Annotated in this window: 58 protein-coding genes and 1 pseudogene (1 of these 59 only partly in view); 15 read left to right on the top strand and 44 right to left on the bottom strand. The window is 75.6% G+C overall.

Annotated elements, in window-relative coordinates:
- The 12 genes from ACI795_RS13445 to rpsP all read right to left on the bottom strand — a co-directional run.
- Positions 1-1282: the 5' portion of a YifB family Mg chelatase-like AAA ATPase gene (locus ACI795_RS13445; RefSeq protein WP_457076024.1), read on the bottom strand. It extends 239 nt beyond the left edge of the window; 1282 of the gene's 1521 nt are visible here — the first part of the coding sequence; it begins with the start codon at positions 1280-1282; its stop codon lies beyond the left edge, outside the window.
- The gene (locus ACI795_RS13440; protein ID WP_457076023.1) at positions 1282-1650 is read right to left on the bottom strand and encodes a YraN family protein; all 369 of its coding nucleotides are present in this window, start codon (positions 1648-1650) and stop codon (positions 1282-1284) included. The genes ACI795_RS13445 and ACI795_RS13440 overlap by 1 nt, the downstream gene beginning before the upstream one ends.
- 133 nt (positions 1651-1783) lie before the next feature.
- Complete coding sequence (locus ACI795_RS13435; protein WP_457066408.1) at positions 1784-2104, bottom strand: DUF2469 domain-containing protein; 321 nt, start codon at positions 2102-2104, stop codon at positions 1784-1786.
- Positions 2101-2955 carry a ribonuclease HII gene (locus tag ACI795_RS13430; RefSeq protein WP_457076022.1) on the bottom strand — a complete coding sequence of 285 codons (855 nt, stop codon included), beginning with the start codon at positions 2953-2955 and terminating at the stop codon, positions 2101-2103. The genes ACI795_RS13435 and ACI795_RS13430 overlap by 4 nt, the downstream gene beginning before the upstream one ends.
- Positions 2956-3198: 243 nt before the next feature.
- A complete protein-coding gene (locus ACI795_RS13425; protein ID WP_457076021.1) occupies positions 3199-3891 on the bottom strand; it encodes a LuxR C-terminal-related transcriptional regulator in 693 nt (230 codons plus the stop codon).
- Between the two features lie 214 nt (positions 3892-4105).
- Complete coding sequence (lepB, locus tag ACI795_RS13420) at positions 4106-5170, bottom strand: signal peptidase I (RefSeq protein ID WP_457076020.1); 1065 nt, start codon at positions 5168-5170, stop codon at positions 4106-4108.
- A 144-nt stretch (positions 5171-5314) separates the two neighbouring features.
- Positions 5315-5671, bottom strand: coding sequence for a 50S ribosomal protein L19 (rplS, locus tag ACI795_RS13415; RefSeq protein WP_457076019.1), 357 nt, complete (start codon positions 5669-5671; stop codon positions 5315-5317).
- A gap of 203 nt (positions 5672-5874) precedes the next feature.
- Entirely contained in the window at positions 5875-6375 is a 501-nt protein-coding gene (locus ACI795_RS13410; RefSeq protein WP_457076018.1) for an NUDIX hydrolase, read from the bottom strand.
- A 10-nt stretch (positions 6376-6385) separates the two neighbouring features.
- On the bottom strand, positions 6386-7132 hold the full coding sequence (gene trmD, locus ACI795_RS13405; RefSeq protein WP_457076017.1) for a tRNA (guanosine(37)-N1)-methyltransferase TrmD: 747 nt from the start codon (positions 7130-7132) through the stop codon (positions 6386-6388).
- Complete coding sequence (rimM, locus tag ACI795_RS13400; protein ID WP_457076073.1) at positions 7129-7641, bottom strand: ribosome maturation factor RimM; 513 nt, start codon at positions 7639-7641, stop codon at positions 7129-7131. The genes trmD and rimM overlap by 4 nt, the downstream gene beginning before the upstream one ends.
- A gap of 47 nt (positions 7642-7688) precedes the next feature.
- Positions 7689-7925: an RNA-binding protein gene (locus ACI795_RS13395; protein WP_014742367.1), complete on the bottom strand. Its 237-nt coding sequence runs from the start codon at positions 7923-7925 to the stop codon at positions 7689-7691.
- A 3-nt stretch (positions 7926-7928) separates the two neighbouring features.
- Positions 7929-8378 carry a 30S ribosomal protein S16 gene (gene rpsP / locus ACI795_RS13390; protein ID WP_153362013.1) on the bottom strand — a complete coding sequence of 150 codons (450 nt, stop codon included), beginning with the start codon at positions 8376-8378 and terminating at the stop codon, positions 7929-7931.
- A 155-nt stretch (positions 8379-8533) separates the two neighbouring features.
- On the opposite strand from rpsP, the gene ACI795_RS13385 reads away from it, so the two are divergent.
- A complete protein-coding gene (locus ACI795_RS13385) occupies positions 8534-8836 on the top strand; it encodes a hypothetical protein (RefSeq protein ID WP_457076016.1) in 303 nt (100 codons plus the stop codon).
- Here ACI795_RS13385 and ACI795_RS13380 read toward each other — a convergent pair.
- From ACI795_RS13380 to ACI795_RS13345, 8 genes are all read right to left on the bottom strand, one after another.
- The gene (locus tag ACI795_RS13380; protein ID WP_457076015.1) at positions 8800-9171 is read right to left on the bottom strand and encodes a ribonuclease E inhibitor RraB; all 372 of its coding nucleotides are present in this window, start codon (positions 9169-9171) and stop codon (positions 8800-8802) included. The genes ACI795_RS13385 and ACI795_RS13380 overlap by 37 nt on opposite strands.
- Complete coding sequence (locus ACI795_RS13375) at positions 9164-10900, bottom strand: proline--tRNA ligase (protein ID WP_457076014.1); 1737 nt, start codon at positions 10898-10900, stop codon at positions 9164-9166. Before ACI795_RS13375 ends, ACI795_RS13380 begins: the two co-directional genes overlap by 8 nt.
- Before the next feature lie 190 nt (positions 10901-11090).
- Positions 11091-12176 carry an amidohydrolase family protein gene (locus ACI795_RS13370; protein WP_457076013.1) on the bottom strand — a complete coding sequence of 362 codons (1086 nt, stop codon included), beginning with the start codon at positions 12174-12176 and terminating at the stop codon, positions 11091-11093.
- Between the two features lie 4 nt (positions 12177-12180).
- Complete coding sequence (gene ffh, locus ACI795_RS13365) at positions 12181-13779, bottom strand: signal recognition particle protein (RefSeq protein WP_457076012.1); 1599 nt, start codon at positions 13777-13779, stop codon at positions 12181-12183.
- A gap of 166 nt (positions 13780-13945) precedes the next feature.
- Positions 13946-14128: a hypothetical protein gene (locus ACI795_RS13360; protein WP_457076011.1), complete on the bottom strand. Its 183-nt coding sequence runs from the start codon at positions 14126-14128 to the stop codon at positions 13946-13948.
- Positions 14129-14233: 105 nt separating this feature from the next.
- Positions 14234-16603 carry a [protein-PII] uridylyltransferase gene (locus ACI795_RS13355; RefSeq protein WP_457076009.1) on the bottom strand — a complete coding sequence of 790 codons (2370 nt, stop codon included), beginning with the start codon at positions 16601-16603 and terminating at the stop codon, positions 14234-14236.
- A 164-nt stretch (positions 16604-16767) separates the two neighbouring features.
- Complete coding sequence (locus ACI795_RS13350; protein ID WP_089304115.1) at positions 16768-17106, bottom strand: P-II family nitrogen regulator; 339 nt, start codon at positions 17104-17106, stop codon at positions 16768-16770.
- Entirely contained in the window at positions 17103-18425 is a 1323-nt protein-coding gene (locus ACI795_RS13345) for an ammonium transporter (protein WP_457076008.1), read from the bottom strand. The genes ACI795_RS13350 and ACI795_RS13345 overlap by 4 nt, the downstream gene beginning before the upstream one ends.
- Positions 18426-18841: 416 nt before the next feature.
- On the opposite strand from ACI795_RS13345, the gene ACI795_RS13340 reads away from it, so the two are divergent.
- The 5 genes from ACI795_RS13340 to ACI795_RS13320 all read left to right on the top strand — a co-directional run bounded on the left by ACI795_RS13340 (position 18842) and on the right by ACI795_RS13320 (position 23417).
- On the top strand, positions 18842-19609 hold the full coding sequence (locus tag ACI795_RS13340) for an energy-coupling factor ABC transporter permease (protein WP_457076007.1): 768 nt from the start codon (positions 18842-18844) through the stop codon (positions 19607-19609).
- Positions 19606-19953, top strand: a complete 348-nt coding sequence (locus ACI795_RS13335; RefSeq protein WP_457076006.1) for a PDGLE domain-containing protein — start codon at positions 19606-19608, stop codon at positions 19951-19953. Before ACI795_RS13340 ends, ACI795_RS13335 begins: the two co-directional genes overlap by 4 nt.
- Position 19954: 1 nt before the next feature.
- Positions 19955-20740 (top strand): cobalt ECF transporter T component CbiQ, encoded by a 786-nt coding sequence (cbiQ, locus tag ACI795_RS13330; protein ID WP_457076005.1) that lies wholly within the window; start codon positions 19955-19957, stop codon positions 20738-20740.
- Positions 20737-21486, top strand: coding sequence for an energy-coupling factor ABC transporter ATP-binding protein (locus tag ACI795_RS13325; protein ID WP_457076004.1), 750 nt, complete (start codon positions 20737-20739; stop codon positions 21484-21486). Before cbiQ ends, ACI795_RS13325 begins: the two co-directional genes overlap by 4 nt.
- Positions 21487-21653: 167 nt before the next feature.
- The gene (locus ACI795_RS13320) at positions 21654-23417 is read left to right on the top strand and encodes a SpoIIE family protein phosphatase (RefSeq protein WP_457076003.1); all 1764 of its coding nucleotides are present in this window, start codon (positions 21654-21656) and stop codon (positions 23415-23417) included.
- 10 nt (positions 23418-23427) lie between these two features.
- Here ACI795_RS13320 and ftsY read toward each other — a convergent pair whose 3' ends face one another.
- Complete coding sequence (gene ftsY, locus ACI795_RS13315) at positions 23428-24624, bottom strand: signal recognition particle-docking protein FtsY (RefSeq protein ID WP_457076002.1); 1197 nt, start codon at positions 24622-24624, stop codon at positions 23428-23430.
- A gap of 61 nt (positions 24625-24685) precedes the next feature.
- Between ftsY and ACI795_RS13310 the strand changes: the two genes are divergently transcribed.
- Together ACI795_RS13310 and ACI795_RS13305 are read left to right on the top strand one after the other, a co-directional pair.
- A complete protein-coding gene (locus tag ACI795_RS13310) occupies positions 24686-26374 on the top strand; it encodes an alkaline phosphatase D family protein (protein WP_457076001.1) in 1689 nt (562 codons plus the stop codon).
- On the top strand, positions 26371-27156 hold the full coding sequence (locus ACI795_RS13305) for an endonuclease/exonuclease/phosphatase family protein (RefSeq protein ID WP_457075999.1): 786 nt from the start codon (positions 26371-26373) through the stop codon (positions 27154-27156). The genes ACI795_RS13310 and ACI795_RS13305 overlap by 4 nt, the downstream gene beginning before the upstream one ends.
- A 20-nt stretch (positions 27157-27176) precedes the next feature.
- On the opposite strand, the gene smc is transcribed toward ACI795_RS13305, so the two are convergent.
- The 3 genes from smc to ACI795_RS13290 form a co-directional block, all read right to left on the bottom strand.
- Complete coding sequence (smc, locus tag ACI795_RS13300; RefSeq protein WP_457075998.1) at positions 27177-30743, bottom strand: chromosome segregation protein SMC; 3567 nt, start codon at positions 30741-30743, stop codon at positions 27177-27179.
- A gap of 222 nt (positions 30744-30965) precedes the next feature.
- Positions 30966-31157 carry a hypothetical protein gene (locus ACI795_RS13295; RefSeq protein WP_457075997.1) on the bottom strand — a complete coding sequence of 64 codons (192 nt, stop codon included), beginning with the start codon at positions 31155-31157 and terminating at the stop codon, positions 30966-30968.
- Between the two features lie 150 nt (positions 31158-31307).
- Positions 31308-31580 carry an acylphosphatase gene (locus ACI795_RS13290; RefSeq protein ID WP_457075996.1) on the bottom strand — a complete coding sequence of 91 codons (273 nt, stop codon included), beginning with the start codon at positions 31578-31580 and terminating at the stop codon, positions 31308-31310.
- Between ACI795_RS13290 and ACI795_RS13285 the strand changes: the two genes are divergently transcribed.
- Positions 31579-31638 carry a hypothetical protein gene (locus ACI795_RS13285; RefSeq protein WP_457076072.1) on the top strand — a complete coding sequence of 20 codons (60 nt, stop codon included), beginning with the start codon at positions 31579-31581 and terminating at the stop codon, positions 31636-31638. The two genes, ACI795_RS13290 and ACI795_RS13285, sit on opposite strands and share 2 nt — an antisense overlap.
- On the opposite strand, the pseudogene mutM reads toward ACI795_RS13285, so the two are convergent.
- The 9 genes and pseudogenes from mutM to ACI795_RS13240 all read right to left on the bottom strand — a co-directional run.
- Positions 31634-32449: pseudogene (mutM, locus tag ACI795_RS13280) on the bottom strand (bifunctional DNA-formamidopyrimidine glycosylase/DNA-(apurinic or apyrimidinic site) lyase); the annotation flags it as partial. The gene ACI795_RS13285 and the pseudogene mutM sit on opposite strands and share 5 nt — an antisense overlap.
- Positions 32450-33280: a ribonuclease III gene (gene rnc / locus ACI795_RS13275; protein ID WP_457075995.1), complete on the bottom strand. Its 831-nt coding sequence runs from the start codon at positions 33278-33280 to the stop codon at positions 32450-32452.
- A 23-nt stretch (positions 33281-33303) separates the two neighbouring features.
- Positions 33304-33483, bottom strand: coding sequence for a 50S ribosomal protein L32 (gene rpmF, locus ACI795_RS13270; RefSeq protein WP_457075994.1), 180 nt, complete (start codon positions 33481-33483; stop codon positions 33304-33306).
- A gap of 1 nt (position 33484) precedes the next feature.
- Positions 33485-34165 (bottom strand): YceD family protein, encoded by a 681-nt coding sequence (locus ACI795_RS13265; protein ID WP_457075993.1) that lies wholly within the window; start codon positions 34163-34165, stop codon positions 33485-33487.
- 136 nt (positions 34166-34301) lie between these two features.
- Positions 34302-34991 (bottom strand): hypothetical protein, encoded by a 690-nt coding sequence (locus ACI795_RS13260; protein ID WP_457075992.1) that lies wholly within the window; start codon positions 34989-34991, stop codon positions 34302-34304.
- Positions 34988-35473 (bottom strand): pantetheine-phosphate adenylyltransferase, encoded by a 486-nt coding sequence (coaD, locus tag ACI795_RS13255; RefSeq protein ID WP_457075991.1) that lies wholly within the window; start codon positions 35471-35473, stop codon positions 34988-34990. The genes ACI795_RS13260 and coaD overlap by 4 nt, the downstream gene beginning before the upstream one ends.
- Positions 35470-36024, bottom strand: a complete 555-nt coding sequence (rsmD, locus tag ACI795_RS13250) for a 16S rRNA (guanine(966)-N(2))-methyltransferase RsmD (RefSeq protein ID WP_457075990.1) — start codon at positions 36022-36024, stop codon at positions 35470-35472. The genes coaD and rsmD overlap by 4 nt, the downstream gene beginning before the upstream one ends.
- Positions 36021-38228 carry an ATP-dependent DNA helicase RecG gene (gene recG / locus ACI795_RS13245; RefSeq protein WP_457075989.1) on the bottom strand — a complete coding sequence of 736 codons (2208 nt, stop codon included), beginning with the start codon at positions 38226-38228 and terminating at the stop codon, positions 36021-36023. Before recG ends, rsmD begins: the two co-directional genes overlap by 4 nt.
- A 1-nt stretch (position 38229) precedes the next feature.
- Positions 38230-39840 carry a DAK2 domain-containing protein gene (locus ACI795_RS13240; protein ID WP_457075988.1) on the bottom strand — a complete coding sequence of 537 codons (1611 nt, stop codon included), beginning with the start codon at positions 39838-39840 and terminating at the stop codon, positions 38230-38232.
- Between the two features lie 197 nt (positions 39841-40037).
- On the opposite strand from ACI795_RS13240, the gene rpmB reads away from it, so the two are divergent.
- Positions 40038-40229, top strand: coding sequence for a 50S ribosomal protein L28 (rpmB, locus tag ACI795_RS13235; protein WP_153362680.1), 192 nt, complete (start codon positions 40038-40040; stop codon positions 40227-40229).
- Between the two features lie 93 nt (positions 40230-40322).
- Here the strand turns inward: rpmB and ACI795_RS13230 are convergent, their stop codons facing one another.
- The 3 genes from ACI795_RS13230 to ACI795_RS13220 are packed head-to-tail and all read right to left on the bottom strand — an operon-like array spanning position 40323 to position 42497.
- Positions 40323-40949 (bottom strand): cytidylate kinase-like family protein, encoded by a 627-nt coding sequence (locus ACI795_RS13230; protein ID WP_457075987.1) that lies wholly within the window; start codon positions 40947-40949, stop codon positions 40323-40325.
- A complete protein-coding gene (locus tag ACI795_RS13225; protein ID WP_457075985.1) occupies positions 40937-41491 on the bottom strand; it encodes a GNAT family N-acetyltransferase in 555 nt (184 codons plus the stop codon). Before ACI795_RS13225 ends, ACI795_RS13230 begins: the two co-directional genes overlap by 13 nt.
- Positions 41475-42497: a thiamine-phosphate kinase gene (locus tag ACI795_RS13220; RefSeq protein WP_457075984.1), complete on the bottom strand. Its 1023-nt coding sequence runs from the start codon at positions 42495-42497 to the stop codon at positions 41475-41477. Before ACI795_RS13220 ends, ACI795_RS13225 begins: the two co-directional genes overlap by 17 nt.
- A 107-nt stretch (positions 42498-42604) precedes the next feature.
- Here ACI795_RS13220 and ACI795_RS13215 point away from each other — a divergent pair, with 107 nt between their 5' ends.
- Together ACI795_RS13215 and ACI795_RS13210 are read left to right on the top strand one after the other, a co-directional pair.
- Positions 42605-42838, top strand: coding sequence for an Lrp/AsnC ligand binding domain-containing protein (locus ACI795_RS13215; RefSeq protein ID WP_222193884.1), 234 nt, complete (start codon positions 42605-42607; stop codon positions 42836-42838).
- Between the two features lie 96 nt (positions 42839-42934).
- The gene (locus tag ACI795_RS13210) at positions 42935-43459 is read left to right on the top strand and encodes a DUF3515 domain-containing protein (RefSeq protein WP_457075983.1); all 525 of its coding nucleotides are present in this window, start codon (positions 42935-42937) and stop codon (positions 43457-43459) included.
- Between the two features lie 8 nt (positions 43460-43467).
- Here ACI795_RS13210 and ACI795_RS13205 read toward each other — a convergent pair whose 3' ends face one another.
- Genes ACI795_RS13205 through ACI795_RS13175 form a run of 7 tightly spaced genes read right to left on the bottom strand, consistent with a single transcriptional unit; the run spans position 43468 to position 51370 of the window.
- Positions 43468-44145: a hypothetical protein gene (locus ACI795_RS13205; protein ID WP_457075982.1), complete on the bottom strand. Its 678-nt coding sequence runs from the start codon at positions 44143-44145 to the stop codon at positions 43468-43470.
- The gene (locus ACI795_RS13200) at positions 44142-45260 is read right to left on the bottom strand and encodes a D-alanine--D-alanine ligase family protein (RefSeq protein ID WP_457075981.1); all 1119 of its coding nucleotides are present in this window, start codon (positions 45258-45260) and stop codon (positions 44142-44144) included. Before ACI795_RS13200 ends, ACI795_RS13205 begins: the two co-directional genes overlap by 4 nt.
- A gap of 23 nt (positions 45261-45283) precedes the next feature.
- Positions 45284-46480, bottom strand: a complete 1197-nt coding sequence (locus ACI795_RS13195) for a cystathionine gamma-lyase (RefSeq protein ID WP_457075980.1) — start codon at positions 46478-46480, stop codon at positions 45284-45286.
- A gap of 48 nt (positions 46481-46528) precedes the next feature.
- On the bottom strand, positions 46529-47524 hold the full coding sequence (locus ACI795_RS13190) for an NAD(P)H-dependent glycerol-3-phosphate dehydrogenase (protein WP_457075979.1): 996 nt from the start codon (positions 47522-47524) through the stop codon (positions 46529-46531).
- Positions 47521-48321: a lysophospholipid acyltransferase family protein gene (locus ACI795_RS13185; protein ID WP_457075978.1), complete on the bottom strand. Its 801-nt coding sequence runs from the start codon at positions 48319-48321 to the stop codon at positions 47521-47523. Before ACI795_RS13185 ends, ACI795_RS13190 begins: the two co-directional genes overlap by 4 nt.
- Positions 48322-48371: 50 nt before the next feature.
- Complete coding sequence (locus ACI795_RS13180) at positions 48372-49952, bottom strand: amidohydrolase (RefSeq protein WP_457075977.1); 1581 nt, start codon at positions 49950-49952, stop codon at positions 48372-48374.
- Positions 49949-51370 (bottom strand): serine hydrolase domain-containing protein, encoded by a 1422-nt coding sequence (locus ACI795_RS13175; RefSeq protein ID WP_457075976.1) that lies wholly within the window; start codon positions 51368-51370, stop codon positions 49949-49951. Before ACI795_RS13175 ends, ACI795_RS13180 begins: the two co-directional genes overlap by 4 nt.
- Before the next feature lie 96 nt (positions 51371-51466).
- Here ACI795_RS13175 and cofC point away from each other — a divergent pair, with 96 nt between their 5' ends.
- Genes cofC through ACI795_RS13160 form a run of 3 tightly spaced genes read left to right on the top strand, consistent with a single transcriptional unit; the run spans position 51467 to position 55177 of the window.
- A complete protein-coding gene (gene cofC, locus ACI795_RS13170) occupies positions 51467-52120 on the top strand; it encodes a 2-phospho-L-lactate guanylyltransferase (RefSeq protein WP_457075975.1) in 654 nt (217 codons plus the stop codon).
- A 14-nt stretch (positions 52121-52134) separates the two neighbouring features.
- Entirely contained in the window at positions 52135-54210 is a 2076-nt protein-coding gene (locus ACI795_RS13165; protein WP_457075974.1) for an RNA degradosome polyphosphate kinase, read from the top strand.
- Positions 54194-55177, top strand: coding sequence for an NUDIX hydrolase (locus ACI795_RS13160; RefSeq protein ID WP_457075973.1), 984 nt, complete (start codon positions 54194-54196; stop codon positions 55175-55177). The genes ACI795_RS13165 and ACI795_RS13160 overlap by 17 nt, the downstream gene beginning before the upstream one ends.
- 87 nt (positions 55178-55264) lie before the next feature.
- Here ACI795_RS13160 and leuD read toward each other — a convergent pair whose 3' ends face one another.
- The gene (gene leuD / locus ACI795_RS13155; RefSeq protein ID WP_457075972.1) at positions 55265-55870 is read right to left on the bottom strand and encodes a 3-isopropylmalate dehydratase small subunit; all 606 of its coding nucleotides are present in this window, start codon (positions 55868-55870) and stop codon (positions 55265-55267) included.
- Positions 55871-56019: the final 149 nt, after the last annotated feature.

Below are 56019 nucleotides of genomic sequence, written 5' to 3'. Positions count from 1 at the left end.
TGCCCGCGAGCCGGGCTGCGGCGGCTGCGCGGGCAGCCCTCACCCGGCCGGCCACGACCTGCGTCGACTCCGGTGGCGCGACGCCGTCCAGCCAGGCGGCGCGGCTGACCGCCGGCAGGGTGACCCGCAGGTCGATCCGGTCCAGCAGCGGGCCGGACAGCCGGGACTGATAGCGCCGGCGCTCCAGCGGGCTGCAGGTGCACGCCGTGTCGCCGGCGGCGCTCGCGCAGGGGCACGGGTTGGCGGCGAGCACCAGTTGCGCCCGGCAGGGGAAGGTGGCCGAGCCGTTCGCCCGGTGGATGGTCACCTCGCCCCGCTCCAGCGGTTGGCGGAGCGTGTCCAGCACCGCCCGCGGGAACTCCGGCGCCTCGTCCAGGAACAGCACCCCCAGGTGGGCGCGGCAGAGGGCACCGGGGCGGATCGAGCCCGATCCACCGCCGACGAGGGCGGCCATCGTCGCCGAGTGGTGCGGCTGCTCGAAGGTGGGCCGCCGGACCAGCGGGGCTCCCGGGGGCAGGGTGCCGGCGACCGAGGCGATCGCGGTGACCTCCATCGCGGCCCGCTCGTCCAGCGGCGGCAGCAGGCCCGGCAGCCGCTCGGCGAGCATCGTCTTGCCGGCGCCGGGAGGCCCGGTGAGGAACAGGTGGTGGCCCCCGGCGGCGGCGACCTCGACCGCGCGGCGCCCGGCGGTCTGCCCGACGACGTCGGCCAGGTCCGGGCCGGGGGGTTCGGGAGCTGCCGGCGCCCGGACGTGACCGGGGATGGCCGCGCCGCCGGCCAGGTGGCCGATGACCTGCCGCAGGCTCTCCGCGGCCAGCACCTCGATCCCCTCGACGAGGGCCGCCTCGTCGGCGTTGTCCGCCGGCACCACGACCTGCCGGTGACCGGCGCGGGCGGCGGCCAGGACGGCGGGGAGCACTCCCCGCACCGTTCGCAACGAGCCGTCCAGACCGAGCTCGCCGAGGAGGACCAGCTCCCGCACCCGGCCGGCGGGCACCACCCCGGCGCCGGCGAGCACCGCCACGGCGAGGGCGAGGTCGAACCCGCTCCCCTGCTTGGGCATCGCGGCCGGTGACAGCCCGATGGTCACCCGGCGCAGCGGGAAGTCGTGCCCGCTGTTGACGACCGCCGCGCGGACCCGGTCGACCGACTGGCGCACGACCGCGTCGGGCAGGCCGACGAGCACGACCGTGGGCACCCCGGCCGCGAGGTCGACCTCGACCTCCACCAGGGCACCCTGAACGCCGACCAGCCCCACCGACCAGGTCCGGGCCAGCGCCATCAGAACGCGTTCCGCAGGTGCGCCACGCGGACCGGACCGCGCACCGGCACGTGCACCCCGACGACGTCGAAGCGCAGGTCGGGTGCGTGGTGGTCGTGTGCGGCGAGCCAGGCCCGGGCCAGCTGGCGCAGCCGGCGCCGCTTGTCGACGGTGACCGCCTCCACGGCGTGCCCGAAACCGGTGCCCCGGCGGGTCTTCACCTCGCAGAAGACGATCGCGTCACCGTCGCGGGCGACGACGTCGAGCTCACCGTGACGGCAGCGCCAGTTGCGGTCGAGCACCTGCATGCCGGCGTCGGTGAGCAGCCGGACGGCCACGCGCTCGCCGTAGGCGCCGAGGGCGGCTCGTGGGGTCGGGAGATTGGGCACCTCTCGACCCTGCGACCGGCGCAGGCATCAGGACAGGGCCGCGCCGGGTCTGTGGACAGCGGGCGCGGCTGTGGACGGCGAACCGCCGGTCAGCACGCCACCGGGGCAGCCTTGGGGGGTGCGGGAGACCAGGTCAGGGCAGGCGCGGGTTGTCCGGCAGCTCGAGGTCGGGCTTGTCCAGCTCCTCGACGTTGACGTCCTTGAACGTCACGACCCGCACGTTCTTCACGAAGCGCGCCGGCCGGTACATGTCCCAGACCCAGGCGTCGGTGAGGGTGAGCTCGAAGAACACCTCACCGCCGGCGTCACGGACCTGCAGGTCGACGCTGTTGGCCAGGTAGAACCGCCGCTCGGTCTCCACCACGTAGGAGAACTGGCGGACGATGTCCTTGTACTCGCGATAGAGCTGCAGCTCCATCTCGGTCTCGTACTTCTCGAGGTCCTCGGTGCTCATCGCGTGTGCTCCACGAGTGCCGGCGTGGGCAGGCCGGCGCGGTGGTCGGCAGCCCGCGGGATGGATCCGGAGACGAGCTCCGGCAGGTCGTTCGACTGGGCGGGCACGGGTCCATCATCGGGCATGGCCTGCCTCTGCGGCAGCGCCGGTGTCCGCGCGGCGTGCGCGTCCCGCGCGCGGGCCACGTTGACGAACCGCATCCGGTGCTCCGGGCAGGGGCCGTGCGCGTCGAGGGCAGCGCTGTGCGCCTCGGTGATGTAGCCCTTGTGCACGTCGAAGCCGTAGTCGGGGAACCGGGCGTGCAGGTCGAGCATCATCCGGTCCCGGGTCACCTTGGCCAGCACCGACGCCGCCGCCACGCAGGCCGCGACGCGGTCGCCCTTCCAGACGGCCAGCGACGGCTGGGCCAGCCCGCTGACCGGGAAGCCGTCGGTGAGCACGTACTCCGGGCCGGGGTCGAGCGCGTGCACCGCCCGGCGCAGCGCCTCGATGTTCGTCACGTGCATGCCCCGGGAGTCGAGCTCGGCCACCGGGATCACGACGACCGACCAGGCGACCGCGCGGTCCACGACCTCGGCGTAGACCTGCTCCCGGGTGGCGGCGGTGAGCAGCTTGGAGTCGGCCAGCCCGGGCACCCTGCCGCGGCGGCCGGCCGGCAGCACGCAGGCGGCCGCGACCAGGGGCCCGGCGCAGGCGCCGCGACCGGCCTCGTCGGCGCCGGCGATCGCGGCGAACCCGCGGCGGCGCAGGGAGCGTTCCATCTCCCACAGGGCGTCGGTCGCCTCCGCGGCCGTCGCGCCACGGGGGCGCGAGGCACCGCGGGAGGCGGTGAGGGTGGATCGGGCAGGCATCGAGTGCCGACCCTACGACGCCCGCGGGCGTCGTGGTCCCGGGACCGGCCGACCGGCGGGCGGTGGGCCGCCCCGGGCACACCACGAGCCGGTCCGCGGGGGAACGGGGACCGGCTCGTGGCGGCTGGGCGTGGTCGCAGGTGCGGCCACACCCTGACCCGCCGGGACGCAGGGGACGTCCCGGCCGTCGGGGTCGGGTCGGGTGCGGTGGGCGCGATGCCCGTCCGCCTCCGGCCCGCCGGCTCAGACGTTGGTGGCGGTGAAGGAGTGCGCGCCGCAGGTGCAGCCGGGGTTGCGGGCGGAGAGCACCAGCGACACGGCGTGCGCCCGGTCGCGGGCGCCCAGCTTGCGCAGGATCGCCTTGACGTGGGACTTCACGGTGTCCTCGCTGATGAACAGGTTCCGGCCGATCTGCCGGTTGGACTGCCCCTGCAGGAGCTCGTCGAGGACGTCGGACTCCCGGCGGGTGAGCGGGACCTCGGGGGTCAGCGGCTTGGCGACCGGCTCGGCCCCGCCCTCGGTGCGGCGGATCTGCGGGTCGACCACGGTGCGGCCGGCGCGAGCCGCGAGCACCGCCCAGCCCAGCAGCGTGGGCGAGGTGTTCATCAGCAGGTAGCCGCGGACGCCGGCGGCCAGCGCCTCGTTGACCACGGCCGGGTCATCGGAGGTGGCCAGCGCCACGATCGCGATCTGGGGGTAGCGGCGGCGCAGGTCGCGGCAGGCGTTGAGGGTCGCGGCCCGACCGGCACCCAGCTCGACCACGACGGCGTCGGGGCGGGCGGAGTCGGCCAGCGTCAGCGCCCGGCGGGGCTCCCCGGGGGTGCCCACCGCCTGCATGCCCGCGGTCTCGTTGATCATGCCGATCAGGCCGCGGCGCAGAACCGGGGCGTCCGCGAGGATCATGACGCGGGTGACGCCGCGCGTGGTGCTCGCCATGGGTGCAGACACTGTCTGACTCTCCGTTCGGGTCTGATGACTCTCTGCGATGTACATCGACCGGGTGAACGGACTGCTTGAACAATTTCCGCGAACTTCTTCGCGGGACGCGCGCAGATCCTGCCGAAAGGCACCGGAACGGCGTCGCAGGGAGTGCCCGCGGGACGGCGAGCCTGCTCGACAGCGGCTGGTGCGCGCCCCTCCGGTGGGGGCGTCAGCGGGCGGAGGAGCCCCGCGCCGGCCGGGTCTGCGCCGGCCGGCGGGCACGCCGCCAGCCGGTGCGCGGCGGACGCCGGGACGGGCCGGCCGCCCGTGCACCGCGTGACCTGCGCCGCCGGCGCCAGGCGGTCAGCGGCACGGCGCCGGCCAGTCCGAGCACGTAGGGCACCGCGACCGCAGCGGCACCCTGGACCGGCATACCGGCCGGAGTGGCAGCAGCCGCGTCGGCCTGGATGTCCGGGCTGTCGATGAGCCCGAAGCGGTCCAGCGGCCACACGATCAGCGCGGCCTTGCCGATGACGTCGTCCACCGCGATCGTGCCGGCGTACTCGTCGCCCATGTGGGCCTTGGAGTCGGCCGAGGCAGACCGGTGGTCGCCCATCACCCACAGCCGCCCCTCCGGCACGGTCACCGGGGTGAACTCCCGGCCGGCCGAGGTGCCGGTGCCCAACGGGGAGTTCTGGTGGATGTACGGCTCGTCCAGCGGCTGACCGTCGACCAGCACGCGGCCCTCCGGGTCGCAGCACTCGACCGTCTGTCCCTCGGTTGCGATCACCCGCTTGACGTAGTCGTCCTCGCTGGGCGGCGCGACCCCGATCGCCCGCCCCAGGGTCAGCAGCGCCCCGGAGAACCAGTTGCTGGGCTCCGCCACGGTGATCTCCGGGGACCAGGTGTCCGGCCCGCGGAAGACCACGACGTCACCGGGCTCGGGCTCGCCGAACCAGTAGGGCACCTTGTTGACCAGCACCCGGTCCCCCGTGCAGCCCGGGCAGCCGTGCAGCGTCTGCTCCATCGAGCCCGACGGGATGAAGAACGCCTGCACCAGGAAGGTCTTCACCAGCAAGGCCAGCACGAAGGCGATGACCAGCAGCACCGGCAGCTCGCGCAGCAGGGAGCCCTTCTTGGCCGGCGCGCGCCCCCTCCGCTGCCCCGCCGGCGCGCCGTCGGGCCCGGGGCCGCCGGACCGGCCGGCGCCTGCCTCCGGCGAGGACGGCGAGTCCGGGGTCGCGTCCCGCTCGGGACGGCCGGAGGACGAGTCGGTGGAGCCGTGCGTGCTCATCGTCGATCAGCGTACGGTCCGCGCGCCACCCCGCCCGGCAGAACGCCGGACCGCTGGCAACCTCACAGCTGCGCCACCCAGCCGGAGACGCGAACGGGCCGGCTGCCCGTGGCAGCCGGCCCGTTCGACGCGGAGACGCTGGGATCAGCGCGCGACGACCTCGCGCTTCTCCTTGATCTTGGCGGCCTTGCCGCGCAGCTCACGCAGGTAGTACAGCTTCGCCCGGCGGACGTCACCGCGGGTGAGCACCTCGATCTGCTCGACGACCGGGGTGTGCACCGGGAAGGTGCGCTCCACGCCGACCCCGAAGCTGACCTTGCGGACGGTGAAGGTCTCGCGGATCCCGCCGCCCTGGCGCCGGATGATGACGCCCTGGAAGACCTGGACGCGCGAGCGGTTGCCCTCGATGACCCGCACGTGCACCTTCACGGTGTCCCCGGGGCGGAAGTCGGGGATGTCGTTGCGCAGCGACGCAGCGTCGAGGGCGTCCAGGGTGTTCATCGCAGCAGTCCTCAGATCTAGGGAACTCGTCGTGTAACGGGCAGCGGGGTCCCGGTGAGTCCGTACCGGGGGGCCGCGCTCCACCACCCGCGACGCCGTCCATGACCTCGTGCAGGACGTTGTCACGGGGCGTCGTCGTCAGGTGCGGAGCCACCATCGACAGGAGCCGACGGCGTGCAGCAGCTCTCTACTGTGCCACATCTTCAGCTGACGATGCGCGGCGGGCCCGTCCACGGGCCGGCCAGCAGCGGCGGGAGCGCCACCGGGAGCTGCTGCGGAGCGAAGGCCACCCCGCCGGCGGCGATCTCCGCCGCGGTCCACCAGCGGTGCGGCTCGTCGGCGAGCAGCTCCAGCTCGGTGCGCCCGGCGACGTCGACCTCGTGCCGGACGTCGCGCAGCACGAAGAAGGTCTCCCGCGAGTCGATCAGCTGCTCGCCCCACCGGCCCAGGTGCCGGCGCAGCCACACCGGGCCCTCGAGGTCGGCGGGGTCGGCGTGCAGTCCGGTCTCCTCGGCGAGCTCCCGGACGGCGGCCGTGCGCAGGTCCTCGCCGTCCTCCACTCCCCCGCCGGGCGTGTACCAGAACAGCACCTCGCCGGGGACGGCGTCCGGGCCGGTGAGCCGCGCGCCGAGCAACAGCACGCGCTGGGCCGGGTCGAGCACCAGCACGCGCGCCGTCGGCCGCACCCAGGGCCGGTCCGTCACGGCTGGGTCCTCACGGCTGGGGGTCGGCGTCCAGCGCGGCCCGGTCGGCCGGCGACAGCGCCTCGGCCGGCAGCGCGGCGAGCAGGTCGGGACGGCGGTCGGCGGTGCGCCGGAGTGACTGCGCGCGTCGCCAGCGGGCGATCGCCGCGTGGTCGCCGGAGAGCAGCACGGGCGGAACGTCCTGGCCACGCCAGCTGGCCGGGCGGGTGTACGAGGGCCCTTCGAGCAGGCCGTCGGCGTGCGAGTCGAACTCGACCGACTCGGCGTTGCCGACGACGCCGGGGATCAGCCGGGTGACCGCTTCGACCATGACCAACACCGCGGACTCCCCGCCGGCGAGGACGTAGTCACCGATGGAGACCTCCGAGACGGGACCGGCCGAGGCCGCCCAGTCCGCGACCCGCTGGTCGATGCCCTCGTAGCGGCCGCAGGCGAAGACCAGGCCGGGTTCGGTGGCCCACTCGGCGGCGACCGCCTGGGTGAAGGGCCGGCCCGCCGGGGTCGGCACGACCAGCCGGGTGCCCGGCGGCCGGACCTCCTCGAGCGCCCGGGCCCAGGGCTCGGGGCGCATGACCATGCCGGGGCCGCCGCCGTAGGGGGCGTCGTCGACCGTGCGGTGGACGTCGTCGGTCCACTGCCGCAGGTCGTGCACCCCGATGCTGACCAGCCCGCGCTCGGCGGCCTTGCCCAGCAGCGACTGGCGCAGCGGCGCGAGGTACTCGGGGAAGATCGAGACGACGTCGACGCGGAAGCTCACAGGTCGAGCAGCCCCTCGGGCGGGTCGACGACGAGCCGGCCACCGGCGACGTCGACCGTCGGCACCATGGCCGCGACGAACGGCACGAGCAGCTCGCGGCCGTCGGTGCGCCGCACGACCAGCAGCTCGGCGCCCTCGTGCTGTACGGCGGTCACCTCGCCCAGCGGCGTCCCGTCGGTGAGCTCGGCGGCCAGGCCGATCAGCTGGTGGTCGTAGAAGGAGTCCGGCTCGTCGAGCTCCGGGAGCGCGTCGACCGGGACGAGCAGCTGCGTGTTGCGCAGTGCGTCCGCGGCCTCGCGGTCGGCGATCACCGTGCCGTCGGGCCGGGACAGGGTGAGCAGCAGCGTGCCGCTGTGCCAGCGCATCCCCGCGACGGTGAGCGGGCCGCGGGACGGCGGGTCGGTGAGCAGCACCGACCCGGGGGCGAACCGCAGGTCGGGATCGTCGGTGCGCACCTCGACGGTCACCTGACCACGGACACCGTGGGGCCGGCCGATGCGGCCGACCACCACGGTGTCGGGGTGTGCGGGGGTGGCGCCTGCGGCGCCGGGAGTGCTCAGCGCCCGTCGGTGTCGACGACGTCGACCCGAAGGCCGCGGCCGCCGACACCGGTCATGACCTGGCGCAGCGCCTTGGCGGTGCGCCCGCCGCGGCCGATGACCTTGCCGAGGTCGTCGGGGTGCACCCGGACCTCCAGGGTCTTGCCGCGGCGGCCGTTGACCAGGTCGACCACGACGTCGTCGGGGTTGTCGACGATGCCCTTGACCAGGTGCTCGAGCGCTTCTTCGAGCACGTCTTACTCGGCAGCAGGCGTCTCGGCGGCGTCCGCGGCCGGGGCGTCGGCAGCGGCGTCGGCCTTGGGGGCGGCCTTCTTGCGCGGGGTGGTCGCCTCGGTCGTCGGCTCGTCGGCGGCGGCGCGGGCGGCCTCCTCGTAGAGGGCCTTCTTGTCCGGCTTCGGGGCCGCGACCTTCATCGGGGCCGGAGCCGGCTCGCCCTTGAACTTCTGCCAGTCACCGGTGACCCGGAGGATGGCGGCGACGGCCTCGGTCGGCTGGGCGCCGACACCGAGCCAGTACTGCGCGCGCTCGCTGTCGACCTCGATGAAGGACGGGTCCTCCTTCGGGTGGTACTTGCCGATCGTCTCGATCGAGCGACCGTCCCGCTTGGTGCGGGCGTCGGCGACGACGATGCGGTAGTACGGCGCGCGCATCTTGCCCAGGCGCATGAGCTTGATCTTGGTGGCCACGGTGTGTGGTGTGCTCCTCGAACGTGTGTGGTTGCCCGCCGGACGGTCGCGTGGGGGTACGCCGGGGCGAGGCGATGGACACGGGCGGGGATGGTGAGAGGGCCACCCGCCGCCGTGTTCGACAGACCATGATGCCAGACGCGAGGGAAGAGCTCATGACCGCTGCCGGACCCCTGCACCGCATCGAGCTCTGGGTGCCCGATCTCGCCCGTGCGGAACGATCCTGGGGGTGGCTGCTGACCGCCCGGCACGACCGGTGCGCACCGGGGCCGAACCACCTCGCGTTCACCGTGACCGGTGATCTGGTCCGGCCCCGTCCAGAGGCTCGCGGCGAGCTAGCGAGCCGTGAGGAGGACGGGGCCCTTCAACCCTTCACCGGCGGCCCGGACCACCGGGCCGCCTACCTCGCGGACGCTGACGGCTACGAGGTGGAGCTCGTCGCCTCGCCCGGCTCCTGAGGCGGGACGAGGAACCCGCCCCAGCCGTCGTAGCGGCCGCCGTGCCGCCCGACGATGCCGACCACCTCACGGGTGAAGCCGGCCGCGGTCTCGTGGTCGACCGCCGTCATGGCGCTGAACTCGAGCCACACGGTGAGCAGCCGGCGGTACAGCCCGTCGACCCGGTAGCCGGCCCCGGTGAGCTCCTCCCCGGCCGCCACCGCCGCCCTCCGGCTCCGGAAGGCGGCGGTGTGGTCGATCGGCCGGGGCGCGTGGACCTGGTCGCCGTGGCCGAGGTTGGCCTCGACCGTCTCGGCGGTCAGCCGCAGCTGCTCGTCGAGCGACCGCTCAGCCACGGACGGCGGCGAGGACCGCGTCGACCGCCTCGGCCACGGCGACCTCGGACCGCTCCCCCGTCGCCCGGTCGCGCACCTCGATGACACCGTCGGCCAGCCCGCGCCCGACGGTGACGATCGTCGGCATCCCGAGCAGCTCGGCGTCCTTGAACTTGACCCCGGGCGACACCTTCGGCCGGTCGTCGAAGAGCACCGTGACACCGGCGTCGACCAACTGGCCGGCGAGGGACTCGGCGTACTCGAAGACGGCGGCGTCCTTGCCGGTGGCCACCAGGTGGACGTCGGCCGGCGCGACCGACCGCGGCCAGCGCAGGCCCAGCTCGTCGTGGGTGGACTCGGCGATCGCGGCCACCGCCCGGGAGACCCCGATGCCGTAGGACCCCATGGTGACGGTGACGAGCTTGCCGTTCTCGTCGAGCACCTTCAGGTCCAGCGCCTCGGCGTACTTGCGGCCCAGCTGGAAGATGTGGCCCATCTCCACGCCCCGGGCCAGCTCCAGCGGACCGGAGCCGTCGGGCGCCGGGTCGCCGGGGCGCACCTCGGCGGCCTCGATGGTGCCGTCCCAGGTGAAGTCGCGCCCGGCCACCAGGTCGAACACGTGCTTGCCCGGCTCGTTGGCGCCGGTGATCCAGCGGGTGCCCGGCACGACCCGCGGGTCGACCAGGTAGCGGATGCCGGTCTTGCTCTCGCTGCCCAGCACCTGCGGGCCGATGTAGCCCTTGACCAGGTCGGGGTGGGCGGCGAAGTCGGTGAACGGCTCGACCTCGGCCGGGCTCACCTGCGCCTCCAGCCGCTTGGCGTCGACCTCCCGGTCGCCGGGCAGGCCGATGACCAGCGGCTCCCGGGTGCCGTCGGGGTGCACGAGCGTGACGACCACGTTCTTCAGCGTCGACGCGGCGGTGTACCCGGCGTCGGGGAAGAGCTGGTTGGCCGCCGCCACGAGCGTCTCGATGGTCGGGGTGTCGGGGGTGTCCTCGACGTGCGCGTCGGGCAGGCCGTCGAACGGCACGGCCTCGGGAACGACGGTGCTGACCGCCTCCACGTTGGCCGCGTACCCGCCGGGCGAGCGCACGAAGGTGTCCTCCCCGATCGAGGTCGGGTGCAGGAACTCCTCGCTCTTCGACCCGCCCATCGCCCCGGACATCGCCGAGACGATCACGTACTCCAGGCCGAGCCGGTCGAAGATCCGGATGTAGGCCGCGCGGTGCGCCTGGTAAGAGCGCTCGAGGCCGGCGTCGTCGACGTCGAAGGAGTAGCTGTCCTTCATGGTGAACTCGCGGCCGCGGAACAGCCCGGCCCGGGGCCGCGCCTCGTCCCGGTACTTGGTCTGGATCTGGTACAGCGAGAGGGGCAGGTCCTTGTAGGAGCCGTAGAGGTCCTTCACCAGGAGGGTGAACATCTCCTCGTGGGTGGGGCCGAGCAGGAAGTCGTTGCCCCGCCGGTCCTGCAGCCGGAAGAGGTTCGGGCCGTACTCGGTCCAGCGGCCGGTCGCCTCGTAGGGCTCCCGCGGCAGCAGCGCCGGGAAGTGCACCTCCTGCGCCCCCATCGCGTCCATCTCCTCGCGGACGATGCGCTCGACGTTGCGGAACACCCGCCAGCCCAGCGGCAGCCAGGTGAAGCCGCCGGGCGCAGCGCGCCGGATGTAGCCGCCCCGGGCGAGCAGCCGGTGGCTGGGGACCTCGGCGTCGGCCGGGTCGTCGCGCAGCGTGCGCAGGAACAGGGAGGACATCCGAAGGAGCACGGGAGGAGTGTCCCAGGCGTCCGCGGGACGCCGTCCAGGGGTTTGCGAGCTCCCGACCTCCGGGCGGAGGTGGCTCCGGCGCGGGGGCCGGAGGCTCCCCGCCGGGGACGCCAGCAGCGGCTCCACGGACCGGGGAACGGCTCCTGGTCGCGGTGTCGCCCGGAGGGTGACGGGGTGCTCAGCCGACGACGCGGCCGCGGAGCACCAGTCGTTGCGGTCGCTGCAACGTGTCCAGCTCGGCGCGGGGGTCGGCCGCGTAGACGACGAGGTCGGCCGGTGCCCCCTCGGCGATGCCGGGCAGGCCCAGCCACTCCCGCGCCGCCCAGGAGGCCGCGGCGACCGCCGCCTCCGCGGGCAGGCCGGCGGCGTGCAGCGCCCGCACCTCGTCGGCGATCACCCCGTGGTCGATGCCGCCGCCGGCGTCGGTGCCCGCGAACACCGGCACCCCGGCCTCGTACGCGGCGCGCACGACCGCGCCGGCCCGTGCGTACAGCCGCCGCATCGTCGAGGCGTAGGCGGGGAACTTCTTCTCCCCCGCCGCCGCGAAGCCGGGGAAGTTTTCCACGTTGACCAGCGTCGGGACGACGGCGGTGCCGCGCGCCGCCATCTCCCCCACCAGCTCCTCGGTCAGCCCGCTGCCGTGCTCGATGCAGTCGATGCCGGCGCCGATGAGGTCGGGCAGCGCCTCGGTGCCGAAGGTGTGGGCGGTGACCCGGGCGCCCTCCTCGTGGGCGGCGGCGATCGCCGCGGCGACGACGTCGGCCGGCCACTCCGGGGCGAGGTCGCCCACGCCGCGGTCGATCCAGTCACCGACCAGCTTCACCCAGCCGTCACCGCGCCGGGCCTGCACCCGGACCTGCTCGACGAGGTCGCCCGGCTCCAGCTCGAGGGCGAGCCCGGGGATGTAGCGCCGGGTCGCGGCCAGGTGCCGGCCGGCCCGGATGACCCGGGGAAGGTCCTCGTGCTCGTCCAGCACCCGGGTGTCGACCGGTGATCCGCAGTCACGCAGCAGCAGCACGCCGGCGTCCCGCTCGGTCAGCGCCTGGGCGCGCAGCCCGTCCAGGTCGCCGATGTGCGCACCGCCGTGCCCGAGCCCGACGTGGCAGTGCGCGTCGACCAGGCCCGGCAGCACGAACCCGCCGCGGCTGACCGTCTGGGCGCCGGCGACGGGCTCGAAGGTGATCCGCCCGCCCCGCACCCACAGGTCGCGGTGCTCCCCCTCGGGGAGGACCACGCCGGACAGGTGCAGGGCGGGGGCGGTCACCGGTTCAGCGGCCCCCGTCCTTGAACGGACCGTCCTTGAACTGGCTGAAGTCGAGCTTGGACAGGTCGGGCAGGGCCTGGCCGGGCGGGAGCCCGGGCAGGCCACCGGGCGGCTGGCCGCCGGGGAGCTGGCCGGGCATCCCACCGGGGAAGCCGCCCGTGGCGCCGGGGGCGCCGATCGGCCGCCGCGCCGGGCCGCCCTTGGCCTTCCCCTTGCCCTTCTTCCCCTTGCCGCGCGCCTGGACCTGGTTCTGCCGGCCGCGCTGCTTCTTCGACATCGGGCCCATGCCGGGCATGCCCATGCTGCCGGCCATCTGGCCCATCATCTTCTGCGCCTGGGCGAACCGCTCCAGCAGCTGGTTGACGTCGGTGACGCTCATCCCGGAGCCGTTCGCGATGCGCACCCGGCGTGACGCGTTGATGATCTTGGGGTTGACCCGCTCGGCCGGCGTCATGGACCGGATGATCGCCGCGGTGCGGTCCAGGTCGCGCTCGTCGACCTGCTTGAGCTGCTCCTTCATCTGCCCCGCGCCGGGCAGCATCCCCAGCAGGTTGGCGATCGGCCCCATCTTGCGGATCGCCATCATCTGCTCGAGGAAGTCCTCGAGGGTGAACCCCTCGCGGGCGGCGAGCTTGCCGGCCATCCGCTCGGCCTGGTCGGCGTCGAACGCCTGCTCGGCCTGCTCGATGAGGGTGAGCACGTCGCCCATGCCGAGGATGCGCGAGGCCATCCGCTCGGGGTGGAAGACGTCGAAGTCGGCCAGCTTCTCGCCGGTGGAGGCGAACATGATCGGCTGGCCGGTGACGTGCCGGACCGAGAGCGCGGCGCCACCGCGGGCGTCACCGTCGAGCTTGGTGAGCACCACGCCGGAGAAGCCGACGCCCTCCTGGAACGCGGTGGCCGTGGTGACCGCGTCCTGACCGATCATCGCGTCGACGACGAAGAGGGTCTCGTCGGGCTGCACGGCGTCGCGGATGCCGGCCGCCTGGGCCATCAGCTCCGCGTCGATGCCCAGCCGGCCGGCGGTGTCGACGACGACGACGTCGTGCATCGTGCGCCGCGCGTGGTCGATCGACTCGCGGGCCACCGCGATCGGGTCGCCGACGCCGTTGCCCGGGGCGGGGGCGAAGACGTCGACGCCGGCCTGGCCGGCGACCACGGACAGCTGCTGGACCGCGTTGGGGCGCTGCAGGTCGCAGGCGACCAGCAGCGGGGTGTGCCCCTGGGCCTTGAGCCAGCGGCCCAGCTTGCCCGCCAGCGTGGTCTTACCGGCGCCCTGCAGACCCGCGAGCATGATCACCGTCGGCGACTGCTTGGCGTAGCGGATCCGCCGGGTCTCGCCGCCGAGGATGCCGATGAGCTCCTCGTTGACGATCTTGATCATCTGCTGCGCGGGGTTCAGCGCCTGGGAGACCTCGGCGCCGCGCGCCCGCTCCTTGACCGAGGCGATGAAGGCGCGGACGACCGGCAGGGCGACGTCGGCCTCGAGCAGGGCGATCCGGATCTCGCGCGCGGTGGCGTCGATGTCCTCGTCGGAGAGCCGGCCCTTGCCGCGCAGACCGGTGAAGACCTTGTCCAGGCGGTCGGAGAGGGTCTCGAACACAACACGTCCTCAAGCAGTCGGGCGCGCAGCCGCCGCCGGAGTCCCGGACGGCTCGGCTCGGGCGCCCGGGGCCACCCCGGGGCCGTCACGCCACCTGTACCCACCCTAAGGCCCCTCCGCAGGGGCCCGCCGCCAACGCGGTCCCGCCGGGGGGCAGGGGCCCTCCTCAGGCGGCGCGCCGCCGCTCCCCCGCTGCGACGTCGCCGTTCACGATGGCCGCGCCGCAGTCGACGCACAGCCACTCCGGGCACTCGCCGCCGTCCTCGGTGTGCCCGTCGACGCACGGCGGCTGCTCGAACCGGGTGTCGTGCCCGCACCCCACACAGGGCCAGGTCGGCAGCTCGCTCACGAGAGTTCCCCTTCCGTCGGTCTCACGTCGCCGGTCGTCGTCCGGCACGTGCACCGTGCCACGAGCCGCCGACAGAACCGGCGGACCGGCCGGACGCGGCGCCGCTCATCCGTCGCGGCCGGGCAGCCCGGCGGGGTCGCGGACCTCACCGCGCGCGGCGGCCACCAGTGCCCGCTCGGCGCGTTCCCGCTGGCCGGCGTCGATGGGGGTGCCGCTGGGGTCGGCGACGTAGAAGGCGTCGACGGCGTCCGCCCCGAGCGTCTCGATGGTGGCCGAACTCACGTCCAGCCCGGCCTCGGCCAGCGCTGCGGTGAGCCGGTGCAGCAGCCCGGCGCGGTCGGTGGCGCGCACCTCGACCAGTCCGGTGACCCCGGTGGCCTCGGCGTCGAACCAGGAGATCCGCGGCGGGCGCCCCGGCGCGCGGTCCTGGCTGTAGTCGTGCTCCCGCTGACGCAGCCGCTCGGCCAGCGGCAGGGTGCCCTCCAGCGCGGCGCGGACGCCGTCGGCGAGGATCTCCGGCACCGGAGCCCGGCCGAACCGGGGCCGGACGGCGAACACCTGCGTGGCGTGCCGGCCCTGCACGCTCACCCGGGCGGCCCGCACGTCGAGCTGGTTGAGCGCCAGCACGCCTGCGCACAGGCTGAACAGGCCGGGCCGGTCCGGCGCGCCGATGGTGATCTGCTGACCGTCGAGCACGTCCTCCACGCCCACCGTGACCGGCTCCGTGGGGCCGGGGATCTCCGGGGCGGGCGCGGTCACCGACGGCTCGGTGGGTTCCAGCACCGGCTCCGGCGTCGCCGTGCTGCCCAGCCGGGCGGCCACCCGGGCCACCAGCGCGGCGACCAGGTGGGCCTTCCACGGTGACCACGCGGAGGCGCTGGTGGCCGCGCCGTCGGCCTGGGACAGCGCGTGCAGCAACTGCAGCAGGGCGGCGTCGCCGTCGATCGCCTCGACCACCCGGTCGACGGTCAGCGGGTCATCCAGGTCGCGGCGGGTCGCGACGTCGGGCAGGAGCAGGTGGTGGCGCACCATCGCGACCAGGGTGGCGACGTCCGGCGGGCTGAACCCCATCCGGGCGGCCACCTCCCCGACGACGACCACGCCGACCTCGGTGTGGTCACCGGGCCAGCCCTTGCCGATGTCGTGCAACAGCGCCCCGACCAGCAGCAGGTCGGGGCGGTCGACGTCCCGGGTGAGCTCCGCGGCCGCGGCGGCCGCCTCGACGAGGTGCCGGTCGACGGTGAACCGGTGCCACGGGTGCCGCTGGGGCAGCGACCGCACCCGGTCCCACTCCGGCAGCATCCGGGACAGCAGGCCCTCCTGGTCCAGCTGCTCCAGCACCGGGACGGCGCTGCGGCCGCTGGCCAGCAGGCGGAGGAACGACCAGCGCACCTCCGGCGGCCACGGCTCGGGCAGCGACGGGGCGTGCGCGGCCAGGACCTTGAGCGTGTAGGGCGACAGCAGCAGGTCGGCCCGGGCGGCCGCGGCGGCGCCGCGCAGCACCAGGCCGGGATCGGCGGCCGGCCGGGCGTCGCGGGCCAGCACCACCTCGTCCCCCTGCCGCACCAGCCCCTCGGCCAGTGGCTCCCGGCGCACCCGCCGGTAACGGGCCCGTGGCCGGCGGACCATCGAGGCGTCCACCCGGCGCCAGGTCTCGTCGGCGACGAACGCCAGCCGGCGGCCGGCCAGGCTCACCTGGCGCAGGAGTGCGTCGTCGTCGCCCAGACCGAGTGCCTCGGCGACCGGCCGCTGCTCCTGCCGGACCAGCACGTCGGTCGCCCGGCCGGTGTGGGCGCGCAGGGCGTCGCGGACGTCGAGCAGCAGCGCGTAGGCCTCCCCCGCGTCGTCCTGGGGCTGGTCGGCCAGCTGGGCGGCGGCCAGCGCGCGCAGCACCTGCCCCTCCCGCATGCCCCCGTAGGCCTCCTTGAGGTCGGGCTCGAGCAGGAAGCCCAACTCCCCGACCTGCCGGCCACGGGTCCGCCGCAGGTCCCGCAGCTCGGGCAGCAGGCGCCCGGCGTGCTGGCGCCAGCAGGCCAGGGTGGCGGCGCGCAGCGCGGTGCTCACCTCCGGGTCGCCGGCCACGTGGCGCACGTCGAGCAGGCCGAACCCGGCCTTGACGTCGTCCCCGGCGACCGCGACCGCCTCCGCCACGGTGCGCACGGAGTGGTCCAGGCGCACCCCGGCGTCCCAGATCGGGTACCAGAGCGCGTCGGCCAGCGCGGCGATCTCCGGCCGGCCGTCGTGCACGAGGACCAGGTCCAGGTCACCGTGCGGGGGCAGTTCACGCCGGCCCAGGCTGCCGACCGCGACCAGTGCCACGCCCTGCTCCGCCGGCGCCGCCGGCGGGGCCCCACGCCGGCCAGGCGGACGCGGGGTGCCGGCCAGCGCCTCGGCGAGGAGGCCGGCCAGCCAGGTGTCCACCGCCTGGACGCGCTCGGCGCGGGGCAGGTGGGGCAGGGCGTCGGAGTCGAGCACGCGGCACCTCTCGCGGTGGTCGGGGCGGGGGCGGGTGGAGAGCGGGCCGGGAGAAACGCGTCGGCCGGGGCGGTGGGTCACCCCACCGCCCCGGCCGACGTCAGCTCGGCCCCGTCCCGAGGCTCACCCGAGCATGCGAGGGGTGAGGAGGACGGGGTCCTTTCTCAGAGCGCGTCGGCCCCGCGCTCTCCGGTGCGGACCCGGACGATCTCGTCGATCGTCGTGACCCACACCTTGCCGTCGCCGATCTGCCCGGTCGAGGCGGCCTCGACGATCGCGTCGACCACCCGGGCGGCCTCGACCTCGCCGACGACGACCTCGATCCGGACCTTCGGCACGAAGTCGACCTGGTACTCCGCCCCGCGGTAGACCTCGGTGTGGCCCCGCTGCCGGCCGAACCCCTGGACCTCGCTCACGGTGAGACCGGCGATGCCGATCAGCTCCAGGGCGTTCTTGACGTCGTCGAGCTTGAACGGCTTGACGATGGCGGTGACGAGCTTCATGCCCGGCTCCCTTCCGTGTTGCGCGCCTCGGCGCGTGCCTGGCCGCCCAGGGGCGCGGTGCTGCCACCGCCGCCCAGGGAGGCGAAGTCGTACCCGGACTCAGCGTGCACCACGGTGTCGATGCCGGTGACCTCGTCCTCCTCGGTGAGCCGGAAGCCGATCGTCTTCTGGATCGCGTAGCCGATGATCAGCGTCACGAAGAAGGAGAAGGCCAGCACCGCCAGCGCGCCGACGACCTGCCGCCACAGCTGGTCGACGCCGCCGCCGTAGAAGAGGCCGTCGACCGCGGCCGGGGCGTCGGCGGTGGCCAGGAAGCCGATGGCGATGGTGCCCCAGAGACCACCGACCAGGTGGACACCGACGACGTCGAGGGAGTCGTCGTAGCCGAGCTTGAACTTCAGGCCCACGGCCAGGGCGCAGAGCGCACCGGCGACCACACCGATGATGATCGCGCCGATCGGCGAGACCGCCGAGCAGGCCGGGGTGATGGCCACCAGGCCGGCCACCACACCCGAGGCACCACCCAGCGAGGTGGAGTGCCCGTCCCGGATCTTCTCGACCAGCAGCCAGCCCAGCACCGCGGCACCCGTGGCGACCAGCGTGTTCACCCAGGCCACCGAGGCGGTGTTGTCCGCGGCGAGGGCGGAGCCGGCGTTGAAGCCGAACCAGCCGAACCACAGCAGACCGGCGCCGATCATCACCAGCGGCAGGTTGTGCGGCCGCATCGCGTCCCGGCCGAAGCCGCGGCGCTTGCCGAGGACCAGCGCCAGCGCGAGGCCGGCCGCACCGGCGTTGATGTGCACCGCGGTGCCGCCGGCGAAGTCGATGGCGGCGAGGTCGTTGGCGATCCAGCCGCCCACGACGTCGTCGCCGTCGAATGCGAACACCCAGTGCGCCACCGGGAAGTAGACGACCGTCGCCCAGATGCCGGCGAAGACCATCCAGGAGCCGAACCTCGCCCGGTCGGCGATCGCACCGGAGATCAGCGCGACGGTGATGATCGCGAAGACGGACTGGAAGCCGACGAACGCCATGGTCGGCAGCGCCGCGTCGGTGTCCTCCATCAGGCCGTTCAGCCCGAAGAACTCGAACGGGCTGCCGAGCAGGCCCGCCCCGATGTCGTCGCCGAAGGCGATCGAGTAGCCGTAGAGCACCCACAGCACGCTGATCAGGGCCAGCGCACCGAAGCTCATCATCATCATGTTGAGGACGCTCTTCGCGCGGACCATGCCGCCGTAGAAGAGTGCCAGGCCTGGGGTCATCAGCAGCACGAGCGCGGCGCTGGTGAGGATCCAGGCGGTGTTGCCGGTGTCGAGCACGGCAGCCTCCTGAGGGTGTCGTCGGCCATCGGCCGCAAGCGGGGGCCCGGGGGCCTCGGGGTCGACCACCGCCCGTGCGGGCAGCGGGTTGAGCCGGCGCCTCCATCGGAGGGCGACGCGCCGTGAACGGTGCCGACCCCGTGTTTCCGACGGCGGCGCCGACGTGTTTCGTGGTCGTGAACTCCGCTGCGCGTGTCGACCGGTTGTGTTCCAGTCGTGTTGCGGACACCCCGCCGGCCCCGGACGGTGGCGCCTCGAGTGCAGCACGTCACCTGCTCGCCAGCTCCCGGCCACCTTGTTGCAAGCCGGGTGCAACTGCGAGCAGTGTGCAATAAGGTCGGTCCCGCCGCGGCGCCGCGGCCGGCAGTGCCCAGGCCACCCCGGCCGGTGCACCACCCGACGTCCCGGAGGTCTGCGTGCACGTCCCCGATGGTTATCTCGACGCGGCCACCACCGCGGGCACCGCGGCAGTCGCCGCCGCCGGCATCGCGCTGGCCCTGCGCGGTTCCCGCCGGGAGCTGGACGAACGGACCGCGCCGATGGCCGGCCTCACCGCCGCCTTCGTCTTCGCCGTCCAGATGATGAACTTCCCGATCGCCTACGGCACCAGCGGCCACCTGATCGGTGGCGCGCTCACCGCGGTCCTGGTCGGCCCCTGGACGGCGGTGCTGGGCATGACCGTCGTCCTGCTGGTGCAGGCGCTGGTCTTCGCCGACGGCGGGCTCACCGCCCTGGGCACGAACGTCACGCTGATGGCGCTGGTCGCCGTCGCGGTCGGGTACGGCGTCTTCGCCGGGCTGCGCCGGGTGCTGCCGGCCGGCCGCACCACGCTGCTGGCCGCGGCCGGGGTGGGTGCGTTCCTCTCGGTGCCCGTGGCGGCGCTGGTCTTCGCCGGCCTCTTCGGGCTCGGCGGGGTCGCCGACGTGTCGCTGGCGGCGGTCGCCGGCGCGATGGGCGGCGTGCACCTGCTGATCGGGCTGGGCGAGGCGGCGATCACCGTCGCCGTGCTCGGCGCGGTCCTCGCCGTCCGCCCGGACCTGGTCCGCGGTGCACGGCACCTGACCCGGTCGGCGACGACGCTGGCCCCGCGCCCGGAGACGGCCGGTCGGCCCCGCACCCCGAACACCACCGCGCCCCAGCCGGCCGCCGAGCCGGCGGTGCTCACCCCGACGGACGCCCGGTGACCGCGCCGCAGCGGCGCACCCGCGCCTTCCTGCTGGCCGGCCTGGTCGTCGCCCTGCTGGTCGCCGGGATCGGCAGCCACTACGCCAGCTCCGCCCCCGACGGCCTGGAGGCCACCGCCGCCGAGCAGGGCTTCGACCACACGGCGCAGGACAGCGCGGCCGCCGGCTCGCCGCTGGCCGACTACGGCACCGCGGGCATCGACGACCCCCGGCTCTCCGGTGGCCTGGCCGGCGTCGTCGGCGTGCTGCTGGTGCTGGTGCTGGCCGGCGGGCTGACGCTGGTGCTGCGCCGCCGGAGCTCGTCCGCGGACCACGAGCGGGCGCCCGCGTCCCAGCACGACTGAGGTGGGCGCCGGACACGCGCACGGTGGGCTGGGGGCGACCTACGTCCCCGGCGACAGCCCGGTGCACCGCCTCGAGCCGCACACCAAGCTCGTCGCCGTCCTGACCTTCGCGCTGGTCGTGGTGCTCACGCCGGTGCACGCCGGGTGGGCGCCGCTGGCCTACGCCGCCTTCCTGGCGCTGCTGCTGGTCGTCGCGGCCGTCGCCGGCGTGCGCCCCGGGCGGTTGCTGCGCGGACTGGTGGTCGAGGTGCCCTTCGTCCTGTTCGCCGTGCTGCTGCCGTTCGTCGCCCGCGGACCCCGCACCGACGTGCTCGGGCTGTCGCTGTCCGAGAACGGGCTCGCGGCCGGCGGCAGCATCCTGGCCAAGGCGACGCTGTCGGTGCTGGCCGCCACGCTGCTGGCCGCGACCACCGACCCGCGGGCGATGCTGCGCGGCCTGGAACGCCTGCGGATGCCGTCCGCGCTCGTGCAGATCCTCGGCTTCATGATCCGCTACGCCGACGTCGTCGGCGGCGAGCTGCGCCGGATGCGGGTGGCCCGGGAGTCCCGCGGCTTCCGCGGCCGGCACCTCGGTGCGCTGAAGGTGCTGGGCCCGGCCGCCGGGTCGCTGTTCATCCGCTCCTACGAACGGGGCGAACGGGTGCACCTGGCGATGCTGTCCCGCGGGTACACCGGCCGGATCCCCACCGGGCCGGTCGCCGTGGTCGGCGCACGCGCCTGGGCACTCGCGCTCACCCTGCCCCTGGCCGCGGCCGCCGTGCTGACGGCGGGTTCACTGCTCGGGTGAGCACTCCCCCGCCGTCCCTGGTCGTGGACGACCTCGCGTTCGCCTACCCCGACGGTCATCAGGCGCTGTTCGGCGTCGACCTGCGGATCGCGCCGGGCGAACGGGTGGCGCTGCTGGGCCCGAACGGGGCGGGCAAGACCACGCTGGTGCTGCACCTCAACGGGATCCTGCGGGGTGGGCGCGGCCGGGTTGAGGTCGGCGGGCTCCCGGTGACCGACCGCTCGCTGCAGGAGGTGCGCCGCCGGGTCGGGATCGTCTTCCAGGACCCCGACGACCAGCTGTTCATGCCCACGGTCGCCGACGACGTCGCCTTCGGCCCGCGCAACCTGGGGCTCCCCGAGCCCGAGGTCGCCCGCCGGGTGGCCGACGCGCTGGCCGCCGTCCGGATGGCCGACGCCGCCGACCGGCCGCCGCACCACCTCTCCTTCGGGCAGCGGCGCCGGGTCGCCGTCGCCACCGTGCTGTCCATGCAGCCGGAGGTCCTCGTCCTCGACGAGCCCAGCAGCAACCTCGACCCGGCCGGCCGCCGGGAGCTCGCCGAGGTCCTCCAGGCGCTGCCGGTGACGATGCTGATGGTCACCCACGACCTGCCCTACGCCCTGCAGCTGTGCCCGCGCTCGGTCGTGCTGGACCGCGGCGTGATCGTGGCCGACGGCCCGACCCGGGAGCTGCTGGCCGACCCGGCGCTGCTGGCCGCCCACCGGCTGGAGCTGCCCTTCGGCTTCGACCCGCGCGCCGTCGGCTGAACCCGTCCGGCAGCCCACGTTGCCGCAGGCCGGGCAGCGGGTACCCGGACGGTCGGCTCGACCGCACTCGTCGGGGAGGAGGGAGCAGCGACGTGACCGAGGGACGTTCGTCGGACGGGAGACGGATCGTCCACCCCGCACGTCGAGTGGCCCCTGGAGCGCTGCCCGTGCCCGACTACGCGCGGGTGTTCGAGGTGGCGCCCGCGCCGTTCCTGCTGCTCACCCCCGACTTCGTGATCGTGCACGCCAACCAGGCCCGGCGGGAGGTGACCGCGACGACGGTGGAGGAGAACGTCGGCCGGAACGTCTTCGACCTGTTCCCGGCGAACCCCGACGACCCGGCCGCCGACGGCGTCGCCAACTTCGCCGCCTCCCTCGCCGAGGCGCGGGACACCGGCCGCCCGGTCACCATGGCGATCCAGAAGTACGACATCCGGATGCCCGACGGCACCTACCAGGAGCGCTTCTGGAGCCCGCGCAACGTGCCGATCCGCGACGACGCCGGGCGGGTCGTGCTGCTGCTGCACCGTTCCGACGACATCACCGACTACATCCGCGACCGGGACGAGGCCCGCCGTGAGGCGGCCCGCGGCCAGCACCGGGTGGCCCAGGTGGAGTCCGACCTGTTCAGCCGCGCCCGGGAGCTGGAGCAGCTGAACGCCCGGCTCCGGGAGGTCGGCGAGCAGGAGCGGCGCACCGCCCGGTCCCTCACCGGGCTCGCGACCACCGTCTCCGCGCTGGCCCAGGCCGAGACCACCCGCGAACTGCTGGAGCTGCTGTTCGAGCACGCCAGTGCCGCGCTGGGCGTGGACGCCGCGGCGGTGGCCCTCGCCCCGGCCGACGGGGGGCCGCTGACCCTGACCGAGTTCCGCAACGGCCGGCTCTACACCGCCGAGCTCGCCACCGACTCGGCCCTGCCGATGGCGGTGGCCGCGTCGGGCGCAGCGCGGATCGTCCGGGACGCCGAGCTGAGCGGCTGGTCCGACCCGGAGGCGACCCGGGTGGCCGAGGGCCTGGGTGTGCGGTCCTGGGCGGCCCTGCCACTGCGTGCCGGTGGCCGGTTGCTGGGCTCCTGGACCGTCGGCTGGACCGATCCCCGGACCCTGGCGGACGACGAGCTGCAGGTCCTCGAGGCCTACGCGGCGCAGTGCGCGCAGGCGGTCGAGCGGGTCGCCCGGCTGGAGGACGAGCGACGGCGGGCCAGCGCCACCCGCAGCCTGGCGGAGGCGCTGCAGCGCTCACTGCTCACCGCGCCGCCCCAGCCGGACCACCTCCGGATCGGCGTGCGCTACCGACCGGCCGCGCGGGAGGCGCAGGTGGGGGGCGACTGGTACGACGCCTTCCTCTCCGCCGGCGGCGCCACCACCCTGGTGGTCGGCGACGTCACCGGGCACGACCGGGACGCCGCCGCCGCCATGGGCCAGCTGCGCAACCTGCTGCGCGGCATCGCCCACACGCTGGCCGCACCGCCGGCCGCGGTGCTGGACTCGCTGGACCGGGCGCTGCACGACCTCGGGGTGGCGACGATGGCGACCGCCGTGGTGGCCCGGGTGGAGCAGGCGACGGCCGGGCTGCGCACGCTGCGCTGGGCCAGCGCCGGTCACCTGCCACCGCTGCTGGTCACCGCGGCCGGGGCGGTCAGCCTGCTGGAGCGGCCGCCGGACGTGCTGCTGGGCGTGGACCCGGCGGCGGCCCGCGCCGACCACACGGTGCAGTTGGCCCCCGGGGACACCGTCGTCCTCTACACCGACGGCCTCGTCGAGCGCCGCGACGCGACGCTCGACGACGGCCTGGACCGGCTGGTCGCGGCCGCGGCCGAGCTGGCGGCCACGCCGGTGGACGAGGTCGGCGACGTCCTGCTGGCCCGGCTCGCCCCCGACTTCGCCGACGACGTGGCGCTGCTCGCGCTGCGCATCAGCCCCGAGGACTGACGCACCGGCGTCAGCCGACGATCGCCTCGGCGAAGGCCTCCGGCTCGAACGGGGCCAGGTCGTCGGGCCCCTCCCCCAGTCCGATGAGCTTCACCGGGATGCCCAGCTCCCGCTGCACCGCGACGACGATGCCGCCCTTCGCGGTGCCGTCGAGCTTGGTCAGCACCACCCCGGTCACGTGCACCGCCTCGGTGAACACCCGCGCCTGCACCACGCCGTTCTGACCGGTGGTCGCATCGAGCACCAGCAGCACCTCGTCGACCGGGCCGTGCTTCTCCACGACCCGCTTGACCTTGCCCAGCTCGTCCATCAGGCCGGACTTGGTGTGCAGCCGGCCGGCGGTGTCGACCAGCACGGTGTCGACCTCGCCCTCGATGCCGGCGCGCACCGCCTCGAACGCCACCGACGCCGGGTCGCCGCCCTCGCGGCCGCGCACGGTCAGCACGCCCACCCGCTCGCCCCAGGTCTCCAGCTGGTCGGCGGCGGCGGCCCGGAAGGTGTCGGCCGCGCCGAGGAGCACGCTCTTGCCGTCGCCCACCAGGGACCGGGCGATCTTGCCGACCGTGGTCGTCTTGCCCGCGCCGTTGACCCCGACCACGAGGACGACCGCGGGGCGCCCGTCGTGCCGGTCGACGTGCAGCGTGCGGTCCAGGTCGGGGCCGAGGACGGCGGTCAGCTCGCGGACCAGCAGCTGCCGGAGGTCCTCACCGGAGGCGGTGGCCAGCACCATGCTCTGGGTGCGCAGCCGGGACACGATCTGGGTGGTCGCCGCGACGCCGACGTCGGCGGCCAGCAGGGTCTCCTCGACCTCCTCCCAGTCGTCCTCGGTCAGCTTCTCCCGGCCCAGCACGGTCAGCAGGCCCCGGCCCAGCGAGGACTGCGAGCGGGCCAGCCGGGACCGCAGCCGGACCAGCCGGCCGGCCGAGGGCGGCGGGGTCTCGAAGACCAGGCCCGGCTCCGGCTCGGCCGGGGCCAGCTCGACCGGCTCGGCGACCGGGAGGTCGGCGGGGTCGACGGCGGTCGAACCGTGGGTCTCCGGCGGGGCGGTGGGCTGGGGCGGACGGGGCCGGGTCAGCGTGGTGCCGCTGGTGGCGTCGTCGTCCAGCCGGGTGGTGCGGCGCCCACGGCCGACCAGCAGACCGACGGCGGACACCAGGCCGACGACGAGGATCGCCACCGCGATCAACACGTACTCCACGAACTCCATGGAGGCAGTCTCCCAGCCGCGTCCTCGCCGGTGCACAGCCCGATGGGGCAGGCTGTCGCCCATGCCCGAGACCCCCGGCGCCCGCCCCCTCCTGTTGCTCGGGCCGCTGCTGCGACACGTCGACCCGGTGTCGGCGACCGTGTGGGTGGAGACCGACCGGGCCTGCGAGGTGAGCGTGCTCGGCCGCACGGCGCGCACCTTCTGCGTCAACGGGCACCACTACGCCCTGGTCGTCGTCGAGGACCTCGAGCCGGGCACCAGCACCCCCTACGAGGTGCACCTGGACGGCGCCCGGGTCTGGCCGCCGGCGCAGTCGGCGTTCCCGGCCAGCCGGATCCGCACCGCCGGTCGCCCCGGCCCGTTCCGCCTGGCCTTCGGCTCCTGCCGGTACGCCACCCCGACGACGGTCGACGTCCGGGAGAACATCCCGCCGGACGCCCTGGACGCCTACGCCCGCCGGCTGCTGGACATGCCCGAGGACGAGTGGCCCGACGCGCTGGTGCTGCTCGGGGACCAGGTGTACGCCGACGAGATCACCCCGGCGACCCGCAGCTGGATGGCGGCGCGGCGGGACCTGTCCCAGCCGCCGGGCGCCCAGGCGGCGGACTTCGAGGAGTACAGCCGGCTCTACGCGGAGTCCTGGAGCGACGCCCAGGTCCGCTGGCTGCTGTCGACGATCCCCTCGTCGATGGTCTTCGACGACCACGAGATGATCGACGACTGGAACACCTCCGCCGCCTGGCGGGCCGAGGTGACCCCCGCCGACTGGTGGCAGCGCCGGATCAGCGGCGGGCTGGTCAGCTACTGGGTCTACCAGCACCTGGGCAACCTCTCCCCACGTGAGCTGGCCGGCAACGAGACCTGGCAGGCGATCCTGGGCTCGCCCGGTGAGGACGCCGGGCCGATGCTCGACGAGATGGCCCGCACCGCCGACGAGGAGCCGCTGAGCGTCCGGTGGAGCTACGTCCGGCACTGGGGACCGGCCCGGCTGGTCATGGTCGACACCCGGGCCGGCCGCGCGCTGGAGGAGGCCGACCGGAAGATCGTCGACGACGAGGAGTTCGCCTGGGTCGAGGCCGCGGTCTCCCAGGCGGTGGCCGACGGCGTCGACCACCTGCTCATCGGGACGTCGCTGCCCTGGCTGCTGCCGCACGCGGTGCACGACATCGAACGGTGGAACGAGACGCTGTCGGTGCGGCACGCCGGCCGCCCGCTGGGCCGGCTGATGGAGAAGCTGCGCCAGGCCGCGGACCTGGAGCACTGGGCGGCGTTCGAGCAGTCCTTCGAGCGGCTGGGCCGCATGCTCCTGGAGGTGGCGCGAGGCGAGCGCGGCCGGCCGCCGGCGACGGCGCTGGTGCTCTCCGGCGACGTCCACCACGCCTACGCCGCCGAGCTCGTCGCGCCGGGTGGGATGGAGAGCCGGGTGCACCAGCTGACCGTCTCCCCGCTGCACAACGCCGCCCCGCACGTCATCGAGATCGGCTTCAAGCTCGGCTGGAGCCGCTGGGCCCGCGGTCTCACCGGTGCGCTGACCCGGCTGGCCCGGGTGACGCCCAGCCCGCTGCAGTGGCGCAAGCAGGCCGGGCCGTTCTTCGGCAACGAGCTCGGCGAGCTGGTGCTCGACGGCCGGGACGCCCGGTTCCTGCTGTGGGCCACCTCCCGCGACGAGGGCGGCGCCGAGCACTTCACCCAGGTGCTGGACACCCGGCTCTCCGCGACGAGGCCGGCATCGGCCACGCTGAGGTCATGACCGAACGCGCGCCCGCCCCGGTCCGGCTGGTCACCTTCAACGTGCACCACGGCGTCGGGGACGACGGCCGGCACGACCTGCCCCGGCTGGCCCGGCTGCTGGCCGACGCCGACGCGGACCTGATCTGCCTGCAGGAGGTCGACCGGCACTTCGGGCCGCGCAGCGAGGGCGTCGACCAGGCCGAGCTGCTGTCCCGGGCGCTGGAGATGGAGCTGGCCTGGGGGCCGGCGATCGACGAGCCGGGCGGTGGGGGCAGCGACGGCGACCGGCGTCAGTACGGCAACGCGCTGCTGTCGCGGCTGCCGCTGCTGGCCCGCGCCGTCCACCCGCTGCCCGGCGGGGGCGAGCCGCGCAGTGCGCTGCGCGCCCGGGTCGGGCTGCCCGGTGGTGCGCTGTGGGTGACCACCACGCACCTGTCCAGCGGCTCGGCGGCCGACCGCGCCGTCCAGGCCGCTGCGGTGGCGGAGCTGCACACGGCGGCGGAGCCCGGGGTGCTGGTCGGTGACCTGAACGCCGAGCCCGGCTCTCCGGAGCTGGAGTCGCTGCGGGCCCGGCTCGCCGACGCCTGGCAGCAGGCGGCCGCGCGCAGCGACCAGACCGGGCGTTTCTCCCTGCACCGCGACACCGGGCTCACCCACCCGGCCCGCCGGCCGCGGGTGCGGATCGACCAGGTGTGGGTGACCGGCGGGGTCGCGGTGACCGACGCCCGGGTGCTCGACGGCGCCGGCACGTCCGACCACCACCCGCTGCTGGTGGACCTGGCGGTCACCCACCCGGGCTGAGCACCGGCCGCGCCGTCCGGTCAGGCCGGCTGTGGCTCGCGCAGGCGCTGGCTGATCACGCCGGTGATGCCGTCGCCGCGCATGCTGACCCCGTAGAGCGCGTCGGCGATCTCCATCGTCCGCTTCTGGTGGGTGATCACGATGAGCTGCGAGGTGTCCCGCAGCTGCTCGATGAGCGTGATCAGCCGGCCCAGGTTGACGTCGTCCAGGGCAGCCTCGACCTCGTCGAGCACGTAGAACGGCGAGGGGCGGGCCCGGAAGATCGCCACCAGCAGGGCGACAGCGGTCAGCGACCGCTCGCCACCGGAGAGCAGCGACAGCCGCTTCACCTTCTTGCCCGGCGGCCGGGCCTCGACCTCCACGCCGGTGGTGAGCAGGTTCTCGGGGTCGGTGAGGAAGATCCGCCCCTCGCCGCCGGGGAAGAGCGTGCCGAACACCTGCTCGAACTCGCGCTGGGTGTCGGCGAACGCCTGGGCGAACACCTCGTGGATGCGCGCGTCGACCTCACGGACGACGGTGAGCAGGTCGCGCCGGGTGGTCTTGAGGTCGTCCAGCTGCGTGGCGAGGAAGGTGTGCCGTTCCTCCAGCGCCGCGAACTCCTCCAGCGCCAGCGGGTTGACCTTGCCCAGGGCGGCCAGGTCCCGCTCGGCCCGGGCGGCCCGGCGTTCCTGCGCGGCCCGGTCGTAGGGCACCGGCTCGGGCTCCGGCTCACCCGCCGTCTCGGCCGCGGTCACCTCGGCCTGGCTCGGCGGGACGGGGGCGGCCGGGCCGTACTCGCCGACCAGGGTGGGCAGGTCGACGCCGTACTCCTCGGCCGCCCGGGCCTCCAGCGACTCGATGCGCAGCCGCTGCTCGGCGCGGGCCACCTCGTCGCGGTGCACCTCGTCGGTGAGCCGGTCCAGCTCGGCGGTGTGCTCGCGCACCCGGGCCCGGACGGCCAGCAGCTCCGCCTCCCGGCCGGTGCGGGCCTCGGCGAGCACGTCCCGCTCGGTGGCGGCCCGGGCCAGTGACGTGGTGAGCGCGGTGAGCGCCTCCTCGGCCCCGGCGCGCACCCCGGCGGCGACGCGGGCGCCCCGTTCGCGGGCGGCGCGGGCGGCGGCGGCGCGCTCCCGGGCGGCGCGTTCCTGCCGGGCCTGCCGGCGCAGCGACTCGGCCCGCCCGGACAGCGAGCGGGCCCGTTCCTCGGCGGTGCGCACCGCCAGCCGGGCCTCGGTCTCGGCCTGGCGGGCGGCGGTGGCCTCGGCGCGCAGCCGGTCCCGCTCCTCGGTCGAGGGCTCCTCCTCGACCGGCGCGGACTCGGCGGCGGCCAGCCGCTCCTCCAGCTCGGTGAGCCCGGCGACCGCCTGCTCGTGGGCCTGCTCGGCCCGCACGCGGGCGGCGTCGAGCCGCTCGGCCTCGGCCACGGCCGAGCGGGCGGCGGCACCGAGCTCGGCCAGCTCGGCCGCTGCGGCCGAGCGCGCCCGGTCGCCGGCCTGGCGCGCGGTCAGCGCGGCGTCGACCTCGGCGGAGCGCTCGGTCGCGGCCTGCCGGGCGGCGGCGAGCTGCTCGGCGAGCTCGGCGGCGTGCGCGGCCGCCTGCTCCAGCGCCGTGGCGGCCTCCTCGACCCGCGCCCGCACCTCCAGCCCGGAGGGGGCGTTGGCCTGGCCGCCGGTGGCCCAGTCGGCGCCGAGCAGGTCTCCGGTGCCGGTGACCGCACGGACCCGGGGGTGGGTGCGCACCAGCGCCACGGCAGCGGGGAGGTCGGCGACGACGGCGACCCGCTCCAGGGCACGGGCCAGGGCCGGGCCGAGCTCGGCGGGCGCCTGCACCAGGTCCAGCGCCCAGCGGGCGCCGTCGGGCAGCTCGGGCCAGCCGTCGCGGGTGACCGGCGGGAGGCCGCCGGTGACCAGCAGCCCGGCCCGGCCGCCGGCGCTGCCGGCCAGGTGGGTGAGCACGTCGGCGGCCTCGGCGACCCCGCCGACGACGACGGCGTCGGCCAGGCCACCGAGCGCAGCGGCGAGGGCGACCTCGGCTCCCGGGGTGACGGTGAGCCGGTCGGCGACCGGGCCCAGCACGCCGGGCAGCCCCGCAGCGAGCACGGCGGCCGCCCCGTCGGCCGGGGCCAGCCCCAGCGCCAGGGCGTCGCGACGGGCCTGCGCGCCGGCCCGGTCACGCTCGGCGGCGCGCTCGGCGGCGGTCAGCTCGGTCACGGTGCGCACCGCGTCGGCGTGCGCGGTGACCGCGGCCGCGTGCGCCTCGGCGAGGCCGGTGTCGTCGCCGGCGTCCTCGGTGAGCTCCTCGCGCCGCCGGGCCAGCCGTCCGGCGGCCGCCTCGGCCCGCTCGCCGGCCTCGGCCGCGGCAGCGGCCAGCCGCTCGATCTCGGCCTCACCGGCGGCGGCCCGGGAGCGCCCGGCGGCCACCTGGCCGGAGAGCCGGGCCAGCTGCTCGCGCCGGTCGGCCAGCGCCCGGGCGGCAGCGACCAGCGCCCGCTCGGCGTCGGTGAGCGCGGTCTCCACGTCGGTGCGCGCGGCCACCGCCGCGGCGAGCCGGGCGCGCTCGGCCTCCAGGGAGGCGGCGAGCTCCCGCTCGGTCGTCTCGACCCGGTCGGCCTCGGCGTCCAGCTGCTCGGGGTCGCGGCCGGCGGGGCCGGCCGGGGGCGCGGCGGAGAGGTGCCGGTGCCGCTCGGCCGCCAGCTGGGCAACGCTGCGGAACCGCTCGCCGAGGGTGGACAGCCGGTACCAGGCCTCCTGCGCGGCGGCGAGCTGCGGGGCGTCGGCGGCCAGCTGCCGCTCGAGGGCCGCCTCGGCGCGGGATGCCTCGGCGAGCGCCTGCTCGACGACCGCCCGCCGGGCGCGCGCGGCGGTCTCGTCGGCGACGTCCTTGTCCAGCGCGTCGCGCAGGCCGACCAGGTCGTCGGCGAGCAGCCGCAGCCGGGCGTCGCGCAGGTCGGCCTGCACGCCCGCGGCGCGGCGGGCCACCTCCGCCTGCCGGCCCAGCGGCTTGAGCTGGCGGCGCAGCTCGGCGGTGAGGTCGGCCAGCCGGTCGAGGTTCGCCTGCATCGCGTCGAGCTTGCGGAGCGCCTTCTCCTTGCGCTTGCGGTGCTTGAGGACGCCGGCGGCCTCTTCGATGAACGCGCGACGGTCCTCCGGGCGGCCGGAGAGGACGGCGTCGAGCTGCCCCTGACCGACGATGACGTGCATCTCCCGGCCGATGCCGGAGTCGCTGAGCAGCTCCTGGACGTCGAGCAGGCGGACCTTGTCGCCGTTGATCTCGTACTCGCTCTCCCCGGAGCGGTACATGCGGCGGGTGATCGACACCTCGGTGTAGTCGATCGGGAGCGCGCCGTCGGCGTTGTCGATGGTCAGCGTGACCTCGGCGCGGCCCAGCGCCGGCCGGCCGGCGGTGCCGGCGAAGATGACGTCCTCCATCTTGCCGCCGCGCAGGCTCTTGGCGCCCTGCTCGCCCAGCACCCAGGCGATCGCGTCGACGACGTTGGACTTGCCCGAGCCGTTCGGGCCGACGACGGCGGTGATGCCCGGCTCCAGCCGGAGCGTCGTCGGCGACGCGAAGGACTTGAAGCCCTTGAGCGTCAGGCTGGACAGGTGCACGGGAAGCAGACTCCGGTGGCCGGCGGGACGGGTGCCGATCCGACGTTAACCGAGCACACCGACACGGCCCCGGCTCGTGGGGCGGCCGGGGCAGGTGGGGACTGGCGCGACTCGGCTCCGCCACCGGCGTTGTGCACCGGTCGTCGGTCGTCGACGTCGGAACCGACGATCAGCGCACAACGGCGGGCACAGGCACCCGAGCGCCGCCGTGCCGGGCCTTCGTCAGGCGAGCGCGGGCGCGTTCTGCTCGTCGGCCAGGGTGAGCAGCTCGCGGGCGATGGCGGTGTCGCGCTCCTCGCGGAGGACGGCGAGCTCCTCCTCCAGGCGGCGTACCCGCGCGCGCAGTGCGGCGTTCTCCTGGGCCATCCGGAGCTCGTGCGGAGCGACGACGGAACCGAACAGGGCCTTGGCCATGACTGAGCGGCCTCTCGACAGACAGGAGGGTGGTTCCCGTGCACCGCCGACGGCGGTCTGCACGGGCTGGTCTCCTCAGGGTGACACCCGCCTCGACCTGGGTCAACGCCTCGCGTACCGCGTCCCCGTGTCGGGTGGATGTCGTCTTGGTCACCCCGTGGTGAAGCCGTGAATCCCGCGCACCACGTCGTCCCGGAGCTGCACGCCGCGCACCGTGCCGGGGGCGTCGGGGCCGTCGAGGGCGGCGACCACCGCCGCGACGTCGTCGGCCGGCCCCTCCAGCACGACCTCCACCCGGCCGTCGGGCAGGTTCGTCGCCGACCCGGCCAGGCCCCGGGCAGTGGCCGTGCGGTGCACGAAGAACCGGTAGCCGACGCCCTGGACCAGCCCGTCGACGAGCGCGACCACCCGCCGCGCGTTCATGCGCGCCGCCGGGGTCGCGGCTGGCACTGCGGGCAGCTGTAGCTGGACCGGTTCATGAACTGCTCCCGGACCACGGCCGTACCGCAGCGCGGGCAGGGGCGGTCCTCCTGCCCGTAGACGGCCAGGTGGCGGGAGAAGTAGCCGCTCTGCCCGTTGACGTCGACGTAGAGGGAGTCGAACGACGTCCCGCCCTGGGCCAGCGACTCCCCCAGCACGTCGCGGACCCCCTCGAGCAGGTCCGTCACGTGCCCCCGGGTGAGCTTGTCGGTGGGCCGGGCGCCGTGCAGCCGGGCGCGCCACAGCGACTCGTCGGCGTAGATGTTGCCCACCCCACCGATCAGCGTCTGGTCCAGCAGCGCCCGTTTCACCTCGGTGCGGCGCCGGCGCAGGGCGGCGGTGAACGCCGCCTCGTCGAAGCCGGGGTCCAGCGGGTCGATGGCGATGTGCGCCAGCCGGGGCGGCAACTGCTCCCCGTCGGTCTCCTCCACGGCCAGGCCGCCGAAGGTGCGCTGATCGACGAAGCGCAGCTCACGGCCGCCGTCGGTGAAGCGGAACCGCGCGCGCAGGTGCACCTCGTCGGGCTCGCTGCGCTTCTCCACCAGCAGCTGGCCGCTCATGCCCAGGTGGGCGACGAGCGCCCGGCCGAGCGGGGCACCGTCCTCGCCGGCCAGGGGCAGCCACAGGTACTTGCCGCGCCGGTGGGCGGCGGTGAACGTGGCGCCGGTCAGCGTCGCGACGAAGTGGTCGACGCCCTCCAGGTGCCGCCGGACGGCGCGGGGGTGGTGGACCTCGACGGCGGCGACGGTGCGCCCGGCGACCCAGCGCTCCAGCCCGCGCCGGACGACCTCGACCTCGGGGAGCTCGGGCACTCAGGCCCCCGCGGCCTTCCCCGCCCCTGCGGCCTGCTCCGCCTCCGCCGACAACGCCCGCCAGGCCGCCTCCGCGGCCTCCTGCTCGGCGGCCTTCTTGGTGCGGCCCGAGCCGCTGCCGCGGGAGGTCCCGGCCAGCAGCACCGACGCGGTGAAGGTCTTGGCGTGGTCGGGGCCCTCGTCCTCCACCACGTAGACCGGCGCGCCCAGTCCCTGGGCGGCGCCCAGCTCCTGGAGGCTGGTCTTCCAGTCCAGGCCGGCGCCCCGGGTGGCCGACTCGGCCAGCAGCGGGTCGAAGAGCCGGTGCACCAGGGCGCTGGCGACGTCCAGCCCGCGGCCCAGGTGGATCGCGCCGATCAGCGCCTCGAGGGCGTCGGCGAGGATCGAGTCCTTCTCCCGGCCGCCGGTGGTCTGCTCGCCGCGGCCGAGCAGCAGGTGCGGGCCGATGCCGCCGTCCCCGAGGGAACGGGCGACGCGGGCCAGCGAGGTCATGTTCACCACGGAGGCCCGCAGCTTGGCCAGCTGCCCCTCGGGCAGGTCGGGGTGGCTGCGGTAGAGCTCGTCGGTGACGACGAGGCCCAGCACCGAGTCGCCGAGGAACTCCAGGCGCTCGTTGGTGGGCAGGCCACCGTGCTCGTAGGCGTAGGAGCGGTGGGTGAGCGCCAGGGTCAGCAGGTCACCGGGGAGCGAGACGTCCAGGGCCTCGGCCAGCCAGCGGGCGGCCTGCCCGGCGTGCTCGTCACCGGCGGGGGAACGACCACCGGCGTCCACCGCCGGCGGCTGCACGGAGCCGTCGGCGGTGGACGCCGGTGTCGTGGTCGAGCTCGCCACGCGGGGAGCGGGTGCGGAGCTGGTCAGACCGCGATGGTCTGACGGCCGTCGTACTGACCGCAGGTCGGGCAGGCCTGGTGCGGCGGCTTGAGCTCGCGGCAGGCCGGGTTCTGGCAGGCGGCCAGGGTGGGGGCGGTCGTCTTCCACTGCGAACGGCGGGACCGGGTGTTCGCGCGCGACATCTTCCGCTTCGGGACGGCCACGTCAGTTCTCCTCTGGGTCGGTGCGGGCGGACCCGGACTGGGACCCCTCCGCGGTGTCGGTCAGGTGCGCGAAGCGGTCGGCGAGCCCGGCGAACCGGGGGTCGATCACCTCGTGCGAGTGGTCGGCGGGCAGGTCGTCGAGCCGCTCACCGCAGTCGACGCACAGGCCGGCGCAGTCCGGCGTGCAGGTGGGCGACAGCGGCAGCGTGAGCACGACGGTGTCGCGGACCAGCGGTGCGAGGTCGAGCGTCTCGCCCTCGATCCGGCGGACCTCGTCCTCACCGCTGGTCGCCTCGGTCGTGCTGCCCTCGTAGGCGTACAGCTCCTGCACGTCCAGGGTCAGGGTGTCCTCGACCGGGTCCAGGCAGCGGGCGCACTGGCCGGTCACCGGGACGTCGACCTCGCCGGAGACGAGCACGCCCTCCATGACCGACTCCAGGCGCAGCCGCAGCTGCACCGGGGCCCCTTCGGGCACGCCGATCATCTCCACGCCCCAGCGCTCCGGGGCGGGCAGCGTCTTCTCCCACTCACGCATCGAGCCGGCCCGGCGGCCCAGCTCACGGAGCTCGACCTTCCAGGCCTTCGCGGCGGCCCGCTCGGCAGCGGTCGCGGCGGGGTCGCCAGCAGGACGCCGGGCGTCGGTGGACGCGGCGTCGGGCTGGCGGGCAGAGGCAGCAGGCATGTCAGTACTCGTCGTCGTCGATGTGGGGTGCCGGCACGGCCCCGCGCGGACGGCGCGGGACGGCACGGAGCCGGACAGAGGTCCAGCCTACCCGATCCCCGGCGGGCACCCGCCGGGCGCCGGGGCCGCAGCAGGGTCAGGGGGTCCTGAGGTTGCTGCGTGCCTGCTCGACCGAACGCGCCATGTGGGCGAGGGTGTTCCCGAAGTCGGCCAGCCGCGTGTCGACGTACTCGTCGACCTCGGCGCGCATCCGGGCCACCTCTGCCGCGGTCTGGGCGCCCAGCTCGTCGGCGCGGGCGACGGCGGTGCGGTACACCTCGGTCTCGGTGAGCAGCCGCTCGTTCTCGGCCACCCCCTCGGCGACCAGCTGCTCGGCCTGCGCCCGCCCCTCGGCGACCAGCTCGTCGCGCACCCGCTCGGCGTCGGCGACGATCGCCTCCGCCTCGGCCTCGGCGCGGGCCAGCAGGTCGTCGGCCTGCTCGCGCGCCTGGGTGAGCAGCTCGTCGCGCTGGCGCCGGGCGGTGCCGACGATCTCCTCGCGCTGCCGGCGCGCGGCGGAGACGACCTGGTCGCTCTCGCTGCGGGTGCGCCCGGTCAGCCGCTCGGCCTCGGCCTGGGCCTGCTGCAGGATCTCGGTGCGCTGCTCGACGATCGCGCCGGCGGCGTGCACCTCCTCCGGCAGCGTCTCGCGCAGCTCGTCGAGCAGGTCCAGCAGGTGGTCGCGCGGGACCATGCACGAGCCGGACATCGGCACGCTGCGGGCGTTCTCGATGACCGTGGTCAGCTCGTCCACGGTCTCGTACAGCCGGTACACGACCTCGGTCATGCGGATGCCTCCCGGGCCCGGGCCACCAGCCGGTCGTTGACCGCCGCCGGCACCAGGGACGAGACGTCCCCGCCGAACCGCGCGATCTGCTTCACCAGGCTGGAGGAGAGGTGGCCCACCTGGGGTGCGGTGGGCACGAACAGCGTCTCGACCCCGGCCAGCTCGCGGTTCATCTGCGCCATCTGCAGCTCGTACTCGAAGTCGCCGACGGCGCGCAGCCCCTTGACCACCACCGGCAGGTCGCGGTCCTTGCAGTAGTCGACCAGCAGGCCGGAGAAGCTGTCGACGACGACGTTCGGCAGGTCGGCGGCGGCCTCGCGCAGCAGCGACATCCGCTCGTCGACGTCGAACAGGCCGGCCTTGCCCGGGTTCACCAGGACCGCGACGACCAGCTCGTCGTACAGCGCGGCGGCGCGTCGGATCACGTCGACGTGGCCGTTGGTGACCGGGTCGAACGAGCCGGGGCAGACCGCGCGCCTCACAACGAGCGACCGTACCGGAGCACGGCCTCCCCGTAGCGCCGATCGCGCAGCCCGGTCAGCGGTGTCGGCCACTCGAAGGGCTCGTCCCGGCTCGCGCGCTCGACCACCACGACCGCCTCCGGGGCGAGCCAGCCGCCGGCGCTGAGCGAGCCCAGCACACCGAGGACCTCCTCGTCCGGGACGGCGTACGGGGGGTCGGCCAGCACCAGGTCGAACGCCGCCGGCGCCGGCCCGGCGACCACCGTGGCCACGGCGCCCTGGACGACGCGCGCGCCGGGCAGGCCCACGGCTGCGATGTTGGCCCGCAGCACCGGCAGCACGCCGGCACCGGACTCCACGAACACCGCCTCCGCCGCCCCGCGGGACAGCGCCTCCAGGCCCAGGGCACCGGTGCCGGCGTACAGGTCGAGCACCCGGGCGCCGTCGAGGTCCAGCAGCGAGCCCAGGGAGTTGAACAGCCCCTCCCGGGCGCGGTCGCCGGTGGGCCGCACCCCCGCCCGCGGAACCTTCAGCCGCCGGCCACCGGCCTGACCGGCGATCAGCCGCGTCATGCCTTCTCCAGGTAGTCGGCCCGCTCGTCCAGCGCCAGGGCGGCGACCGCCGCGGCGAGCTCGGGGTGGTCGGCCAGCCCGCGCCCCTCCTCCACCAGCCGGGTGGCCTCCACCCGGGCCTCGGCGATCAGCTGCTCGTCGTCCAGCAGCGACAGCAGCCGCACGCCCGACCGCCGTCCGGACTGGGCCGCACCGAGCACGTCACCCTCCCGGCGGGTCTCCAGGTCCAGTCGCGCGAGCTCGAAGCCGTCGGTGGTGGCGGCGACCGCGGCCAGCCGCTGGCCGGTGGCCGAGGTGGCGGGCGCCTCGCTGACCAGCAGGCAGAGCCCCGAGTGCTTGCCGCGGGCCACCCGGCCGCGCAGCTGGTGCAGCTGGCTGACCCCGAACCGGTCGGCGTCCATCACCACCATGACCGTGGCGTTGGGCACGTCGACGCCGACCTCCACGACGGTGGTGGCCACCAGCACGTCGACCTCGGCGGCGGCGAAGGCCCGCATCCGGGCCTCCTTGTCCTCGGGGGCCATCCGGCCGTGCAGCACCTCGACACGCAGCGCCGCCAGCGGGCCGGCGCGCAGCTCCTCGGCGACGTCGAGCACCGCCAGCGGCGGCCGCCGCTCGCTGCCAGCCTCCTCGTCCGGCGGCGGGGCGCCGTCGGCGCCGTCCGGGCCGTCGTCGTCGCGCGCCGCGCCCTTGCCGTCCTCCTCGTCGCCGATCCGCGGGCAGACCACGTAGGCCTGCCGCCCGGCGGCGACCTCCTCGCGGACCCGCTCCCACGCCCGGTCCAGCCAGGACGGCTTCTCCCGGACCGGCACGAGCGAGCTGGACACGCCGCCGCGGCCGGCGGGGAGCTGCCGCAGCGTGGAGGTCTCCAGGTCGCCGTAGACGGTCATCGCGACCGTGCGCGGGATGGGCGTGGCGGTCATCACCAGCACGTGCGGCGGGCGGTTGCCCTTGGCCCGGAGCGCGTCGCGCTGCTCCACCCCGAACCGGTGCTGCTCGTCGACGACCACCAGGCCGAGGTCGGCGAACTCGACGCCCTCCTGCAGCAGCGCGTGGGTGCCGACGACGATGCCGGCGCTGCCGTCGGCGACCGCGGCGCGGGCCTCCCGGCGGGCGGCGGCCTTCTGCGAGCCGGTGAGCAGCACCACCCGGGTGCCGGCCGGGTCGCCGTCGAGCTCCCCGGCCCGGCCCAGCGGCCCCAGGACCGCGGCGAGGCTGCGGGCGTGCTGGGCGGCGAGGACCTCGGTGGGCGCCAGCAGCGCCGCCTGCCCCCCGGCGTCGACGACCTGGGCCATCGCGCGCAGCGCCACGACGGTCTTGCCCGAGCCGACCTCGCCCTGCAGCAACCGGTTCATCGGCTGCTCCCGGGCGAGCTCGGCGGCCAGCTCCTCCCCCACCTCGCGCTGCCCGTCGGTGAGCGCGAACGGCAGGGCGGCGTCGACGGCGTCCAGCAGGCCACCGCTGCGCCGCGGCCGGGCGATGCCGGGCTCCAGCGCGGCGGCCCGGCGGCGGCCGGCGAGGGTGGCCTGCAGCACCAGCGCCTCGTCCCACTTGAGCCGCTCGTCGGCCTCGTCGACCTGCTCCTGGGTGTCCGGCCGGTGCTTGTACCGCAGGGCGGTGGCCAGCGGCACCAGCCCGTGCCGCTCCCGCACCTCGGCGGGCAGCGGGTCGTCCAGCGCCTGGGACAGGGAGCGCTCGTCGTCCAGCAGCAGCTTGACCGACTTCTGGATCACCCAGCTGGAGACGTCCTTGCTCGCCGGGTAGATCGGCACCAGGGCGCGGGCCCAGTCGTCGTCGTCCCCGGTGATGACGTGGCAGTCGGGGTGGGTGAACTGCAGGTCGCCCTGCCACTTCCCGACGGTCCCGGCGAACAGCCCCCACTCGCCGACGTCGAGGTGTGCGTGCCGGTGGTTGAAGAAGACCAGCCGCATGCTGCCCGCCCCGTCGCCGACGGTGACCTCGGTGATCGAGCCGCGGCGCTGGCGCATCGGCCGGGTGCTGACCTTCTTCACCTGGGCCAGCACGGTCACCCGGTCCCCGACCTGGAGGTCCTCCAGCCGGCTCATCTCCCCGCGGCGGGCGTACCGGCGCGGGTAGTGCCGCAGCAGGTCACGGACGGTGTGCAGCGACAGCTGCTCCGCCATCGCCTTCGCCGTCTTGGGGCCCACCACCCGGCCGAGCGGGGTGTCCATCGCCAGCGCCACGTCACTCCACCCCGACCAGCAGCGGGAGCGCGCCCTCGCCCCCGGGGTAGCGGACCACCTCGACCGTGGGGTGCACCGTGGCCAGGTGCGCGCAGACGGTGTCGCCGAGCGCCTCGTCGCCGGCGACGACGGTGGCCAGCTCGCCGCCGGCCGACAGCAGCCGGTCCAGCAGGTCGGTGGCGACCGCGGCCTGCTCGGCGCCGATGACCACCACGTCGCCCTCGGCGCTGCCCAGCACGTCGCCGGGGTGGCAGCGGCCGGCCGAGGTCAGCGCCTCGTGCTCGGCGACGACGACCTCGGCCCAGCGGGTGGCAGCGGCGGCCTCGGCCATGGCGATCACGTCGTCGCCGAACCGGCGCGCGGGGTCGGTCACGGCCAGCGCGGCGACCCCCTGCACCGCCGAGCGGGTGGGCACGACCGCGACGTCGCGGCCCTCCTCGCGGGCCCGCTCGGCGGCGCGCGCGGCCACGGCGGTGACCTCGGGGTGGTTGGGCAGGACGACGACCTGCTCGGCGCCGGTGTCCAGCACCGCCGCGAGCACCGCGTCCTCGGTGACGTCGTCGACCGGGGCGGTGAGCACGGTGACCCCCTCGCCGGCGAAGAGGTCGGCCAGGCCCGCGGCGCAGGCCAGCGCCACGACGGCGCGGACGCCGGGCGCGCCCGCCGGCGGGCGCACCGGGGCCAGCGGGGTGACCGAGATGCGGTGCGGGCGACCGGCCTCGATGCCCGCCTCGATCGCCGCACCGACGTCGGCGACGTGGACGTGCACGTTCCACTCGCGCCCGCCGGGGGTGTCGACCCCGACGACGACCAGGCAGTCGCCGAGTTCGGCCAGCCGCCCCCGGAGCCGGCCGACCCGCGTCTCGTCGGAGTCGGCGAGCAGGTACTGCACCTCGCTGCCCGCGCCGGGAACCGGCGGACCGACCAGCGGTGCCGGGGCGGCCCCGTGCCGGTGCGGCCGGCCGGCCAGCGGCGGGCGGACCGGCACCGCACCGGTGACCGTGCCGACCAGCGCGTCCAGGACCAGGCACCAGCCGGCCCCGCCGGCGTCGACCACCCCGGCGTCGCGCAGCACGGCGAGCTGGCCGGTGGTCGCCTGCAGGGCGGTGAGCGCGCCGTCGGCGGCGGCCCGGACGACGTCGGGCAGCCCGTCGCGGCCCGCCTCGACCGCGGCCACGGCGGCGTCGGCCCCGGCGCGGGCCACGGTGAGGAAGGTGCCCTCCGCGGGGTCGGCCACCGCCGCGTAGGCGGTGCGGGCTGCGTCGGCCAGCGCGGCCGCGAACACCGGGCCGTCGACCCGCGCGGCGTCGGCCAGCCCGTCGGCCAGGCCACGCAGGAGCTGGGCGAGGATCGCGCCGGAGTTGCCCCGGGCGCCGAGCACCGCCCCGCGGGCGAGCACCGCCCAGGCCGACTCCCCCGTGTCCGGGCCGCCCGCGGCCGACTGCAGCGCCGCCTGCCCCGCCTCGGCGGTGAGCAGGAGGTTGGAGCCGGTGTCGCCGTCGGGCACCGGGAAGACGTTCAGCTCGTCGAGCCGCCCCCGCGACCGGGACAGCGTGTCGACGACGGCACGGCTCCACCGGCCGACCGCCGCGTCGTCGAGCGCCAGCAGCACGGACGGGAGGGTACCTGCGCGCACCGACGGTCCCCGTTCGTGCGCTGCCGGGCACCGGCCTCCCCCGGCCGGTCCGACAGCTCCCGCCGGGACCGGCTACAGTGGTCTCCAGTCTGCGTGTGGGTACTCGTGTGCCCGTGTCCGAACGACCGCGCTGCAAACGACTTCAGTTGAACGACTTCTGGGAGTGATCCGCCGTGGCTGCCGTGTGCGATGTCTGTGGCAAGGGGCCCGGTTTCGGTATGTCGGTGTCGCACTCGCACCGCCGCACGCCGCGCCGTTGGAACCCGAACATCCAGTCCGTGCGGGCTGCGCTGACCGGCGGTGGCCGCCAGCGCATGAACGTCTGCACCTCCTGCATCCGTGCGGGCAAGGTCGTCCGGGGCTGACGCCCCGCCGCTGACCGTCCCCGGCTCCGGCCGGGACACCGGCCCCGGAGGTCCTCGTGACCTCCGGGGTCTTTCGTGTGCGCGCCGGCCCGCTCAGCGGCCGATGCCCCGGGCCCGTGCGGCGGTGACGACCAGGTCGGTGACGGCGTCGTGCGGGAGCTCGGTGCTGTCCACCACCAGGTGGTAGTGCCGGGCCTCGGCCGGGTCGCACCGGTAGAAGTGCCGCACGTAGGCGGTCCGGGCGGTGTCGGCTGCGTCCCGCTCGCGGCGCACCTCCGCCTCGGGCCGGCCCAGGTGCGCCACCGCGACGGCCAGCCGCCGGTCGGGGTGCCCGTCCAACCGCACGTGCAGCACGTCAGGGCGCCCGCGCAGCACCAGCGCCGCCGCCCGGCCGAGCACCACGCCCCCGGCGCCGTCGGCGATCTCGGCCAGCACCCGCTCGGTCTGCGCCCGGTACGCCTGCTCGTCGGGCAGCGACGAGGTGGGCAGCACGCCGCCGACCGGGTCGGGCATGGTGCCCAGCGAGGTGACCAGCCGCCACAGGCCCCGGGTGACCGTCTCGTCGTTGGCCTCCGCCTCGGCGACCGGCACGCCCAGCCGGCCGGCGACCTGGGCGGGGATCACCCGGTCGTGGAACGCCAGCCCGAGCCGCTCGGCCACCGCCGGGGCGATCTCCGCCCCGCCCGCGCCGAACGACGCCGAGACCGTCACGACGCCCATGCGTCCTCCCCCGAGCCGTCGGCCGGGTCCCCCCGCGGCAGGTCCCCGTCCAGCAGCCGCTTGCCGAGGAAGACCGCGTCGGGCGAGTCGGCGTAGATGCCGTACCCCGGGACCGGGGCGTAGCCGTGCCGCGCGTACAGCGCGAGGGCCTCCGGCTGCCGGTCCCCGGAGTTCAGCACCACGTGCCGGTACCCGGTGTCCGCCGCGCTGCGCTCGAGGGCGGCGAGCACGAAGGCGGCCAACCCCCGCCGCCGGAAGCCCGGCTCGACGTACATCCGCTTGAGCTCGACGGTGGCCGACGCCGCGTCGTGCACCCGCCAGCCGCCGCACGCCGCCGGCTTCCCGTCGACCTCGGCGACCAGGAAGAGCCCCCGCGGGGGCGAGAACTCCGCGGGGTCGACCACCGCGTCGTCCCGCCCCCCGTAGCGCACCACGTACTCCTGCTGCACCCGCTCGATCAGCTGCTGGGCCACCGGGTCGTCGTACCCCAGCGGCCGCAGCCGCACCGCGTCCGGCGCCGTCGGTTCAGCCGAAGTGGACATGCCCGGTCCCCTCCCCCAGGTCGGTGGCCACCTGCGCGGCCGGCACCCCGTCCACCTCGACCCCCGACGCGTCGTCGTGCACCCGGCCGACGACGGTCCAGCCGGCGGGCAGCACCGCGGTGGGCGGGAAGGTCGCCACCAGCGCGTGGTCCTCCCCGCCGGTGAGCACCCAGCCCAGCGGGTCACCGCCGAGCGCCGCCGCCACCTGCGGCAGCGGCCCGGTGACGAAGGCGGCCAGCGCCGCGCGGTCCAGGTCGATGCCCACGCCGCTGTCGGCGGCCAGGTGGCCGGCGTCGGCGAGCAGCCCGTCGCTGGTGTCGCACATCGACGTGGCGCCGGCATCGGCGGCGGCCGGCCCGGCGGCATAGGGCGGTGCGGGACGGCGGTGCGCGGCGATCGCCGCCGCCGGGGCCCGGAAGCCCCGGCGCAGCACGGCCAGCCCGCAGGCCGACCAGCCCAGCCGCCCTGCGACGGCGACCACGTCACCGGGCCGGGCGCCGTCGCGGCGGACCGGTGCCCGCCCGCCCAGGTCGCCCAGCGCGGTCACCGAGAGGACGACCGACGCCGAGTCCGGGGCGCTGGCCACCGTGTCCCCGCCCACGACGGCGGCGCCGAAGGGCGCGCACTCCTCGGCCATCCCGTCGGCGACCCCCTCCAGCCAGACAGCCGGGGTGTCCGCGGGGCAGGCCAGGCCGACCAGCAGCGCCGTGGGGACCGCGCCCATCGCCGCGACGTCGGCCAGGTTGGCCGCGGCGGCCTTGTGCCCGACGTCCTCGGCCGAGGACCAGTCGCGGCGGAAGTGCCGGCCCTCCACCAGGACGTCGGTGCACGCCACCACCCGACCGTCGGGGGCGCGCAGCACCGCGGCGTCGTCGCCGGGGCCGACCTCGGCCACCCGGGCCGAGCCGGACCGGGCGAGCACCCGGGCGATCAGCCCGAACTCCCCGACGACCCCGACGCTGTCGGCGGGATCGGGGCGGGGCACCAGCGGACGGGGCCGAGTCACCGGGCCCCTCCGGACGCTGGGGTACGTTGCCGGTCGGTCCGCCGTTCGGCGGGCCGGAATCGCCCCCAGCCGTTCTCGATGTGGGAACGCCCGAGGAAGGTCAACCCGTGGTCCACGCCTACATCCTCATCCAGACCGAAGTCGGCAAGGCAGCCGCGGTCGCCGCGAGCATCAGCGAGATCGCCGGCGTGACCAAGGCGGAGGACGTCACGGGCCCCTACGACGTGATCGTGCGGGCCGAGGCGAACACCGTCGACGAGCTCGGCCGGCTGGTCGTGGCCCGGGTGCAGTCGGTCGACGGCATCACCCGCACGCTGACCTGTCCCGTCGTCAACATCTGAGCCCTGAGCACCGCACCGCACTCCCCCGCCGACCCCGCGCCCGCCCCGGCGCCGGGGCCGGACCCGCTGCGCCGGGCCGCGCTGATCGCGCTGGCCGTGGCGGTGCCGCTGCTGGTCGCGCTGCTCGTGCTGGTCAACGTCCTCGGCGGGGACGACGAGCCGGACGACGACGCGGTGGCCGAGGTCACCGGAACGACGTCGCCGCGCGGTGACCTGCCGCCGGTCGAGGTCGACACCCCGGACGTGACGCCGGAGGCCGAGCTGGCGTGCCCCGTGCTGATGGAGCAGCTGCCGCTGGAGCTGGCCGGGGAGACCTCCCGGATGGTCGACTCCGACTCGCTGTTCGCCTACGCCTGGGGCGACCCCGCGATCGTGCTGGTCTGCGGCGTCGACCCGCCGGCCGGGTACCAGGTCGGCACCTCCGCGATCCAGGTGAACGGCGTCCAGTGGTTCGTCGACACCGCCGACCCGGACGTCAACGTGTGGACGACGGTCGACCGGCTCGTGCCGGTGGAGGTCCGCGTGCCGGCCAGCGCCGACAGCGCCGGCCCGACGGCGCTGAGCCCGATCATCGCGACCGCGCTGCCCTACACCGACCCGGTCCCCGCCCCGGCGGACTGACCGGCCGCTCAGTCCGCCGGGAGCCGGTCCAGCTGGTCGGCGACGACGGCGGTCAGCTCGGCCCGCGCCTCCTCCGGGGTGGTCTGCACCGAGGCCACCGAGACGGTGAAGGCCCCGCGGGTGCACCAGGCGAACGCCGGTGGCCCCTCCAGCCCGTGCTCGGGCAGCGGCTCGGGCACGGCCATGAGCACGCAGTCCTCCGGCAGGCCGGCCGGTGAGCGGTCCAGGGCGCCCCCGTAGTGCTCGGCGTCGTTGCGGGCCAGGTCCTCGGCGTAGGCCGCCGCGCCGTCCGCGCCCTCGAACTGGTCGAGGAAGACGCTGGTGATCCGCGGCCCCTCGCGCCAGAACCGCTCCCAGCCGCGCAGGTACCCGTACTCGCCGAGCACCTGCTGCTGCCGCTCGGCGTCCTCGCCGTAGCCGGCGACGTCGTCCACGGTCTTCTCCCCCGCGGGCGGGTCCAGGTCGTCGTCGGGGACCCGGGGCAGTCCGGAGGGCACCTGGTCGAGCAGCAGCCGCTCCATGCCCCGGGCGTCGGTGGGCAGCGTCCCGGTGCCGGCCGTGCTGCTCGCGACCGGCCCGGTCGAGGCCGCCGGTGGGGTCGAGGAGTCGGCGCAGCCGGCGCAGGCCGGGGCGACCGCCAGCAGGACCGCCGCCACGGCCGTGCGTGGCAGCAGCCGGGAGGTCATCCGCCGTCCAGTGCGCTGCGCACCAGCCGGTCGACCAGCTCCGGGTAGCTGACACCGCTGGCCGCCCACATCCGCGGGAACATCGAGATCGGGGTGAAGCCGGGCATCGTGTTGACCTCGTTGACCACCAGCCGGTCGGCGCCGGTGGCCGGGTCGGTGGAGACGAAGAAGTCGACCCGGGCCAGACCGCGGCAGTCCATCGCCAGGTAGGCCCGGCGGGACATCTCCTGCACCGCCGCGGTCTGCGTCGGGGTGAGGTCGGCCGGGACGTCGAACTCCACCGCGTCGGCGAGGTACTTGGCGTCGAAGTCGTACCAGTCGGTGCCCGGCCGCAACCGGATCTCCGCCGGCAGGCTGGTGTCGGGCACCGGGGAGCCGGGCCGGGCGAGCACGCCGCACTCGACCTCCCGCCCGGGGACGGCGGCCTCCACGATCACCTTCGGGTCGACCGCGGCCGCCGTCGCCACCGCCTCGGGGAGCTGCGCCCAGTCGGTGACCCGGGTGATCCCGATGCTGGAGCCGGCCCGCGAGGGCTTGACGAAGACCGGCAGCCCCAGGCGCTCGCGCGCCGCGGCGTCGAGCAGCTCCGGGTCGGCGCGCAGCGCTCCGGTGGCGTCGCGCAGGACCACGTGGTCGCCCTGCGGGATGCCCGCGGCCGACAGCAGCTTCTTGGTGAACTCCTTGTCCATCGAGGCGGCGCTGGCGAACACCCCCGAGCCCACGTAGGGCAGGCCGGACATCTCCAGCAGCCCCTGGATGGTGCCGTCCTCGCCGTACGCGCCGTGCAGGACCGGGAAGACGACGTCGACCTCGGTCAGCCGGCCGATCGCCTGCCCGGCGTCCAGCACCGCCAGCCCCCGCCCGGCCGGGTCGCCCACCAGGGAGACCGCGGTGCCGCCGGTGACCTCGGGCAGCTGCCCGCCCTCGATGGCCAGCGCGGCGCCGTCGTGCAGCACCCACCTGCCGTCGCGGGTGATGCCCACCGGCACCACCTCGTACCGTTCCGGGTCCAGCGCGGCCAGCACGCTGCCGGCCGAGACGCAGGAGATCGCGTGCTCCGCGCTCCGCCCGCCGAACACGACCGCGACCCTCGTCCTGCCCGGCTTCCCCGTCATCGCCGCCGACCCTAGCCGAGCGCTCAGCGGGCCACGGCGGGCAGCACGGCGAGCCCGGCCTCGAGGTCGGCGACCAGGTCGGCGGTGTCCTCGATGCCGCAGGAGAAGCGCACGAACCCGCCCGGGACCGCGTCCCCGCCCCACTGGGCCCGCCGGTCGACGGTGGTGTGCACCCCGCCGAAGCTGGTCGCGGCCTGGAAGAACCGGGTGGCCGCGACGAACGCCGCCACCGCCCCGGCGTCGGCGAACTCCGCCGAGAGCACCCCGTTGTGCCGCAGCATCTGCCGCTGCGCGAGCTCGTGGGAAGGGTCCTCCGGCCGGCCCGGCCAACGCACCCCGCGGACCGCCGGCGAGGCGGCCAGCACCTCGGCCAGCGCCGCGGCGTTGGCCGCCTGCCGGGCCAGGCGCAGGTCCAGGGTGCCCATCGAGCGGTGCGCCAGCCACGCCTCGAAGGGGCCGGGGGCGTTGCCGGTGGTCTTGCGCCAGGCGGCCAGCCGGGCGTTCAGCTGGCGGCCGGTCTCGGTGCGCGCGGTGCTGACGTGGCCGAGGAGCACGTCGCTGTGCCCGGTCAGCGCCTTGGTGTCCGACGCCACGACGACGTCGGCGCCCAGCGCCAGCGGGCGCTGGCCGATCGGGGTGGCGGTCGTGTTGTCGACGACCAGCACCGCCCCGGCGGCGCGGGTCGCCTCGGCGACCGCGGCGATGTCGCAGACGTCCAGCTGCGGGTTGCTCGGCGTCTCCAGCAGCACCAGGCGCGCGCCGGCCAGCCCACCCCGCGCGGCGACCGCCTCGATCTCGACGGTGGGCACCAGCTCGACCCGCATGCCCAGCCGCTCCAGCTCGTCGCGGCCGAGCACCCGGCTGGCGTAGTAGCCGTCCGAGGGCAGCACCACCCGGTCGCCGGCCTGGGCGAGCGCCAGCACCGCCGAGCTGATCGCGGCCATTCCGGAGGCGAAGGAGAGGCAGTCACCGCCGTCGAGCTCGCCGACCGCCCGCTCGAACACCCGCAGGGTCGGGTTGTCCGGGCGGGCGTAGGAGTCCGCCCCCTGCGCCCCCGGCGGCTGGTCGCCCAGGTGGTAGGGAGCGGCGAAGACCGGCGAGGGACGCAGCGGGGTGCCCGGGACGACCGGCTCGTCACCGGCGTGCACCAGCCGGCTGCCGTCGCCGAGCAGCTGCTGCGGGGCGAGGGCCGGGTCCGGGGCGGGATCGGTGGTGCTCACGGGGTCCTCCTGCGGTCCGGGAGGCGCGCTCGGGTCACGCGGGAGCGGTCACTCGGGCTTGGCCTCGCGGGACATCATCTCCCGCACCATCCGGGCCGCCGACTCGCCCTCGTGGCACACCCGGACGACGGCCTCGGTGATCGGCACGTCGACCCCGTGGGCGCGCGCCAGGTCCAGCACCGACCGGCAGCTCTTGACCCCCTCGGCGGTCTGCCGGGTGATCTGCTCGACCTCGGCGACCGACATGCCCTGGCCCAGGTGCTCGCCGAAGGTGCGGTTGCGGGACAGCGGGGAGGAGCAGGTGGCCACGAGGTCGCCGAGCCCGGCCAGCCCGGCGAAGGTGGCGGCATCGGCGCCGAGTGCCAGGCCCAGCCGGGTGGTCTCGGCCAGACCCCGGGTGATCAGCGAGGCCCGGGTGTTGTCGCCGTAGCCCAGCCCCTCGGCGATGCCGCAGGCCAGCGCGATGACGTTCTTCACCGCGCCGCCGAGCTCGCAGCCCACCAGGTCGGCGTTGGTGTACGGGCGGAAGTACCGGGTGTGGCAGGCGGCCTGCAGGGCCTCCGCGCGGGAGGTGTCCGCGCAGGCGATCACGGTGGCCGAGGGCTGCTCCTCGGCGATCTCCCGGGCGAGGTTGGGGCCCGACAGCGCGGCGACCCGGTCGGTACCCGCGCCGGTGACCTCGCAGATCACCTCGCTCATCCGCTTGGTGGTGCCCAGCTCCACGCCCTTCATGAGCGAGAGCAGCGTGGCGTCCGGCGGGAGCAGGGGCACCCAGGCGGAGAGGTTCTGCCGCAGCGTCTGGCTGGGGACGGCCAGCACCACCACGTCGGCGCCCACCAGCGCCTCCTCGGCGTCGCCGGTGGGCCGCACCGCGTCGGGCAGGCGCACCCCCGGCAGGTACTCGGTGTTCTCCCGGGTGCCGGCGATCGCCTCGGCCAGCTCCCGACGCCGGGCGTGCAGCGTCACGGCACAGCCGGCGTCGGCCAGCACCTTGGCGAAGGTGGTGCCCCAGGAACCGGCGCCGAGCACCGCGGCCCGGGTCACGCGGCGTCCCCGGGCAGCGCACGGCGGGAGGGGCGCGGGTGGACGGCGGTCGGCGGGGTCTGCCCCCGCACCTCGCCGAGCTCGTCGCGGACTCGGGTCATCAGCAGGTCGGTCACCTCACGGAGCAGTTCCGGGCTCAGCGCCCGGCCGGCGCGTACCTCGGCCCGCTGCCCGGAGAGGTCGACCGGCTCCCCGACCCGGTACTCCACGGGCGTGCGCAGCCGCAGGTGCAGCTTCCTGGCGTGGTAGTCGTGCACCCGCTGCGGCCCCCACTGGGCCACCGGCAGCACGACCGCGTCGGTGGCCAGCGCCAGCCGGGCGACGCCGGTGCGCGCCTGCATCGGCCACCAGTCCGGGTCCCGGGTCACCGATCCCTCCGGGTAGATCACCACCACGGCACCGGCGTCGAGGGCCGCCTTCGCCGCCTGCAGCGAGGAGCTGGCCGCGCTGGACCCGCGGGAGACCGGGATCTGCCCGGCCGCACGGAGGATGGTGCCGGCCAGGCCCCGGAAGACGGCGTCCTTGGCCAGGAAGTGCGGCGCGCGTCCGGCGTCCCAGACCAGCCGGGCACAGCCCAGCGGGTCGAGCACCGACACGTGGTTGGCGACCAGCAGCACCCCGCCCGTCGGCGGGATCCGGTCGCTGTTCCGGTAGTGCAGCCGGAACACCAGCGAGGCGGCCGGGTACACGACGAGCACGCACAGCCAGAGCGCGAACGGCACCGGCCTGCGGGTGACCCGGCGCGGTGGCCGGGCGCCGCCCGGGCCGTCGCCCGCCACCCCCTCGTCCTGCGACACCAGCACCCCTCCTGTCCCGGGGCCGGCGCCTGCCGCGCGGGTGACCCAGCTCATGATCGTGCCCCCCGGCTCCCGGCGGTGCGCGAGCGGCCCTGCCCGAGCGCGTCCCCGCGGTGGGTGAACCGGCCGCCGACCAGGGTGGCGAGCACCTCGGTGCGGCGCAGGCCGGCGGCGCCGTCCCGGGCCAGCACGGTGGCCGGGGGCTCGGCCACGACCACGAGGTCGGCGACGTCCCCCACCCGCACCGCGTCGCGGCCACCGCTGGCGGCGCGCAGCGCCACCGCCAGGTCCAGGTGCTGCTCGGGGTGCCAGGCGGCGCGCCCGTCCAGCGACCGGTGCACGGCCGCGGCGAGCCCGTCCCACGGGTCCAGCGGGGCCACCGGGGCGTCCGAGCCCAGGGCCAGCTGCGCGCCGGCGGCGGCGAGCGCACCGTAGGGGAAGGCCGTGTCGGTGGCCCCGGCCCAGTGCAGGTCGGCGGCGTCCCGGTCGTCCAGCGCGTGTCGCGGCTGCACGCTGGCCACCACACCGAGCTCGGCGAAGCGCGGCAGGTCGACGTCGGCGACCTGCTGGGCGTGCTCGATCCGCCCCGGGGCGCCCACGGCGGCGAACCCGTCCAGCGCCACCGTGGTGGCCCGGTCGCCGATGGCGTGCACCGCCAGGTCCAGCCCGGCCGAGGCCGCCCGGCGCAGCAACCGTTCCAGCTCGGCCGGCGACGTGCGCAGCACCCCGTGCGCCCCGGGCCCGGTGACCCCGGGGTAGGCGTGCGTGCAGTACGCCGTCCGGGTGCCGAGCGACCCGTCGACGAACACCTTGAGCGGCCCCAGCCGCAGCCGGTCGGCGGCCACCGGGTCGGTGACCCCGGGCAGCGGGTCGCCGCTGCGCAGGCCCGCGGCCAGCACCTCGTCCAGCCGGTCGACGTAGACGCCGGCGGTCACCCGCAGCGCGGGCCCGCCCGGTCGCAAGGCCGCACGCCGCGCCCACGCGGTGACCAGGTCGTCGAACTCCAGGTCGACCACCGCCGTCACCCCGCGGGCGGCCGCGGCATCGGTGGCGGACAGCACCCACTCGTCCCGCACGTCGGGGCCGGCGGACTCCGCGGCGGCGTAGACCTCCATCGCCTCGTGCTCCCGGAGCACGCCGTCGGCGGTGCGCAGGCCCAGCCGCCGCACGCCCGCGGTGCTGCACCACGCGGTGTGCAGGTCGCCGCTGACCGCCACCACCGGCAGCCCCGGCAGCACGGCGTCCAGCACCGCGGCGTGCGGCGGGGTGCGCCACAGCGCGTCCCGGAAGCCCTGGGCGACCACGACGGCGCCCTCGTCCGGTGGTGCGGCGGCCACCACCGCGGCGATCTGCGCGGCCACCTGCTCCGGGGAGCCGGCGGTGGAGACGTCGATCCGCCGGCGGGCCGCCGCCCACTGCTCCAGGTGGGCGTGCGCGTCCTGCAACCCGGGGAGCAGCACCGCGCCGTCGAGGTCGACCACCTCCGGCCGGTCGCCGTCCCCGGGCCATCCGTCCAGCCCGGGGGTGGCGGTGCCGAGCTCGTCGGCGATCGCCGTCACCCGGCCCCCGTCGACGAGCACGTCCCGGACGGCGCTCCCGAGCCGGGCGCGGCGCAGCAGCAGGCCGCTCACCCCGGCTCCCCGGCCACCTGCGCGGCCCGCCGGGCGCGGAACGCCTCCACCGGCCAGGAGGTGATGCCGCCGATGCGGACGGCGGAGGCCGCGCCGTCGTCGGCCCACTCGTAGTCGACGGTCTCCCCCGCCGAGCCGAAGCCGGCCACCGACTCCTGGCGCAGCGTCACCTCGTCGAGCACGGTGAGCTCCAGGTGCTCGTCCGCGGGCGCGGGCGAGCCCGGGTGCAGCAGCACGAGGCGGCCCCCGAGCAGGGCCACGTCGGTGACCCCCCACAGGTTGGCGAAGCGGCCGGCGAAGCGGGTGGGGTCGGGCTGCCCGGTGGCGCCGTCCGGCGCGGCGAGCGCCAGGTCGATCAGCCCGAACAGGCCCCGGGCCAGCACGTCGGCGGGGCCCTCCAGGCAGTTGGTGAGCACGGTGACCACCACCTGCGCGTCGGGGTCGAGCCAGGTGCGGGTGATGTGGCCGGGGTAGCCGCCGCTGTGGCCCACCAGCCGGCGCTCGCCCACGGTGCGCAGGTCCATCCCCAGCCCGTACCAGCGGGCCTCCTGCCCGTGGGCGCGGATCTCGGACTCCGGCCGGCGCATCAGCCGCTTGGCCGCCTCGGGCAGCAGCCGCTCGTCGCCGGTCGCGTGCGCGGCGAAGAACGCCGACAGGTCGCGGGCGGTGGACCAGAACCCGGTGGCCGCGGCCATCGCCCGGGTGTCGACGTGCGGGATGCGCAGCCGGGTCGTCTCACCCTCCAGCAGGGCGGTGTGCCCGGCCGCGTACTCCTCCGCGCGGGCCGGGTCCCACTCCGGGCCGGTGTCGGCCAGCCCGAGCGGCTCCACCACGGCCCGCTGGACGTGCTCGGCGTAGCCGGTGCCGGTCACCGCCTCGATCACCAGGCCCAGCAGGGAGTAGCCGACGTTCGAGTACTTGAAGTGCTCGTTGCGCCCGAAGACGACGGCGTCGTCGCCCGCCACCAGCTCGCGCAGCCGCGACTCGTCCGGGAAGGCGTGCAGCAGCTGCCAGAAGTCGTTGTCCGCACCGTCGCGCAGCAGGCCGGACTGGTGGCCCAGCAGCTCCCGGACGGTGACCGCCCCGACGCCGGCGGGCAGGTCCGGCACCCACTGCCCGACCGGGTCGTCCAGCCGCAGCCGGCCGGCCTCCACCAGCTGCAGCACCGCGGTGGCGGTGAACGTCTTGGAGTGCGAGGCGATCCGGAACAGGTGCCGGGGCGTCAGCGGTGCGCCGGTGGTCTCGTCGGCGACCCCGAGCGCGACGTCGAGGACCAGCCGGCCGCCGACCCGGACGGCCGCCTGCACCCCGGGCACCCGGCCCCGGCGACGCTGGTGCTCCAGCCACGACTCCAGGTACGGCGCGGCGGCCGCGACGACGTCGGTCGTGCGGGCCACCTGCTCGGGGGTGGAGGTCATCGACGGTGCTCCTGACTGGGGCCGGGACGGCGGTGCGCCCCCTGTCCTACACGGGCCGCACCGGCGGCTCCCGGCCCGGTGTGCTCACATGACCGGGTGCAGCAGTGGTCCGTGGTCGTGCCGGCCAAGCGGCTGGCGTCGGCCAAGACGCGGCTGACCCCGCTGACCACCGGGCTCGGCGCGGGGGCGACGGCCCGGCACGAGGAGCTGGTGCTCGCCCTGCTGGCCGACACCGTCGCCGCCGCACTGGCCGGGCCCGCCGTCGCCGGGGTGCTGGTGGTCACAGACGAGCCGCGCGCGGTCGCCGTCGTCACGGCGCTGGGCGCGGCCACCGTCGGCGACGAGCCCGACCGGGGGCTCAACGCCGCCCTGGCGCACGGGGCGGCGCACGCCCGGCGCCGCGGCGCGACGGCCGTCGCGACGCTCTCCTCGGACCTGCCGGCGCTGCGCCCGGCGGAGCTGACCGCCGCCCTGCAGGAGGCGGCGGCGCACCCGCGGGCGTTCGTCGCCGACGCCGCCGGCACCGGGACGACGCTGCTGTGCGCGACCGGGGGCGCCGGGCTGGACCCGCGCTTCGGGCCCGGTTCCGCCGCTGCGCACACCGGCAGCGGCGCCGTCCCCCTCGGCGGGAGCTGGCCGGGGCTGCGCCGCGACGTCGACACGCCTGCCGACCTGCGGGCCGCCGCGCAGCTGGGACTCGGGCCGCGGAGCGCGGCGCTCCTGCCGGACACCTGCCCGTCACCGAGGTGAGGCAGGATCGACCCGTGCCTGCCGCCGCCCCGACGCTCCCCGCCGACCGGTTCCTCAACCGCGAGCTCTCCTGGCTGGACTTCAACGCCCGGGTGCTCGAACTGGCCGAGGACGACAGCCTCCCGCTGCTGGAGCGGGTGAAGTTCCTCTCGATCTTCGCCAGCAACCTCGACGAGTTCTTCATGGTCCGGATCGCCGGCCTCAAGCGCCGGCAGAGCACCGGGCTCACCGTCCGCTCCCCCGACGGGCTGACCATCCGCGAGCAGCTGACCCGGGTCACCGAGCGCACCCAGGACCTCATGCACCGGCACGGGGGCGTCTTCACCAAGGACGTCACCCCGCTGCTGGAGGAGCAGGGCATCCGGATCCTGCACTGGAGCGACCTGGCCGACTCCGACGCGATGCGCCTGCGCGAGTACTTCCGTGACCAGGTGTTCCCGGTGCTCACCCCGCTGGCGGTCGACCCGGCGCACCCCTTCCCCTACATCAGCGGGCTCTCGCTGAACCTGGCCGTCTCGGTGCGCGACCCCGACACCGGCGCGCCCCGGTTCGCCCGGGTCAAGGTGCCCAACAACGTGCCCCGGTTCATCCCCGTGGGGCCGGGCGGGGCCCACGGCGGCAACGCCACGTCGGTCTTCCTCCCGCTGGAGGACCTCATCGCCGCACACCTGGGCCAGCTGTTCCCGGGCCTGGACGTGCTGGACCACCACCTGTTCCGGGTCACCCGCAACGCCGACCTGGAGGTCGAGGAGGACCGGGACGAGGACCTGCTCCAGGCGCTGGAGCGGGAGCTCGCCCGGCGCCGGTTCGGGCCGGCGGTGCGGCTGGAGGTCACCGCGACGATGGACCCGCAGATCCTCGACGTCCTGGTCTCCGAGCTGGAGATCAGCCCCGCCGACGTCGTCTCGGTGCCCGGGCTGCTCGACCTGGCCTCGCTGATGGAGCTCTACGACCTGGACCGGCCCGAGCTCAAGGACGAGCCGTTCGTCCCGGCCACGCACCCCCGGCTGAGCGAGGGCGAGACGCCCAAGAGCGTGTTCGCCACCCTGCGCGAGGGCGACGTGCTGGTGCACCACCCCTACGACTCCTTCGCCACCAGCGTGCAGCGGTTCATCGAGCAGGCCGCCGCCGACCCGAACGTGCTGGCGATCAAGCAGACCCTGTACCGCACCTCCGGCGACTCCCCGATCGTCTCGGCGCTGATCGAGGCGGCGCAGGCCGGCAAGCAGGTCGTCGTCCTGGTCGAGATCAAGGCCCGCTTCGACGAGGAGGCCAACATCAGCTGGGCCCGCTCGCTGGAGCGGGCCGGCTGCCACGTCGTCTACGGCCTGGTCGGGCTCAAGACGCACTGCAAGACCGCGCTGGTGGTCCGGATGGAGAACGGGGTGATCCGCCGGTACTGCCACATCGGCACCGGCAACTACAACCCGAAGACCGCCCGGATCTACGAGGACATGGGCATCCTCACCGCCGACCCGCGGGTGGGCGCCGACCTCACCGACCTGTTCAACACCCTGACCGGCTACTCCCGGCAGACCACCTACCGGTCGCTGCTGGTGGCGCCCCGAGGCGTGCGGACCGGGCTGGTGGAGCGGATCCGCCGCGAGGCCCGGCACGCCGCGGAGGGGCGCCCTTCGGGCATCCGGATCAAGGTCAACTCCCTGGTCGACGAGCAGATCATCGACGCGCTCTACGAGGCCTCGCTGGCCGGCGTCCCCGTCGACCTGCTGATCCGCGGCATCTGCGCGCTGCGGCCGGGCGTCCCGGGGCTGAGCGAGAACATCCGGGTGCGCTCGATCGTGGGCCGCTTCCTGGAGCACTCGCGGGCGATCAGCTTCGTCAACGACGACTCCCCGGAGTGGTGGATCGGCAGCGCCGACCTGATGCACCGCAACCTCGACCGCCGGGTGGAGGTGCTGCTGCGGGTCAACGACCCGGCGGCGCAGCGCCAGCTGCAGGACGTCCTCGATCGGGCACTCGCCCCCGACGTCCGGTGCTGGGAGCTGTCCGCCGAGGGCACCTGGCGCCGCACCGGCGAGCGCGACCACCAGCTGGAGCTGCTCACCGGGCGGGGTGAGCACGCTGCCTGAGCCGGCCCCGCTGATCCCGGCCGCCGGCGGCGCACTGTGGCGGCCGGGCCCCGACGGCGTCCTCGAGGCGGCCCTGGTGCACCGGCCGAAGTACGACGACTGGTCCCTGCCCAAGGGCAAGCTGGACCCCGGGGAGCACCCGCTGCTGGCCGCGGTGCGCGAGGTCGAGGAGGAGACAGGGCTGCGCACCGTCGTCGGCCGGCGCAGCGTGCAGACCCGGTACGAGCACCGGCACGGCCCCAAGCGGGTCGACTACTGGGTGATGCGCGCCGCCGGCGGTGACTTCGTGCCCAACGAGGAGGTCGACGAGCTGCGCTGGCTGCCGCTACCGGACGCCGGCCGGCTGGTCACCCACGACCACGACCGCGCGGTGCTCGACGACCTGGCGCGCACCGACGTCCCGCGGATGCCCCAGCTGCTGCTGGTCCGGCACGCCTCGGCCGGGGAGCGGGCGGACTTCGACGGCCCGGACGACGAGCGGCCGCTGGACCGCCGGGGCCACGGGCAGGCGGCCGCGCTGGCCGCGGTGCTGCCGGTGTTCCGCCCCGTCCGGGTGCTCACCGCGCCACCGCTGCGCTGCCGGGAGACCGTCACGCCGCTGGCCCAGGAGCTGGGCCTGCTGGTGGACGAGGTGCCCGAGCTCGGTGAGGAGGGGTTCAGCGCCGACCCGCAGGCGGGGCTGGCCCTCGTCGAGCGGCTGCTGACCACCGACGCCCCGGCCGACGGCGTGACCGTCGTCTGCAGCCAGGGTGGGGCCATCCCCTCGGTGCTGCTGTCGCTGGGCGTGCGCTGGCACGGCACCGCCGGGGCGCTGTGGCCACCGGCGGCCAAGGGCAGCGTGTGGGCGCTCAGCGGCCGGCCGGGGACCCTCGCCGCCGACTACTACCGCGACTTCAGCGCCGACCCCGCAGCCCCCGCGGGCCGGCCCACCGGGGCGGCCGGACGGGTCGCGGCCGCCAGCGGTTGACGGCGGACCCGACCGCGCGAGCGCCCGTCCCCCCGCACCACTGCCTGTCCTCCCGCACCACCACCGGTGCGGGAGGACGGGCAGTGATCAGGCGGGGAGGGCGGGCAGCGCCTGGGGCTTCCAGGACGGGCGCCGGGCCTCGAACGCCGCGACGTCGTCCAGGTGGCGCTCGGTGAGCCCGACGTCGTCGAGCCCCTCCAGCAGCCGCCAGCGGGTGTAGTCGTCGATCTCGAACGGGACGGTGACATCGGCGTAGGTGACCTGCTTGGCCTGCAGGTCGACGGTCACCGCGGTGGCCGGGTCGGCCTCGACCGCCGTCCAGAGCGCCTCGACGTCGGCCTGCGGCAGCAGCACCGTGAGCAGCCCCGCCTTGGTCGAGTTGTTCTTGAATATGTCGGCGAACCGGGAGCTGATGACCACCCGGAAGCCGCCGTCCAGCAGCGCCCAGACCGCGTGCTCCCGGGAGGAGCCGGTGCCGAAGTCCGGGCCGGCGACCAGGATCGAGGCGTTCGCGTACTGCGGCTGGTTGAGCACGAAGTCCGGCTCGTTGGTGCGCCAGGCGACGAACAGCCCGTCCTCGAAGCCGGTGCGGGTGATCCGCTTGAGGTACTCGGCCGGGATGATCTGGTCGGTGTCGACGTTGCTGCGCCGCAGCGGGGCGGCGGTGCCGGTGTGCGTGGTGAAGGCGTCCATCTCAGACTCCAGTCGGAACGGCGTCGGGCAGGTCGGCCGGGGCGGTGAGCCGGCCGGTCAGCGCGGTGGGGGCGGCCCCCCCCGCGGTCCCCAGCTGGGTTCGCCCCCCCCTGCGCAGGCGGGCGCGGTAGTTTCGGGTTGTGGTGGAC

Source organism: Modestobacter sp. SYSU DS0290, from assembly GCF_054050955.1.
The sequence above is the reverse complement of the archived record's forward strand: the minus strand, read 5'-3'. Positions and strand labels throughout refer to the sequence as shown.

Bases quoted from the DNA above. Each gene is read 5' to 3' on its own strand.
- ACI795_RS13435 (WP_457066408.1), bottom strand. From the start codon at position 2,104: ATGAGCACCGAGGACCTCGAGAAGTACGAGACCGAGATGGAGCTGCAG.
- ACI795_RS13310 (WP_457076001.1), top strand. From the start codon at position 24,686: ATGCCCGAGACCCCCGGCGCCCGCCCCCTCCTGTTGCTCGGGCCGCTG.
- leuD (WP_457075972.1), bottom strand. From the start codon at position 55,870: ATGGACGCCTTCACCACGCACACCGGCACCGCCGCCCCGCTGCGGCGC.
- rsmD (WP_457075990.1), bottom strand. From the start codon at position 36,024: ATGACGCGGCTGATCGCCGGTCAGGCCGGTGGCCGGCGGCTGAAGGTT.
- ACI795_RS13175 (WP_457075976.1), bottom strand. From the start codon at position 51,370: ATGACCTCCACCCCCGAGCAGGTGGCCCGCACGACCGACGTCGTCGCG.
- ACI795_RS13230 (WP_457075987.1), bottom strand. From the start codon at position 40,949: ATGGGCGTCGTGACGGTCTCGGCGTCGTTCGGCGCGGGCGGGGCGGAG.
- rplS (WP_457076019.1), bottom strand. From the start codon at position 5,671: ATGAACACCCTGGACGCCCTCGACGCTGCGTCGCTGCGCAACGACATC.
- ACI795_RS13425 (WP_457076021.1), bottom strand. From the start codon at position 3,891: ATGGCGAGCACCACGCGCGGCGTCACCCGCGTCATGATCCTCGCGGAC.
- ACI795_RS13265 (WP_457075993.1), bottom strand. From the start codon at position 34,165: ATGCCTGCTGCCTCTGCCCGCCAGCCCGACGCCGCGTCCACCGACGCC.
- ACI795_RS13305 (WP_457075999.1), top strand. From the start codon at position 26,371: ATGACCGAACGCGCGCCCGCCCCGGTCCGGCTGGTCACCTTCAACGTG.
- ACI795_RS13200 (WP_457075981.1), bottom strand. From the start codon at position 45,260: ATGACGGGGAAGCCGGGCAGGACGAGGGTCGCGGTCGTGTTCGGCGGG.
- ACI795_RS13350 (WP_089304115.1), bottom strand. From the start codon at position 17,106: ATGAAGCTCGTCACCGCCATCGTCAAGCCGTTCAAGCTCGACGACGTC.
- ACI795_RS13260 (WP_457075992.1), bottom strand. From the start codon at position 34,991: ATGACCGAGGTCGTGTACCGGCTGTACGAGACCGTGGACGAGCTGACC.
- ACI795_RS13375 (WP_457076014.1), bottom strand. From the start codon at position 10,900: ATGTCCTCCCTGTTCCTGCGCACGCTGCGCGACGACCCGGCCGACGCC.
- ACI795_RS13295 (WP_457075997.1), bottom strand. From the start codon at position 31,157: ATGGCCAAGGCCCTGTTCGGTTCCGTCGTCGCTCCGCACGAGCTCCGG.
- ACI795_RS13430 (WP_457076022.1), bottom strand. From the start codon at position 2,955: ATGCCTGCCCGATCCACCCTCACCGCCTCCCGCGGTGCCTCGCGCCCC.
- ACI795_RS13225 (WP_457075985.1), bottom strand. From the start codon at position 41,491: ATGTCCACTTCGGCTGAACCGACGGCGCCGGACGCGGTGCGGCTGCGG.
- ftsY (WP_457076002.1), bottom strand. From the start codon at position 24,624: ATGGAGTTCGTGGAGTACGTGTTGATCGCGGTGGCGATCCTCGTCGTC.
- ACI795_RS13385 (WP_457076016.1), top strand. From the start codon at position 8,534: ATGACCGCTGCCGGACCCCTGCACCGCATCGAGCTCTGGGTGCCCGAT.
- lepB (WP_457076020.1), bottom strand. From the start codon at position 5,170: ATGAGCACGCACGGCTCCACCGACTCGTCCTCCGGCCGTCCCGAGCGG.
- ACI795_RS13290 (WP_457075996.1), bottom strand. From the start codon at position 31,580: ATGAACGCGCGGCGGGTGGTCGCGCTCGTCGACGGGCTGGTCCAGGGC.
- ACI795_RS13205 (WP_457075982.1), bottom strand. From the start codon at position 44,145: ATGACCTCCCGGCTGCTGCCACGCACGGCCGTGGCGGCGGTCCTGCTG.